Annotated in this window: 50 protein-coding genes, 1 tRNA gene and 3 pseudogenes (2 of these 54 cut by a window edge); 20 read left to right on the forward strand and 34 right to left on the reverse strand. The window is 58.7% G+C overall.

The genetic code is table 11. The features are described 5' to 3' along the window. From C3Y91_RS21820 to C3Y91_RS21860, 9 genes are all read right to left on the reverse strand, one after another. On the reverse strand, positions 1 to 170 hold the beginning of the coding sequence (locus tag C3Y91_RS21820) for a glycosyltransferase (RefSeq protein ID WP_075225039.1). It extends 799 nt beyond the left edge of the window; only the first 170 of its 969 coding nucleotides appear in the window; its start codon is at positions 168 to 170; the stop codon falls past the left edge of the window. Positions 171 to 341: 171 nt separating this feature from the next. Then, entirely contained in the window at positions 342 to 1,286 is a 945-nt protein-coding gene (locus C3Y91_RS21825) for a glycosyltransferase family 2 protein (protein WP_168575780.1), read from the reverse strand. Positions 1,287 to 1,369: 83 nt separating this feature from the next. After that, positions 1,370 to 2,191, reverse strand: coding sequence for a hypothetical protein (locus tag C3Y91_RS21830; protein ID WP_024319428.1), 822 nt, complete (start codon positions 2,189 to 2,191; stop codon positions 1,370 to 1,372). A gap of 12 nt (positions 2,192 to 2,203) precedes the next feature. Next, the gene (locus tag C3Y91_RS21835; RefSeq protein ID WP_018073805.1) at positions 2,204 to 3,235 is read right to left on the reverse strand and encodes a polysaccharide pyruvyl transferase family protein; all 1,032 of its coding nucleotides are present in this window, start codon (positions 3,233 to 3,235) and stop codon (positions 2,204 to 2,206) included. Between the two features lie 30 nt (positions 3,236 to 3,265). Then, positions 3,266 to 4,768, reverse strand: a complete 1,503-nt coding sequence (locus C3Y91_RS21840; protein WP_168575781.1) for a lipopolysaccharide biosynthesis protein — start codon at positions 4,766 to 4,768, stop codon at positions 3,266 to 3,268. A gap of 150 nt (positions 4,769 to 4,918) precedes the next feature. Further along, complete coding sequence (pssM, locus tag C3Y91_RS21845) at positions 4,919 to 5,821, reverse strand: exopolysaccharide glucosyl ketal-pyruvate-transferase (RefSeq protein WP_075225040.1); 903 nt, start codon at positions 5,819 to 5,821, stop codon at positions 4,919 to 4,921. Next, positions 5,818 to 6,324, reverse strand: a complete 507-nt coding sequence (locus tag C3Y91_RS21850; protein ID WP_018073808.1) for an acyltransferase — start codon at positions 6,322 to 6,324, stop codon at positions 5,818 to 5,820. Before C3Y91_RS21850 ends, pssM begins: the two co-directional genes overlap by 4 nt. Next, a complete protein-coding gene (locus tag C3Y91_RS21855) occupies positions 6,324 to 7,475 on the reverse strand; it encodes a glycosyltransferase (RefSeq protein ID WP_018073809.1) in 1,152 nt (383 codons plus the stop codon). Before C3Y91_RS21855 ends, C3Y91_RS21850 begins: the two co-directional genes overlap by 1 nt. A 31-nt stretch (positions 7,476 to 7,506) precedes the next feature. Then, positions 7,507 to 8,580, reverse strand: coding sequence for an endo-1,4-beta-xylanase (locus tag C3Y91_RS21860; protein ID WP_075225041.1), 1,074 nt, complete (start codon positions 8,578 to 8,580; stop codon positions 7,507 to 7,509). A 139-nt stretch (positions 8,581 to 8,719) separates the two neighbouring features. Between C3Y91_RS21860 and C3Y91_RS21865 the strand changes: the two genes are divergently transcribed. After that, positions 8,720 to 9,160: a hypothetical protein gene (locus tag C3Y91_RS21865; RefSeq protein WP_018073811.1), complete on the forward strand. Its 441-nt coding sequence runs from the start codon at positions 8,720 to 8,722 to the stop codon at positions 9,158 to 9,160. A 179-nt stretch (positions 9,161 to 9,339) separates the two neighbouring features. Here the strand turns inward: C3Y91_RS21865 and C3Y91_RS21870 are convergent, their stop codons facing one another. After that, a complete protein-coding gene (locus C3Y91_RS21870; protein WP_168575782.1) occupies positions 9,340 to 10,230 on the reverse strand; it encodes a DUF6030 family protein in 891 nt (296 codons plus the stop codon). Between the two features lie 636 nt (positions 10,231 to 10,866). On the opposite strand from C3Y91_RS21870, the gene C3Y91_RS21875 reads away from it, so the two are divergent. From C3Y91_RS21875 to C3Y91_RS21905, 7 genes are all read left to right on the forward strand, one after another. Continuing rightward, a complete protein-coding gene (locus tag C3Y91_RS21875; RefSeq protein ID WP_075225043.1) occupies positions 10,867 to 11,556 on the forward strand; it encodes a class I SAM-dependent methyltransferase in 690 nt (229 codons plus the stop codon). 174 nt (positions 11,557 to 11,730) lie between these two features. Then, positions 11,731 to 12,156: a helix-turn-helix domain-containing protein gene (locus C3Y91_RS21880; RefSeq protein WP_018073814.1), complete on the forward strand. Its 426-nt coding sequence runs from the start codon at positions 11,731 to 11,733 to the stop codon at positions 12,154 to 12,156. Positions 12,157 to 12,165: 9 nt separating this feature from the next. Then, positions 12,166 to 14,013 (forward strand): peptide antibiotic resistance protein, encoded by a 1,848-nt coding sequence (locus tag C3Y91_RS21885; protein ID WP_018073815.1) that lies wholly within the window; start codon positions 12,166 to 12,168, stop codon positions 14,011 to 14,013. 20 nt (positions 14,014 to 14,033) lie between these two features. After that, a complete protein-coding gene (locus C3Y91_RS21890) occupies positions 14,034 to 14,246 on the forward strand; it encodes a hypothetical protein (protein WP_018073816.1) in 213 nt (70 codons plus the stop codon). A 42-nt stretch (positions 14,247 to 14,288) separates the two neighbouring features. After that, the gene (locus C3Y91_RS21895) at positions 14,289 to 15,482 is read left to right on the forward strand and encodes a YcaO-like family protein (protein WP_130664963.1); all 1,194 of its coding nucleotides are present in this window, start codon (positions 14,289 to 14,291) and stop codon (positions 15,480 to 15,482) included. Next, complete coding sequence (locus C3Y91_RS21900) at positions 15,479 to 16,186, forward strand: TfuA-like protein (protein WP_130682176.1); 708 nt, start codon at positions 15,479 to 15,481, stop codon at positions 16,184 to 16,186. The genes C3Y91_RS21895 and C3Y91_RS21900 overlap by 4 nt, the downstream gene beginning before the upstream one ends. Before the next feature lie 103 nt (positions 16,187 to 16,289). Then, positions 16,290 to 16,538: a hypothetical protein gene (locus tag C3Y91_RS21905; RefSeq protein ID WP_130664961.1), complete on the forward strand. Its 249-nt coding sequence runs from the start codon at positions 16,290 to 16,292 to the stop codon at positions 16,536 to 16,538. Positions 16,539 to 16,904: 366 nt separating this feature from the next. Here the strand turns inward: C3Y91_RS21905 and C3Y91_RS21910 are convergent, their stop codons facing one another. The 9 genes and pseudogenes from C3Y91_RS21910 to C3Y91_RS38590 form a co-directional block, all read right to left on the reverse strand. Beyond that, positions 16,905 to 17,111, reverse strand: a complete 207-nt coding sequence (locus C3Y91_RS21910) for a hypothetical protein (RefSeq protein WP_004676311.1) — start codon at positions 17,109 to 17,111, stop codon at positions 16,905 to 16,907. Between the two features lie 1,231 nt (positions 17,112 to 18,342). Then, positions 18,343 to 19,512 (reverse strand): glycosyltransferase family 2 protein, encoded by a 1,170-nt coding sequence (locus C3Y91_RS21915; protein WP_130664960.1) that lies wholly within the window; start codon positions 19,510 to 19,512, stop codon positions 18,343 to 18,345. Further along, positions 19,509 to 21,263 carry an ABC transporter ATP-binding protein gene (locus C3Y91_RS21920; protein WP_168575783.1) on the reverse strand — a complete coding sequence of 585 codons (1,755 nt, stop codon included), beginning with the start codon at positions 21,261 to 21,263 and terminating at the stop codon, positions 19,509 to 19,511. Before C3Y91_RS21920 ends, C3Y91_RS21915 begins: the two co-directional genes overlap by 4 nt. Then, positions 21,256 to 22,332, reverse strand: a complete 1,077-nt coding sequence (locus tag C3Y91_RS21925; RefSeq protein ID WP_018073821.1) for a glycosyltransferase family 2 protein — start codon at positions 22,330 to 22,332, stop codon at positions 21,256 to 21,258. The genes C3Y91_RS21920 and C3Y91_RS21925 overlap by 8 nt, the downstream gene beginning before the upstream one ends. Positions 22,333 to 22,339: 7 nt before the next feature. Further along, entirely contained in the window at positions 22,340 to 25,342 is a 3,003-nt protein-coding gene (locus tag C3Y91_RS21930; protein WP_168575784.1) for a trifunctional glycosyltransferase/class I SAM-dependent methyltransferase/polysaccharide deacetylase, read from the reverse strand. Beyond that, the gene (locus C3Y91_RS21935; RefSeq protein ID WP_130664958.1) at positions 25,336 to 26,556 is read right to left on the reverse strand and encodes a glycosyltransferase family 2 protein; all 1,221 of its coding nucleotides are present in this window, start codon (positions 26,554 to 26,556) and stop codon (positions 25,336 to 25,338) included. Before C3Y91_RS21935 ends, C3Y91_RS21930 begins: the two co-directional genes overlap by 7 nt. Positions 26,557 to 26,587: 31 nt before the next feature. Next, positions 26,588 to 27,544, reverse strand: a complete 957-nt coding sequence (locus C3Y91_RS21940; RefSeq protein WP_130682172.1) for an NAD-dependent epimerase/dehydratase family protein — start codon at positions 27,542 to 27,544, stop codon at positions 26,588 to 26,590. A 260-nt stretch (positions 27,545 to 27,804) separates the two neighbouring features. Next, positions 27,805 to 27,888: pseudogene (gene glnQ, locus C3Y91_RS38440) on the reverse strand (glutamine ABC transporter ATP-binding protein GlnQ); the annotation flags it as partial. 13 nt (positions 27,889 to 27,901) lie between these two features. Continuing rightward, positions 27,902 to 28,030: pseudogene (locus C3Y91_RS38590) on the reverse strand (NAD-dependent epimerase/dehydratase family protein); the annotation flags it as partial. A gap of 155 nt (positions 28,031 to 28,185) precedes the next feature. Here C3Y91_RS38590 and C3Y91_RS21955 point away from each other — a divergent pair. Further along, positions 28,186 to 28,452 (forward strand): annotated as a pseudogene (locus C3Y91_RS21955) (hypothetical protein); the annotation flags it as partial. Positions 28,453 to 28,473: 21 nt separating this feature from the next. Here the strand turns inward: C3Y91_RS21955 and C3Y91_RS21960 are convergent. From C3Y91_RS21960 to xylF, 6 genes are all read right to left on the reverse strand, one after another. Next, positions 28,474 to 29,895: a peptidoglycan L,D-endopeptidase MepK gene (locus tag C3Y91_RS21960; RefSeq protein ID WP_130664956.1), complete on the reverse strand. Its 1,422-nt coding sequence runs from the start codon at positions 29,893 to 29,895 to the stop codon at positions 28,474 to 28,476. Positions 29,896 to 30,309: 414 nt separating this feature from the next. Next, positions 30,310 to 30,672 (reverse strand): hypothetical protein, encoded by a 363-nt coding sequence (locus C3Y91_RS38020; protein WP_018073828.1) that lies wholly within the window; start codon positions 30,670 to 30,672, stop codon positions 30,310 to 30,312. 216 nt (positions 30,673 to 30,888) lie between these two features. Next, a tRNA-Arg gene (locus tag C3Y91_RS21970) sits at positions 30,889 to 30,965 on the reverse strand. 206 nt (positions 30,966 to 31,171) lie between these two features. Beyond that, on the reverse strand, positions 31,172 to 31,954 hold the full coding sequence (locus C3Y91_RS21975) for an ATP-binding cassette domain-containing protein (RefSeq protein ID WP_003561812.1): 783 nt from the start codon (positions 31,952 to 31,954) through the stop codon (positions 31,172 to 31,174). A gap of 14 nt (positions 31,955 to 31,968) precedes the next feature. Beyond that, the gene (locus tag C3Y91_RS21980) at positions 31,969 to 33,282 is read right to left on the reverse strand and encodes a sugar ABC transporter permease (RefSeq protein WP_017989150.1); all 1,314 of its coding nucleotides are present in this window, start codon (positions 33,280 to 33,282) and stop codon (positions 31,969 to 31,971) included. Between the two features lie 266 nt (positions 33,283 to 33,548). Next, a complete protein-coding gene (xylF, locus tag C3Y91_RS21985; protein ID WP_168575785.1) occupies positions 33,549 to 34,589 on the reverse strand; it encodes a D-xylose ABC transporter substrate-binding protein in 1,041 nt (346 codons plus the stop codon). Between the two features lie 227 nt (positions 34,590 to 34,816). Here xylF and C3Y91_RS21990 point away from each other — a divergent pair, with 227 nt between their 5' ends. Then, the gene (locus tag C3Y91_RS21990) at positions 34,817 to 36,067 is read left to right on the forward strand and encodes an ROK family transcriptional regulator (RefSeq protein ID WP_168575786.1); all 1,251 of its coding nucleotides are present in this window, start codon (positions 34,817 to 34,819) and stop codon (positions 36,065 to 36,067) included. Between the two features lie 130 nt (positions 36,068 to 36,197). Here C3Y91_RS21990 and iolG read toward each other — a convergent pair whose 3' ends face one another. Further along, positions 36,198 to 37,190, reverse strand: a complete 993-nt coding sequence (iolG, locus tag C3Y91_RS21995; protein ID WP_027689236.1) for an inositol 2-dehydrogenase — start codon at positions 37,188 to 37,190, stop codon at positions 36,198 to 36,200. 314 nt (positions 37,191 to 37,504) lie between these two features. On the opposite strand from iolG, the gene C3Y91_RS22000 reads away from it, so the two are divergent. Then, on the forward strand, positions 37,505 to 37,786 hold the full coding sequence (locus tag C3Y91_RS22000; protein WP_024319447.1) for a hypothetical protein: 282 nt from the start codon (positions 37,505 to 37,507) through the stop codon (positions 37,784 to 37,786). Here the strand turns inward: C3Y91_RS22000 and C3Y91_RS22005 are convergent, their stop codons facing one another. Beyond that, the gene (locus tag C3Y91_RS22005; RefSeq protein WP_024319448.1) at positions 37,787 to 38,257 is read right to left on the reverse strand and encodes a hypothetical protein; all 471 of its coding nucleotides are present in this window, start codon (positions 38,255 to 38,257) and stop codon (positions 37,787 to 37,789) included. A gap of 159 nt (positions 38,258 to 38,416) precedes the next feature. Then, the gene (locus C3Y91_RS22010; RefSeq protein WP_130701092.1) at positions 38,417 to 39,421 is read right to left on the reverse strand and encodes a LysR family transcriptional regulator; all 1,005 of its coding nucleotides are present in this window, start codon (positions 39,419 to 39,421) and stop codon (positions 38,417 to 38,419) included. 270 nt (positions 39,422 to 39,691) lie between these two features. Between C3Y91_RS22010 and chvE the strand changes: the two genes are divergently transcribed. The 8 genes from chvE (at position 39,692) to C3Y91_RS22050 (ending at position 48,774) form a co-directional block, all read left to right on the forward strand. Continuing rightward, entirely contained in the window at positions 39,692 to 40,756 is a 1,065-nt protein-coding gene (chvE, locus tag C3Y91_RS22015) for a multiple monosaccharide ABC transporter substrate-binding protein (RefSeq protein WP_003561803.1), read from the forward strand. Positions 40,757 to 40,848: 92 nt separating this feature from the next. After that, the gene (gene mmsA, locus C3Y91_RS22020; RefSeq protein WP_024319450.1) at positions 40,849 to 42,387 is read left to right on the forward strand and encodes a multiple monosaccharide ABC transporter ATP-binding protein; all 1,539 of its coding nucleotides are present in this window, start codon (positions 40,849 to 40,851) and stop codon (positions 42,385 to 42,387) included. Then, entirely contained in the window at positions 42,384 to 43,595 is a 1,212-nt protein-coding gene (gene mmsB, locus C3Y91_RS22025) for a multiple monosaccharide ABC transporter permease (protein WP_003561801.1), read from the forward strand. Before mmsA ends, mmsB begins: the two co-directional genes overlap by 4 nt. 105 nt (positions 43,596 to 43,700) lie before the next feature. Then, entirely contained in the window at positions 43,701 to 44,696 is a 996-nt protein-coding gene (gene araD1, locus C3Y91_RS22030; RefSeq protein ID WP_026238650.1) for an AraD1 family protein, read from the forward strand. 71 nt (positions 44,697 to 44,767) lie between these two features. Then, a complete protein-coding gene (locus C3Y91_RS22035; RefSeq protein ID WP_024319452.1) occupies positions 44,768 to 46,201 on the forward strand; it encodes an aldehyde dehydrogenase family protein in 1,434 nt (477 codons plus the stop codon). Between the two features lie 62 nt (positions 46,202 to 46,263). Continuing rightward, positions 46,264 to 48,003 (forward strand): L-arabinonate dehydratase, encoded by a 1,740-nt coding sequence (gene araD / locus C3Y91_RS22040; protein ID WP_018073838.1) that lies wholly within the window; start codon positions 46,264 to 46,266, stop codon positions 48,001 to 48,003. Between the two features lie 121 nt (positions 48,004 to 48,124). Next, complete coding sequence (locus tag C3Y91_RS22045) at positions 48,125 to 48,367, forward strand: type II toxin-antitoxin system Phd/YefM family antitoxin (protein ID WP_024319453.1); 243 nt, start codon at positions 48,125 to 48,127, stop codon at positions 48,365 to 48,367. Further along, positions 48,364 to 48,774: a type II toxin-antitoxin system VapC family toxin gene (locus C3Y91_RS22050; RefSeq protein WP_017965460.1), complete on the forward strand. Its 411-nt coding sequence runs from the start codon at positions 48,364 to 48,366 to the stop codon at positions 48,772 to 48,774. Before C3Y91_RS22045 ends, C3Y91_RS22050 begins: the two co-directional genes overlap by 4 nt. A 228-nt stretch (positions 48,775 to 49,002) precedes the next feature. Here C3Y91_RS22050 and C3Y91_RS22055 read toward each other — a convergent pair whose 3' ends face one another. From C3Y91_RS22055 to C3Y91_RS22065, 3 genes are read right to left on the reverse strand one after another with little or no spacing between them, the layout of a single operon-like run. Then, positions 49,003 to 49,827: a transglutaminase family protein gene (locus tag C3Y91_RS22055; protein ID WP_168575787.1), complete on the reverse strand. Its 825-nt coding sequence runs from the start codon at positions 49,825 to 49,827 to the stop codon at positions 49,003 to 49,005. Between the two features lie 12 nt (positions 49,828 to 49,839). After that, entirely contained in the window at positions 49,840 to 50,781 is a 942-nt protein-coding gene (locus tag C3Y91_RS22060; protein ID WP_168575788.1) for an alpha-E domain-containing protein, read from the reverse strand. Next, positions 50,781 to 52,190: a circularly permuted type 2 ATP-grasp protein gene (locus C3Y91_RS22065; RefSeq protein ID WP_168575789.1), complete on the reverse strand. Its 1,410-nt coding sequence runs from the start codon at positions 52,188 to 52,190 to the stop codon at positions 50,781 to 50,783. The genes C3Y91_RS22060 and C3Y91_RS22065 overlap by 1 nt, the downstream gene beginning before the upstream one ends. A 383-nt stretch (positions 52,191 to 52,573) precedes the next feature. On the opposite strand from C3Y91_RS22065, the gene C3Y91_RS22070 reads away from it, so the two are divergent. Further along, entirely contained in the window at positions 52,574 to 53,476 is a 903-nt protein-coding gene (locus C3Y91_RS22070; RefSeq protein WP_018495267.1) for a DMT family transporter, read from the forward strand. A 56-nt stretch (positions 53,477 to 53,532) separates the two neighbouring features. Here C3Y91_RS22070 and C3Y91_RS22075 read toward each other — a convergent pair whose 3' ends face one another. From C3Y91_RS22075 to C3Y91_RS22085, 3 genes are all read right to left on the reverse strand, one after another. After that, positions 53,533 to 55,254, reverse strand: coding sequence for a DEAD/DEAH box helicase (locus C3Y91_RS22075; RefSeq protein ID WP_024319455.1), 1,722 nt, complete (start codon positions 55,252 to 55,254; stop codon positions 53,533 to 53,535). Positions 55,255 to 55,501: 247 nt separating this feature from the next. After that, a complete protein-coding gene (locus C3Y91_RS22080; RefSeq protein WP_024319456.1) occupies positions 55,502 to 56,617 on the reverse strand; it encodes a DNA alkylation repair protein in 1,116 nt (371 codons plus the stop codon). Between the two features lie 73 nt (positions 56,618 to 56,690). Beyond that, positions 56,691 to 57,671: the 3' portion of a LacI family DNA-binding transcriptional regulator gene (locus C3Y91_RS22085; protein ID WP_075224561.1), read on the reverse strand. 48 nt of this gene lie beyond the right edge of the window; the window shows 981 of its 1,029 coding nt (coding positions 49-1,029); its start codon lies beyond the right edge, outside the window; its stop codon occupies positions 56,691 to 56,693.

The raw sequence follows: 57,671 nt of genomic DNA on the forward strand, positions 1-57,671 counted from the left end.
TTATAGGAATTCAAGACTGCTGCAGTGTCGTCGCTGCTGTTGTTGTCGACCGCAACAATTTTCCATTCTTCCTTCGGTAGGGTTGAAGCGCACAGTGCGTCAAGCATCGTTGGCAGAGTCTTCTCGCCGTTATAAGTTGAGAACAGTATTGTAACCTTGACTTTGCTCATGTGATGCTCCGGACCTCATTTCGGTCGGGTCGCTTCCCTGTGCGATTCGGGTCACGCCTTTACCGATGTCTTGGGCCTGCGATAGAACGCTGTCGATGCGTGGGCGCAAATACTGCCATAAATTTTTGATGAGCACCGAGAGTTTCAAATTACTGCCTCCTATGCAATCGATTACTGCGTCATCGTCTGAGAAACGTATCGGCGAATTCCGGCGCGATAGCCACGCATGTAATAATATTTCCAGATCGCCCAGAAACGTTTCTTCGATCGCGGCAGGAGATAAAGCATTGCTGCCCGGAAGGCCCATTGTGCGCTTTCGATCCAGGTCGGAAGCGGAACTCCGCTTAACCTCACCCCTCCAGGCACCTCGTCGGGAAAGAGCGCCGGCATGCCGTAGCCAAGCCGCTCGCCTCTTTTCTGTACCCAATCCTCGGTGACACTTGATGCCGGAATCCAATGATGGACCACGGCGTCGGCGCATCGATAGGACTTGGCGCCATTGGCCGCCAGGCGAATGATGATTTCCGCATCTTCACCCATGGCAAAAATCTTTCCGGGAAGAGGACCGATATCTTCGCGGTAGCGCACGCTTGTTCCGAGCAACTCTCGCCGGACGATCGTATTCGGGCCCCAGACTTTCGTCGGGTCACACGGTCCGCTTTGGGTGTCATCGACTATCGCAAAGGTGGATCCCATCGGAATCCATTCAATAAACCTGTCTTTTGGTTCTTTCTCCCATTCAGGGACGATTCTGCCGCCGAAGACGCCATAACTCGGATGGGCTGCGGCGCAGTCGACGATCGCTTTCAGCCAGTTCGGCTCGGCACGAACATCGTCGTCCGTAAAGACGATGAGATCCCCCTTCACCCGATCCAAGGCCATATTCAGCGCGCCGGACTTTCCCGGCTTGCGCTGCTGCAGGATGGTGATGGGAAGCTTGTCGCTATAGGTTTCCAAAAGATCAAACGTGCCGTCATTGCTATTGTTGTCGACGGCTATCAGTTCCCACCGATCATGGGGAAGCTCCTGGTGCACCAAGGAATCCAAAGTATGGCGCAGCCGGCGGCTGGCGCCATTGTAAGATGAAAAGAGCACGCTGACGAAGAGATCCGACATCAGTTATCAACCCTCTTGGTGAAGTCGAAAGAGAAAAGCTTCATATTTTGACTGCCTGTGCGATGTTCGAATGGGATCGGCGCTTACGCGGGGGTCGACCGCGTCTTACCGAAAAACTCGCGCCTGTGACCCTCGCCGAGTATCCTCAGCTTACGAAGATTACGTAACCATCGCCGGGGTTTGGTGAGCACGCCGCGGTTGAGGAAATACTGTCGCAGCAGGCTCGGCGCCTGACTATGCGATCCGCCGTGGGCGACCCGATAGACCGCCCCGCGAAAGGGAAGCTTCGTGAGCGGCGCTCCCCGTTGCGCAAGAATATCCGCTATGCGGACATGGCTGCCCAGCATCGACTTGATCCAGTCGAGCGAAGCATCCTCAAAGCGGGTCGGCAGTTCGTAGAGATCGGCACGAATGATCAACGAGGTACCGCAGAGATGGCTGAAGTCGTCGTGGCCAAACAGGAAACTTCCGCCATCGTCCCAGATATAACCACGGTCGATCGTCCACCCGTTGGCGTCCCGATTGTCGGATACGTGTTGAACGATCCGAGAGCTTACGAAATCGTCGTCATCGACAATCATGAAGAAACGACTTTCCGTGGCATTCAGCATGCCGCTCAGAACGCGACGCCCTTTGTCTGCCCGGAAGGCATCAAGGAAGTCTTCCTTGCTGCCCTTTCCAAGCTCATGCAGGTCGTTCGGCGGAAAGGTGACACGCACGGCGGAGAATTTTTCCGGCAGGTCAGGCAGATCGGCGCCTTCGTTTGCCACGATGATGCCGCGCCAGTCTCCGTTGGTCTGGTTGGAAATGGAGGCCACGGTCTGGGTCAGGTTTGCCTTCAGCCTGCTCCAATCGCGGGCATTCTCCTGATGTCGGACCGGGATAATGAAGGTGACAAGTGTCATCGAATGACCCCCTTAAGCCCGCAAGCTCACAGCTTCTTTTTCATCGACACGCCCCTTGGCTGCCTGACCACGCGCCCACTCTATTCCGTCCTCGAGCGAGGTTGCCTTGTATGAAAGGTCGGTTCCGCCGGAGAAAGCGTTCATGAAGCGGCGGATCTTTCCATAGCTGTTGTCCAGCACGGCATGCGGGCGGCCGAGCAGCAGCGAGCAGATATGGACGTGCAGGCGATCGGTCACGATTGCGCGGGCACGCGAAATCTGACTGATGCCGCGCTCGAAACGGTTGTGTGCCGCAGCGTCCAGTCTGCGCAAGGCAACTTCGCTCGGCTTCAATGCGAGATAGGCCGAAGCTACCCCCAACTTCTTGGCGATATCGACCTTCCGTTTCGACTCGGTAATCCAGTCTTCCACAGGAATATCGGAAGGAATTTTGCGATCGGTACCGCCAACCCGTTCCGCATCCTCCCGCAACATGGCGAGGACGGGAATCTGTGTCGCCCTTTCCGCAAGCGGGCCGATGGCAAAAGCCATATCGGGGCATAGTCGTACGGTGCAGTCGAAGTGTTTTTCGGAAAACTCCTTCGATTCTTCGTCGCGCACGAGCAGCACAAAATTCTTGTGGCGCCCTATTGCCCGTTTGGATTGCTCGATGCGCTCAGGCGAACTGTAGTGGATCGACTGCGGGAACTGGATGATCTGCCGATCCGGGAAACGCTCCATGATCGCTTCGCGGAAATCCTGGTGGGCAACCCAGATATCGCCGAAATTGCCGCCGCCGTGAATGAAGATCGGGCCGGTCGGTACGCGCCGTTTCAGATCGTCGGCGGAGAAGTCGTACAATCTGGAAACATAGTCCGGGCGCTTGCCGAAGCGATCCTTGAGATAGGCCATCTCACCCAGCCAGATTGCCGAGTCGCCGCAATTGCGGATGTCGGGAAAGTCGAGAATCGCAAGCGGTTCGTCGCGCGAGACATAGTCCTTCAGGCAATCATGGATCATGCCATTGAGTTTTGCGATCAGCTCCGATCTGGATTGGCTGGTCATTCTGCCTCTCTTCTTGATGTTCGTTTCACTTCAGGCCGACTTGGGTACGGCAATACGTTTGGCTTTTGTCAGGAACTTGACAACGATACGCTGAACTTCAGTTTCCGGGCCGTTTGGCTTCTTCATCGCGAGCCAAAGGACAAAGCTGGAACCGACATAGAGGATGCCGCCGGTGACAACGAGGATGGCCAGGTGAAGGGCCAGCGCCAACTTGTTGGTGGGAGTGTTCAGGACATGCGACAATCCCCAGACGCCGGCAGCCATCACGGCGACACTGGCAAGCGCGCGGAAGTTTGCCGCGAGCTGCTGGAAGAATGGCAGATTGATCAAGCGCTTGACGAGAAGCATGTTGACTACGGTGGAAATCAGGCCCGTCAACACGCGTGCATAGACGACGCCCGGAAGCCCGGCCATCATGAGACCAGCGATGATGATGGGCACGCGGACCACCAGCATCTGCGTGTCGCGGATGAACAGCATCTTGGTATGGCCCTTTGCCATGCCCAGCGGTTGGACGAGCGAACCGAGGGTCTGCAGCGCGAAGACCGATGCGAGCGCCTGTACGATGAAGATGGCGGGAACCCACTTTTCTCCCAAGGCAAGCCGCATCATCGGATCAGCTACCACTGCCATGCCGATTCCGGCCGGAAGCGCCACCGCCGCCAGAAGCGCCTGTGCACGCTGATAGGCTGCGACAAGCCGGACCGGGTCGTTGCGGACCTTCGAAAAGCCCGGGTAAATCGTCTGGTTCAACGGCGCCGTCGCCTCGCGCGTCGGCAGAGTCGAAAGAGTGTTGCCGACGGTATAATGGCCAAGCTGCGTGGCGCCCAGCATCTTGCCGATTAACAGATATTCGACCCGCCAGTTCAGCGTGTTGACGATCTGTCCGGCCGTCAGCCAGAGCGAGAACGAAAACAATTCCCGTGCATGCCGGAAGGTTATGCGCGGCCAGAACGGCAGGACCGTATAGGAAACGATGATATTCGTGACCTGATAGGCGAGGGTGCCGACAACGAGCGCCCAATAACTCTGGTAGATGGCAGCAATTGCCACCGTCACGACGAAGCCGACCAGCTTTTGCGAGACGTTGAGTACGAACTCCTGCCAGAAGATCAGATCACGCTGGAGCATGACGCGGCGTGGATTGGCGAGACCACTCAGGAGCAGGCTGAAACTCAAAGCAAGCATGACGCTCGTCAGCCGAGGCTCGTTGTAAAACTCGGCGATCGGATAGGCACTGGCCGCAAACAGCAGCGCCAAAACAGCGCTTCGCGTCACGCTCAACGTCCACACCGCACTGAAGTGAACTTCGCTGGGAGATTCGTGGCGGATAAGCGCCTGATTCAGCGAGAGTTCGGTGACGGAGCTCAAAATGACCTGGATCGTCGTTGCGATAGCAACGAGACCAAAGTCGGCCGGCACGAGATACCAGGCCAGGACAAAGGTGCTAAGCGCGGAAAGCCCGTTGACGATGGCGCGGGACAGACTCAGCCATATGCTGCCCTGGATCAGTCGGTCGGTAACACTGCTCATAGATGAATGGCTCCGCACGACCAGGACATCGACCATTTAAGTGGGCTGAATACCCGCCCAAAGTGCCTCTCCCCTTTGTCAGGGCAGAGTGGGTTGATGGAGTTAGAAAGGATCATGCCTATTGCCTCGTCACGAACTCGGTCTGCGACATCACAGGACGCTTGCCGTTTTCTTGGAAAAATCTTGTTTCAGTCGGTTTAGCTCAAGCAGCATTCTGTCGTGCGCCTTTACAATAGCCTCATCTGTGCTGAGCTGGCCCGGCTTCTCTGCTACCCGCTGCAACGTCTTGACCGTCGATCCAAAGACATAGTTGCCGGTGAGCTGTCGGATGCGGCGGTGGCGGAACGTTATGTTCTTCAAAAGGTAGGTGTTTTTGCGTACCAGCGACGCGCCTGCTTCGACGATATTTGACGGGCCAATCGCGTCGAAGTCGATCTCGAGATCAAGCGCACTTGCCCAATCGTACCACTTGGCTCGATTCCCCGGCGCGATCGGTCGGATAGCCCGCCAGGGAACGCGCAGCGCGTCTGAGATAATGCAGCCATGCATCGCCTCGGAGACCACTTTATGCGATGCGCTGATTTCGGTCAGAACCTTTTCCACAGACCAGCGGGGATCGATATAGTGAATCCCTGCGAGCTCGCAGGCCTTATCCCAACTGCCGTACATGGCGCTTTCGTAATGCGGCATGAAAGAGACCGGGTAGCGCTTCTCGATGCTTTTTGCATCCCAGCAGCTGCGCGTGAGGATACCCGAATCGCCGATGGCGTAGCTCGGATCGATGCCGAGGACTTCGGCAGTCTTCTTTCCGCGCACGAAATAGAATGTCCAGTTGCGATCGACTTTCGGCGGGTTGGTGTAGCCGCCATAGCCCGAGCCGAAGACAATCTTCTGCATATTCGGGTCGAAATTGTCGTAGAGAATCGAACCGATGCCGAGAAAAAGTTGGCTTTCGTCGTCGTCGAAGAAGCCGGGCAGCAAGCGCTCCCAAAGCCAATGGTTCAGTTCGTCGCCAAAATTCTCGTGTTTCCCCCGGTAGGCAAACATCTTCATCGTGCTTCTCCAGTCGGCAAGTGCGTCACGATCTGCGAGACCATCTCATCTTCGCGTGCCATGCGTCCGTAACGCGAAATGATCTTGATGTCGCTGCGGATTATCTTTGCCGGATTGCCAGCGACGAGCGAGCGTGGCGGCACGCTCTTGGTCACCACCGAGCCCGAGCCGATGACGCATTCGTCGCCGATCTCGACGCCGGGCAGAATGATGCTGCGGGCGCCGATGAAGCAGCGCTTGCCGATCCTCGTGTGAAGGTAGAGCCCGCGTGTGAGGTCGTGGGTCAGAATCGCAGCCTCAAAGGCAACGTAAGTTTCCGCGCCGATATGCAATCCCTTCGGGTTGGTCTTGTCGAAACGCACGCTCAAGGAAAAGCTCGCCGTCGGATCGATGTCCATTCCCCAGAATTTCGTATAGTAGAGCCACTTGGCCTTCACAAATCCGTTCCGCAGCGGCCGAAATACGTTCAGTCCCCACTTCGGCTTTTTTCCTGTCTGCACCATCAAGTCCGACCCCGGCTGGAAAATTCGTCTAGCACGGAACTGTAATAGTCCTCGAGCGTCCCCGTCTGACGACGTAAGTCGAAGCGTTCGGCCACCAGAAGCGGTGCCCGCGCGCTAAAGGCTGTCCACAGAGCCTGGTCGTTGAGCAGTCTTCCGACCGCCTCCGCCATTCCCGCGACATCCCGCTCCTCCACGAGATAACCAGTTTTCCCCTCTTCGATCGCTTCGCCGACGCCTCCCGAGCGAAATGCGACGACCGGAGTACCGACGGCTTCCGCCTCGAGATTTGCGAGGCCGAAAGCTTCGGCGTGACCATTGTCGAGGGTCACGCTTCCGTGGAGATAAAGCTCCGCACTGGCGAGCAGATCTCTTATCTCAGTCTGCGACAGATTTTCATGGATCGTGACGCTTGGCAAGGAACGACGCGCCAGTGCTTCGATTTCCTCCTTCAAGGGACCCTGGCCGACCATGACGAATTCGACCGGGGTGCCGGCGGCAGCCACACGCGAAAGCGCATCGATCATGAAACGATGGCCCTTATAGTCGACGAAGCGGGCAATTGAAACCACGAGCCCTTTTTTTCGGGGACGGGGTTCCATTTTGAAGAGATCGAGATCGATGCCGATATGATGGCGATAGACGCGTTCGGCTGGAAAGCCGAGGGCCAGCAGCCGGTCGCGGATGAAATCGGAAACGGCGATGTTCCAGCTGTTCCAGCCGGCCATCTCGCTCCGGCCCTTGGCGAAGAAACGCACCTGATTGAAGCCGCCCGGCTTTTTCGGGTCGCCGCGATAGGTGGCATCGAAGCCGTGGAACGTCGTGACGAGCGGCTTGCCGGCGGCCCGGGCCAGCGGGCCAATGACATACCCGTTCTTGCCGAAATGGGCGTGAACGAGATCGGCTTTGCCGATCGCAGGAAAGAGGAAGGGAAGGCCGATCTGCGGGATTTTCAGCAGCAGTTCACCGGCCCGCGCAATGGGAGACCGACGGATGTCATGAACCGGAACAGTGGATTTTTTTGTATGCGCCGAAGAAATTCGCGAGCCGGCAAGAATTTCAGCTTCGAAAGTACGAAACGCTACCGCCTGGTTGAGAACAAATGCCTGGCTGGCAGGCAAAAATTTTTCCACATAAATAACGGCTTTTTTCATGAATCTGTTCGCGTCTCCGTTGTCTTATGCATCACATCGCCTCTATTGCCCGCCGGACACCGTCGATCGCACTTCTTGGCGCATTATTTTCGTCGTAAAGATTAACGCGCTTCGTGCAAGCCGCGACGGGATCGGCCGCTTTCTCATCGCGCTCGCCGTATTTTTCCGACATGCCCCATACTGTCACGCCTTTCAAGTCGCCATGTTCGGCCGCCACGGTGATCACGTCACTGAAAATATCGGCGTAGGATGCCGGCGTGAAGGCTTTGTCGCGGTTCAGGAAGTGGCAGGACGCATCCAGTTCGGTGATGAAAACGCCGACACCCATGTCCTTCAGCGCCGCGCAGAAGCGCCCCATTCCTTCCGGATCGATCCGGTCGAGACCGGGGCGGAAATGCGCTTGCAGCCCCACCGCGTTGATCGGCGTTTTTTTTGCCACGAGATCCTCGACGATTTTCAAGATGCGCGCGCGCTTTTGTTCGAACACGTCGGATTTCTTCTCCAGATGCGTTTCGTTGAGCACCAGCGTTGCGCCGGGATTGGCCTGGTGCGCCATGTCGAAACTCATACGAATATAATCGTCGCCAAGAAGGCGTCGGAAAACACAATCCCGCAGATCCGGTGCATCATACTCCAACGGTTCGTTCACCACATCCCAAGCATCGATCGAGTTCTTATAGCGAGTGACAACCTGTTTTATATGACGGTTCATGGCCGCCTGAATGGTCTTTGCGTCCGTGATATCAGACACCCAGCCCGGGACGCGATACCAGATCAGCGTATGACCATAAACCCTCATGTTGTTTTTGCGTGCAAATGCAACCATGCGGTCGGCACTGCCGAAGCTGAAAACACCCGGTCTCTTTTCCGTCGCATTCCACTTCAGCTCGTTTCGCGGCGTTATCGAATTGACGTTGTCGATGTAGATCTCGGAAGCGATTGGATCGTTGATGTTTTGCAGGTCGATTGCCGATCCGAATCGGAACGATTTCTTGTCGGCAAGGGCGCGCAACCCTGCAGCGGCAGGCATCTGTGCCAGGGCCTGGCCCGTACGGACATACAACAGGGCGAGCGGAACCGAGGCGAGGAAACGTCTTCTATTCATTCTATCTCTCACTGTTAGCTTTTTTCATGTCCGCGGTGGAATTTGAAAGGCCGGACTCGTCGGCACCGATCCATCACAAGATTCGCGTTCAATTTAACAGAGTAATACAACCTCAAATATACTTTCCCCGCAGGGGATATTGTTAGTGTCTGCTAGACTTTTCAGCATATTCCAAGATATAAACCGCTCGGGGAGGGCGCTCGTGATGGAAGATTGGTCCAGCTATCTGATGAGCTATTTTCACATGGCATTTCAAAATGCCGTTTTTTTTATGGCGACCGTTCGAAACGGTCTGTCTCTCCTCGATGACTGGCAGTTCGCAGTCTTTGTTCTCGGCATCATCGGCATCATTTTCCTCCCGTTCGCAGCGCTGGTCAGAATGTCGTGGCGGTTGCGCCGATCGGAGATCGTCATTCGCTCGCTGAACGAAGACCTCGCGCAAGTCACGCAGGACCTCAATGTCGAGCGTGTCTGGCGCCTGGCAGGTGGGGACAGCACCGAACGGCCGAGTGCGGACAGTTTGAAAGAGCTCTACAAGATTCTGGCCAGACATCATGACGATGTAAGTCACATGGCGTGATAAGCCGGTGCTTGGGGTGAAGCCAGAAATCGAGAACATGTTCGCCTTTCTCCAGGTCGCGAAGATGCTCTATCTCTTTGTTTTCGCGCAAGTCCTGTGAAACCGTTGCGCAGTTTTGCTGATGCGAGGATTGAAAGAGTTTAAGCGTTCTTTGTGCGTCTGAAAGGACGCACGGGGCTCTAATGCCGGTGTTCCTGACTTTCTGCCGGGGCCTCGGCATCGGGAGGCCTGGAGACTGCTTCCGGTTGTAAGCTGTCGGTCTCGACCGCGGGGTCCGGCAATGGCAGCCATATTCTGCCTGAAAAATAATTTCTCGTTCTTTTCTGAGCTCCTGAAGTCGCATCCAGCGAGAGTGTGAAATTGTAATTCCCGGGATTGAGCACCTCGCGGGTGAAGCTGATGCTGGCTCCGAATCCGTCTTCCTTGATGTCCCTCAGATTCTTGATCGCGTTCAGGGTCTCGTGAAAATCGAGCCACTGCGGTTGCCGCAGCATGATTTCGAAAATCCGCAGGATGCCGGGATCGAGCTGGCCGTTTCGATCAGTCTCGGGATTGATGATTTTCACGCGCATATTGTTGATCGTGCCGGCGGCATTGCCGCGAACGATGACGAAGATGGACTTTGGGAGCTGATCCTTTTCCCGCTTGCCGCTCTGCTCGAAAAAGCACTCGAACGTATCGGCGTTGAAGCTCGCCGCTGCCCAATCGCTGGTTTCGATGCCGGCATTGCGCAGTGCCGCACACATTGCGGCGCCGGATATCCGCCATGTCCGCAGAAAAGTCGACGCGGTCTGTACCATCGGTGGTTCGATGGCATGCAAGGGAAGCGTAAAGGTGGCTGGGGGCGTCGGGCGGGGAAGGGCTTTGGGCGGAGGCGGCCTCACCTCATGGGGAAAGAGATCGAAGCCAAAATAATGACTGACTGTCTTTAAGTGTTTCATGTCGTTGGAAAGCAGCACCGTTCCCATGACCAGTGACAGGGAAATCGTCAGCAGCAACCAGAAGACCACGGGAATCCGCGGTTTCCCCACCGGTTGTTTCGCATATGCGGACGACGAAGTATCGGGCAAGCTTGTCTTCTCCGGCGTGCGAGAAGGGTTTCGATCGGGCGGCCTAGAGCATTTCCGTTTTTCTCCAAGCCACGGAACTCTCTATCTTTTTGTTTTTGCGCAACTCCGGACGCAAACCGCTGCGCACTTTTGCTGGAATTGCTCTAGATCCAGCATATACATTCAGCCGTTAAATATCTTTGGCTTCGTGTCGGCAATTGGGCACCTTTTTGCCTCGTCGTTATCAAGGGCGCGCCGCAGATTTCGGCGTAGGAGCTTCAACCCGATGTCGATTGGGAATCTCCAATATAGCTAGGGACAATCGCGGTGGCAGATGGCGAATGATCTCACTATTCAGTCTATTAATCGATTACCGTTATCTCGGTTTCCGCGTGATTTCGACAGATTATTGTTATTATTATTTTGATATGGATAGAATTTTCTAGATTATTTTCGAGCATACATAAATTTGTTACCTATATGCATTCATTTATATTGTGGTAATTGTCTATTTTCGCGCAAAAGTTTTATTTTTTATTATAAAATCGTAGATTATATTTTTGAATTCCTTGAAATTGAGCGGGTTTTGACGGTTTTTATCAAATTTTCGACGTATTCTTCGATAGGGTTTGCCGCGCAATCGCCGAGGGGAGGGATATGTCCGTCGAGCTAAACGCAGCCACCTATGTTCACGCCAAACCAACAACCGCGCACTCCTATATCTTGCCTGCCGTGCTCGACGTGCTGGAGAGCCATTTCGATGGTTCTGCAGAAAACGACGTCTTTGATTTGGGATGTGGTACCGGCGGGGCGGCAGCGGCTCTTGCCGAAAAGGGATATTATGTCGTCGGCGTCGATCCTTCCAGTGATGGCATCACCAAGGCCAATGTCAATTATCCCGATTTGCCGCTGAACGTCGGCTCGGCCTACGACGACCTTTCAAGGGAATATGGCACCTTCAATGCCGTCATCAGCCTGGAGGTCGTCGAGCATGTCTACGATCCGAGGGCCTTCACTGCGACGATGTACGATCTCGTCAAGCCGGGCGGCATCGCCGTGATGTCGACGCCCTATCACGGTTATCTGAAGAACCTTGCCCTGGCTGCGATGGGGAAAATGGACGACCACTTCATGCCATTGAAGGAACATGGGCATATTAAGTTCTGGTCGAAAAACACGCTGAGTATGCTGCTGCTGGATGCCGGCTTCGACAATGTTCGTTTTGAATATGTTGGAAGGATTCCCGTTTTCGCCAAGTCGATGATCGCCGTTGCCCAGAAGCCTCTAAGAGACGGTGTCGGAGCGGCATTGATTTCGGACGGCATTCGTCCGCTGCGACGTGCGTGATAGAGCGCGGGGGCATCCGCGCCAAATGGCGATGGCTGCGATAATCCACAGGTTGTTTTTTACTGTGTGCATTGCTGAAAAAAAATCTTAAGAAATATTTACTTTTAGTTGCATTCTTGCTTAAACTCTCCATTGTACAGCGGGGCGTGCTGATAAAGCGGGAGACTTATTCACATGAAGGCTAAATCGCCGAATTCGATCGACGTCTATGTTGGTAACCGCGTAAGAGTTCGGCGGAAGACGCTCGGGATGACCCAGAACGGCTTGGCCGAACTTCTGGGCATTACCTTCCAGCAGATCCAGAAATACGAAAAAGGAACGAATAGAATAGGCGCCAGCCGCCTTCAGCGCATATCCGAGATTCTTCGCGTGCCCGTCGGCTTTTTCTTCGAGAACGGCGGCTCCGGGCCGATCGACGGCCAGACCAATGAATTGAACAGCTTTTTGTCCTCGAAGGAGGGGCTGGCGCTCAACAAGGCATTCATCGCCATCGAGGACCCGAATATCAGGCAAAAGCTGGTGGCGTTGGCCAAAAGCCTGGCAGCCGCGGGGTTGCCTGACAGCGACAGTGAGTTGCACGATTCGGTTATGAACAGCTGAGGACGGATTGTGCTCCATCTGCAGACATTCGGCGATCTGCGGTTGATTGAGACGAATGGCGATCCGGTTCGCTATCCGATCAAGGGCCTGTTGATGATGGCCCATCTCTATGTCGGCGCAGGCCATGAACTCAGCCGTTATGAATTGGCTCAGTTTCTATGGAATGACGTCGAAGCTGATCTGGCGCGGCTCAATCTGCGCAAACTGCTTTCCCGCATCCGCGAGACAGACGGCGGACGCGCGGAAATGCCCTTTGATTTCACCGCCACCACGGTTCGTCTCAACACGCAGGCAGTTTCCAGCGATCTGGATATCTTTCGCACCGGCGGTTCGCCGCTGGAGCGGCTGAACGCGATCGCCGAACTGACCCAGCGCGGGTTCATCGGAAATATCAAACCAGCGACAAAGTTGATAGAAGCGTGGATCAGGGCGCAACGGGACGCTCAGGCGCTGCAGTTGCGGCAGGCACTGCTGGATGCGCTGCCGGACGCGCAAAAGCCCGGCGCGGCGCGCACCATTTCCAGCGCCGCCCTGCAGATCCTCGAACGGGATCCGAATGACGAGCAGGTCAGAGCCTTGCTGCACCGGCTATCCGGCGGTTCGTCCCTCAATGAGAGATTGCCGAACGGCGACGACCATGCCCGGGTACAGGTGAAGCGGTCAGAGGCCGGTGGTGAGACAGCTGCCGACATCGAACGTATATCGCCGATGCCGCTGATTTTGCCCCGCCTGGTGCTGCTTCCTCCGACATCGAAACATGCCGACGCCGGACTTGCGCTTGCCAACGCCCTGATCGAAGACGTCACGATCGAACTCTGTGCGCTACGAAACATTTCCATCGTCGCGCCGCATACGGCCGGCCAGATCCGCCGCGATTCCGAGAAGGCTGCAGTGGTTGCTCGTCACTCGATCGCCTATCTTCTGGATACGAGGCTTTCTGAAGAGGGATTATTCGCCCAGCTGGTTTATTTTCCCACGGACGAGATTATCTGGGCCAATCGCTTTGCGATGACGCCCGCTATATTGCCGCGCCAGAGACGGCTGATCGCGCAGCAACTGACCATGTCGGTGGCCCGCGAGCTGGCTGAAAACGAGGAAGAGCGCTTACGCTTCGAAGCCAATCCCGAGGCCTATCACGCCTATCTGGTCGGCTCGAGCCTGATGAGCAAATTGACATTGCCGCATATTCGCCGGGCAAGAAAGGCATTCAAGCAGTCGTTGTCGCATAAGGCGGATTTTTCTCCGTCATTTACCGGGTTGGCGAGGACCTTCACCAGCGAGTGGCTCGTGACGGCGCAGGGAAACAACGAGCTGCTGCATCTGGCGGAGCAGAATGCGCTTCGGGCCATCGAGCGGGATCCAGAATCGGCGGCGGGTCATCGCGAGCTTGGCGTCACCAAACTCTATCTAGGCGATGTCGATGCCAGTGTCGCCGCACTTCATCTGGCGGAAGAACTCAGTCCGCATTTTGCCGATGTCATCTACAGCCATGCCGACACGCTGGTGCATGCATCCCGCCCGGGCGATGCGCTCGCCAAGATCAAAAAGGCGATTTCGCTCAACCCGATCGCGCCTGACGCCTATCTCTGGTGTGCTGCGGGAGCGAGCTTCTTCCTGGAGCAATACGAGGAGGCCATCGCCTATGTCGAGGCGATGAAAGACAAAGCGCCGGCCCATCGCATCGCCGCGGCCAGTTGCGCAATGATCGGCGATCGAAAACGGGCGCTTTTCCATCGGCAACGGGCCGAAAGCATCAACCCGGTCTTCGACGTCGAGAAGTGGCTCGCCATCGTCCCCTTCAAGGAGCATTGGCAAAAAGAGCTATATCGGGAGGGCCTATTGAAGGCCGGTTTTTAACAATAACTTAGGGGCGTTACATGGCGAAAGCTGTCATTATAGGTATACCCGGTGAGGCGGGTCTTTGGCTTGCCGATCTCGGCGCGGGTACGGTCAAGCCTCTCAATCCGACGGGGGATTTGGCGACCGCGAACGACCTGCGCAAAGCCGGCGGCACATTTGTGAAGGGCGTCGACCTTGCCGTTGCCGTTTCGTCGGCGCAGGTTGCCCTCTCCGGTCACGTCGACGGCTGAGCCGGCATTCTGACGGATCGGTCCATATATTCCGACAGGATCATGTCGCCGCGGGAAACCCTTTCCCGCGTCGAACCTTTTTTGGCCGGGTTCGGCATTACCAGGGTTGCGCGACATACCGGACTGGACGACATCGGAATCCCCGTCTGGTGCGCATACGCTCCGAATTCCCGCTCGATCGTGATTGCTCAGGGAAAGGGCCTGACCGATCTCGATGCCAAAGTATCCACCGTCATGGAAGCCCTCGAACGAGCGGTTGCCGGCGAACCCTCCGTCGATCTCGTCCGCGGCACCTCTTTCCGTCTGCAGGCGATGGGACGCAAGACCGACACGCTGAACTGCCTGACCGCTCTTCATAAACCCGATCTTGGACCGGAGGAGGAGACGGAATGGGTTGCCGGCGTCAATATCCTCACCGGCGAGGAGGTCTATGTCCCCTTTGAAGCGGTGGTGCTCGACCGCACACGTGACGCGCGATACTGGATGTCTTCAGACGGCCTGGCGTCGGGCAACGATGCCGAGGAGGCGATCTTTCATGGCGTCCTGGAGCGTATCGAGCGTGACGCCCATGTGCTGTGGCAGGTGGGCGCGGAAGCAGATCGTTATGCCGCCTGCGTCGATCCCCGCGGCTTCCAGGACGTTGCTTTGGACGGGCTGATCGACAAGATCGAAACATCAGGATTGGCGCTCAGGCTCTTCGATATCACCAGCGACATCGCAATCCCCTGTTTCACCGCCATGCTGGGGCCTGGAGATCTCGTGCCTGGCTCCCGGGATCTTCACGGAGACAGGGACATTCGCCTCGTCGAGGTGACCGGCGGCACCGGCGCTCACCCGTCTCCCGTGCGCGCGGCCATTCGGGCGGTGACGGAAGCCGTGCAATCGCGGTTGACCTATATCAGCGGAGCCCGGGACGATATCTCTCCCGCAACTTTCTCACGATGCTTGCCGCCGCTGATGCGGCAGGCCTTCGCTGCGGTTGCTGCACCGCCGGCTGCCGCCATCGGCCTTGATGGGATGGCCGGACATGAGCAGCAGGATCTGGCCCGCTTGCTGCAGCATGTGCTTGACCGGCTACGCAACAGGCGGATCGCTTCGGTGATCGCCGTGCGCCTCAGCGACGACACGCTTCCCTTCAGTGTCGTCAAGGTTGTCATTCCCGAGCTCGAAAATCCGGAGGGGGAGCGTGCCCAGCGGTTCGGAACGAGGGCGCTTGCCAGGGCAATAGGGTTTTGAAGATCATTTTCGCAGGTCCCAGTCTTCCCGATGCGGCGTCGCTTGCAGGCGAGGGGATATGCGTCCTGCCGCCTGCGACGCAGGGCGATGTCTTCGCGGCGGTGGAACAGGGCGCCAATGTCATCGGCCTGATCGACGGCGGCTTCGAATATGCCGCACCGGTCTGGCACAAGGAAATTCTCCATGCTCTGTCGCTGGGCGTCGCGGTTCTCGGGGCGGCAAGCATGGGCGCGTTGCGCGCTGCCGAATGCCATCCGTTCGGTATGATCGGGATCGGCCGCATTTTCGAAGACTATCGCATCGGCCGGCTGGTCGAGGATGCCGCCGTCGCACTCACGCACGCCCCCAGCGCGCTGGGCAGCAAAGCGCTGACGGTACCGCTCGTCAATGTCAGCGCAACGCTCGATGTGATGGAGGATCGCGGACTGCTGGAAAGTCGGTTGCGCCAACAGCTGGAAGATGCCGCAGGCGCGATATTCTTCAAGAAGCGAACGTGGCGGGCGGTCGTCGAGCAATGTGCAGGGCTGCCCGAGCCGGATCGTCCGCGACTGCTGGCGGCACTTCTGTCGAATGCCGTCGACCAGAAACGCATCGATGCCTTGGAATTGCTGAAAGCCGTGCAGGACGTTCGCGATATTCGCTCGAATGCCGATCTGCCCTGGAAAGTGCACGAAACTTCGTTCCAGACGCGACCTGCATTGTGAACCGAAGCTGGCAATAGTCACCGAGGGTTGTGTCACGCTTTTTTCACGGGGTGGATCACGTCCAGGCGCGTATCATTCCCTCAATTCATTGGAGAAATGGGGCATGGGCGTGACATCGGTTGTCAAGGTAGAAGCAGACCATGGGGCGGAAGACGGTCTGGAAGAGCTCGTCGCATTGGCGCGGATGATCGCCTATGCGCGACAAGTCGCCCAGGATGTCAAACTGCCGTTCGCGACGAATTGCCTCGACCTTGCGCTCGAGGCAGTGAAGCAGGAGGTCGGGGAGGGCTTGACCAGGGAATTGGCTGAATTGAGCTCCCCGGTTCCGCAAGTGAGCGTGAGAAGCCATTAGACCGGCGTGCGTCCGATCGGACGCGCTGGAACGCTCTACCACTTCAAATCCATGCATAACCCCGAAAATCAGCATTTTCGGGGTTATGCATGTGTTGGTGTCCAGTGAGCGGTCAATCGAAATCCACACTGTGAGCTGGCGCGAATTGTAGATTAGGAGAAGCCCGGCTCGTTCTGGGTCGGGCGCATGCGCTGTTGAGTGTGGTTGGCGTTGTATTCAGAAGCTGTTCGACGTCATGGCTCGGATGGTTTCGGCGCAAGCGGTAAACGATTCCGTTGACGTTGCCTCCGGGCAGGGAAGCGGCGGCGATTTTGGGTCTCACACATCGTGCGGACGATCGGCCGATTGACGGCCGATCCATTGACCTCAATGGGTCAAATTGCGCTTCTGGGCCAGCAGTAAAATGTAATCGTCGGCAATGTCTGCGATCGCCATTGCGACTTCCGCCGGATCGCATCCCTCGACCTTCGTATTTGCAATGAACTGATAGACCGCCTTTTCGATCTGCTTCCGGCAGATCATCACGCGCTCATCGTAACCAAATTCCGGAATCTGCGATGCCATATCACTCATCAGGTCGGCTCCCTCGCTACTTACAGTGACCATGACACAAATTATAAGTTGAGCAAGCAAATGCTTTATGAAGGGTTAATTCGCGGGCGCGGTGCGACCATTTCGACACAGGTCGGGGCATGCCGGGGGCCTCCGATGTAATGAATCAGGACTGTCCAACTTCGCCCAAGCATATCGGTTGTTTCGTTTCGGGCGGCTCACCAAGAGGATAGGCATTTCTTACGCCGCGAGTTTTGCGCCGGTATTTCCATTGGCCAGTACAGCCTCTTATGCCGGCGTTTGAAATGACAGACCGAATGCCGTTGGCCGAATTGGCCGGTCCAGTTCGTATCGAACTATGTAATATCTTTATGTATCAGGGTGTTAATGTTTCGTGCAGCGGTGTTGAATTGCATCGGCAACTCTTCCACGCGCGGCCAGCCCAGGACCACTGAGCCATCGGCCGTAACAACATCACCAGTGTGCCGGCAGGTTGTCGGATCGTTGAGAACCGGGGGAGGGAAATAACTTTCGGGAGATTTCCAGCCCTCGCGCGAAAACTAAACGCCGATGCTTGTGAAACGAAGGAACTAATTAAAGCGGTAGCGATAATTGAGTATAACAAATAAAATTTATCAAAAGGTAAAAATTATGATTTTCAGATAATGGTTGTATTTAAATATCAATTTTAAGACGATTAAAATTATATCAAGAAATAATCATTGGACGTATTATTCTTAATGACGGCATCGATAATTATCAATTTCTATTGAAAAACAATATCAACTTTATGACGGATTGCTCCGTCTCCGACATTTCATTGCAGATGTCAAAATATCGCCCGCTCAATTGAAATTTTGATCGAAATATTAAGCAGGAGAGCCGGCACTTCGACCTTCACCTGCCGATGATGCGGGATTTTCTCATCAAGCCGATCTCAACAGCGTAATATCGTCATCCGAAGTCAGATCTATCTATGCTGATGCAGTGATAATGGCGACCGCATTTGTGCAACCAGCCGAGACGCAAAGTGGAGGACCCGCCGGGGTGGTGACGGGTCCTCCAGTCGGAATGCCTGCACAGTGCGTAGGTATGATTTCAGTTAAATTCGACATTGTCGAAGATCATTATTGGGGTAGTTCTTTTTTTCTGTAGATTACTCTCTTTTTTAGCAATTGATATTCTGCATTGATATAAAAGTTCGTAGTACAAAATAGCGAGATAGTCACAAGCTGATGGAAAGGAAGGGTTGTCAAACCTTTGGATGTTTGACGGTGCTCGATCTCTCCGGCGCGACATAGCGGCCGAGAAATGAGGTCGCCGCAGAGCGTTTGCCAGACCGATCGATCTCAGACAGGCGGCTGAGCAATGTCTTCGTTCTGAAGCGAGACCAACCGCCGACCAATGGGAGAAGCGGGTCTATCTCTTCGAATTTCCTGAGATTCTTTTGCTTTTGTTCCCTAGCCGGCCAGACTTTCGACAACGCCCTGCGTATGGCTCTGTCAGCTTTTGAAAAGAGCAATCTGGCGAGGATCCCGGAGGCGAGCATTGGGCTATGATGATAAATGTGTTTGAGCGAGGTCGCAGCGCTGGACCAATCTTTCAAAGCGGCAAATTTTGAAAATGCATAAAGATGCGCCGACGCGCGGGCGCAGCTGACGACAAAAGCCGGAAGCTGGGGATTGCGAGCGATACATTGCTCGGTCACCGCCAGGAGCGATCGCGCCATCCGCGACCTGTTCGAAGACATGGCTGCGGAATGTGAGCGATAGCCCACCAGACCCAACGGCACCGTCTCGATCTTGAAATGTTCAGCGGTGCGGAGTTCGAAATCGAAATCCTCGCATCCTCCAATTCCCTTCCTGGCATAGCTTGAATCGTAGCCGCCGATCTTGTCGATAACAGCGCGGCGAACCATGAAGCCGCTGCCGTTGCCGACGAAGCGGAATACGAGATGACGGTTGAGGATGCTGTCCCGGGCGTTCAGCGACGAGCCGGATCTCGTGCAATATCCTTCGGTATCGATGAAGCGGTGAAGGGCATAGACCGCGCCCCAGGCGTCCGGCAGGGGGTGGAGAGCCGCAAGCATTCTTTCAACATAGGTCGGATGCCATATGTCGTCCGCATCGAGGAAGGCGATATAGGCGGATTTCGATGCTTCGATCCCGGTATTGCGGGCCGCAGCGACGCCACGGTTTTCGGTCGACAGAATTCGGATCCTTGAATCACTGGCGGCGAAACGGCGACAGATCGAGGCTGTCTCGTCCGTCGAGCCGTCGTCGACGATGATGATCTCCAGCGCCTTGTGGGTCTGGTCGCTGACGGACTGGAGCGTGTGGGCAAGGTAGGGGCTGGCGTTATAAGCAGGGATAATGACGGCCACTTGAATGCGGGATTTGGTTGGCATCTCCATCTCCGTCACCCGAGCTTGGATGTTGGGGTGGGCGGGCGGAGATCGATCCGGTTCTTCATCAGCCTGGCCACAGCGGGCCGATGGCTGACGACAATCAGCGTTCTGCCAGCATCTTCTTTCATTGCCGAAAACACCCGCATCTCGGTCTCTTCGTCGAGCGCGCTTGTTGCTTCGTCCAACAGCAGGATCTGAGGCCGGCTGGCGAGCGCGCGCGCCAGACCTATGCGCTGCCTTTGCCCGCCCGAAAGCCGGATCGCCTCGTCGCCCAGCCATTCATCAAAGCCATACGGCAGATCTTTGATGAACTCCGTTGCGCAGGCCACATCGGCCGCCCAGCGGATATCCTGCTCCGAGATATCGCGACGAAACCGGATGTTGTCGAGGACCGTGCCCTCCATCAGTTCAACATCCTGGCCGGACACGGAGAGCAGTTGCAGCCAGCTGGACCGGTCGATGGTTGTCAGATCCCTTCCGTCGACCGTGATCCGGCCCTGGGTCGGCGGATTGAGATCGAGAATCATGTTGAGGATTGTGGTTTTGCCGGAGCCACTCGGCCCCGTCAGGGCCGTCGTCTCGCCTGCTCTGATTGCGAAGCTGAGGTCGTCAACAGCCGGGGCGTTCGACCGCTCATAGGCAAACGAGACGTTGTGGAAGACAATCGCCTCCGCCAGGCGGCTTACCTTATCCCCTTGCGAGGTCTGCTTGATGTCATCCTTTTCTGAAAGCAGCGCCAGGACGTTTTGCAGGGACGCTTCCATCTCGTAAAGGCTGAGAATCTGAGAATCAAATCCCTTGATATGCGGCTGAAGCCTGTAGAGAAGGATCGTGGCCGAGAGCGCCGCCTTGAAATCGACCGGCAGGAATTCCGAGGACAGAATGATCGTCAGGATGACCCCGAAGGTCAGGATTTCGCTGAGAAGCGAGGTTATCGCTCCCATCCAGTCCGACCGGCGCCAGGTCTGGCCGACGTCGTTGGAAAGCGCCTCGAAGAGTTGTTGGTGGCGCTTTTCCATGCCGAAGCTTTTGACGGCCTTCAAAGTCTGTAGCGTCGTCCAGCTCAACTGTGTCAAGGCTTCGACGGCAGCCAGTGCAGAGGCACCGAGACGGCGGTAGGCACCGGCAAAGAAACCCAATACAAAATTATGGATGAAGCCGAAGGCGACCGCGAGCAACGCGATCGGCCAGGCGATGACCAGCATGCCGACGCCGAAGATCACGATCGTACCGAAATTGACCCCCAGACGGACGAGGCTGGCATGCGCCGACGACACCGCATAGGATTCTGTGGCAATGACGTTGATCAGGTCGCTGCGCTCATAGTCTTGAAAGCGTTGGAAAGGCATGGTCAAGACCTTGGCGTAGAGGCGGTCTCGCATACGGTCGCTAATTCGGTGGTTCACTGCGCTTGCAATCAGCGAATTGGCGCATCCCAAAAAAATCCGGAACAGGATGGAGCCGATGAGAATGCCGATCAGGACAGGCTTCGAAAGACTGAGGTCAATGCCGCCAAAAAACGCTGGAAGCCATGCCACGGCGGAGCCGGAAACGGGACCTTGCTGCCCGAGAAGAAAGACGAGGCTGACCAGAAAGGTGATGCCGACCATTTCCGAGAACCCTGTGAGAATTCCCAGGATGATCATCACCGTCATCTTAAGCCGCAGCGCCGGTACGAGTTGCCGAAGCTCGCGAAACCGAGACGCGACGACCAGGTTGTAGGCCCTTGCGGGCATAGCGGATGGCGGCTTTCGAAACCTATTCATTGTCGACCATCCGCGAAGAAGTCAGGCTTATTGCCTCCCTGGCAGGAGTGGCGGCGAAACGATCGCTGAATGCTGTTCCGGGTTGCGGCAGGGGCGCGCTCCCGACGCGGATTTTCGGCCGCGCCGAAGACGTGCCGAGGGCGCGCTTTGCCGTCCGCAGGCCGCGTTTTGCTTGGCGCCAGCCCTGCTGCACGCCATGGACGATGAGGCGCAAGGAATATTTTCTCACCATCATCGGCGCCAGTTTTTTGACCTGGGCAAAATCGTTGTCGAGAAGCGCCTTTGTGAAATACCAGCGTGCGGTGTTGAACTCGGCTGTCTGGATGTCGCGCGTAAACTGCGGATAGCGCGTGATGATCGGGGCCATCACTAGGGCGTGGGACTTCAGCATCCTGTAGGCGTTGCTGGACATATTTCCCTTGGTAAAGCGATAACCGGTCAGGAAATCGGGAACCAGCGCAAAGGGCAAGGTTTCGGCCAAGGCCAGATAAAGTTTCAGATCCTCACATCCCTCGGCGCCGTTGTCGCGCAGGCTGGCGTCATAGCCGCCGCAGCGAAGAATGTCCGCCCGCGGCATCAAGGGTGTGCTGCCATTGCCGATGAAATTTTCCCTCAACAGAGGTTCGAAGATAGTCCCTTGATGCAGGACTGGCCGCGAATTACCGAAAATGATGCCGTTTTCGTCGATCGCCGCATACCAATTGTAGGCGACCCCGTGTCCGTCCGGAAATTTCCTTAGTGCCTCGAGCTGGAGTTCGATTTTGCGAGGGTGCCATAAATCATCAGCATCGACGGGGGCTATATAAAGGCCGCGTGCGTCCTCGATACCATGGTTGCGTGCGCGCGCAACCCCACCATTCTCCTGGCGGAGAACACGGACACGGCGATCGGTCAGGCTGTAGTCGCTCGCTAGATCGAAGGTACCGTCCCGCGATCCGTCGTCGACCACAAGGATTTCGAGCTTGTCATAGGACTGGCTGGAGACGCTTCTCAATGTTTCGGCAAGCGTCTTCTCAGCGTTGTAAGCCGGTATGACGACGGTGATGAGAGGGGCCGCAACGCCGATCATGGTATTGTCATCCGATATAAGCTCCCGGCAGGCCCATCAGTTCAGCGAAGGCTTCAAGAGGACGATCGCCACGGACTTCGAGGCGTGGCAGACCGAAGAGATTATCGGAAAATGTGGCTTTTGCCGGTCGTGTCGTGAAGCCGATCCCGTAGCGGGCAAGCGCCAGAATGCCCGGGACCCTGAAGTCTGTTCCGCCATAAGGAAGTGCGATCGATTCCACGGAGCTGCCCAGCCGGCTTTGCAGCGCATTGCGCGATCGCATGGCTTCGGCCAGCAGGGCTTCGTTGTCCATCGCACTGGCTGGTGTGTGGGATGCGAGGTGGGAGCCGAAGCTGATGCCCTTCTGGTGCAACTCCTGAATATGCGACCACGACATCAGCGGTGCAGGCTCTCCATAGGCCGAATCCCAGTCCGACCGACCGCCGACTTTATCAGTCACGACGAATACGTCAGCGCTGAAATCATTCTCGGCAAGGATCGGGAAGGCGTCCTCCAGGAAATCCGAGTAGGCATCGTCGAAAGTCAGCATGACGGGCCGGCCCTGGATCGGCTTGCCGCTGCGCAGAAGCCCCGCCAGGGTCTGCGCCGTCACCGTGTAAAAGCCCTGTCGCCGAAGGAACTGCATCTGCTTGCGGAAGATCTCCGGCGGCGTGCGGAAGCGCTGGAGTGCCGCGGGTCCTTGCTCTGCGATCCTGTGATACATGAGGATGGGGACCGAGGTCGTGACCTCCGTCGTCCATGCCGCCCCACGCTCAGTCCCAGCCGGGCCCCAGATGATGTGCTTTGCTACATCCGCGTCCAGGGGAGTTCCATGCCGCTCGACCCGCAGGACAGGATCTGCCACCGGGCCTTTTCTAAACCGGTGGATGGCGTAAAGTTCGGTTTCGATCGTCTCTTCCAGGGCCAGCTCAGCTTGTGCGGCTAACAGCTGTTTGATCGTCCCGACACCGAAAGGATTGTCCCAATCGAAACCGGTCCGGTTGGGTTCGTCCCGGCGGATATGTGCGTGAGCAGTGATCAGGTAGCCATTCGGCTTCACCGCTGCGGCCATCTTCTGACAAACCGCCGCAAGCATCTCCTCGTCTTTCATGTAGTAAAGGACTTCGGAGCAGACGATGAGGTCCTGTTCGGGCGGAACATCGCTCTTGACGAAGTCAAGCACGCGAAGCTCGATGTTGCGATGGTCGCGGCACCGCTCGACAGCCCGGTCGATTGCCCGCTGGGAAATGTCCGTGGCCGTCACCCGGCCAACCTTTTGCGCCAGCTTCTCGGTAAAGATCCCCTCGGCGCAGGCGAGCTCGAGGGCCTTCTCGATCCCTTCCGGGATCAGGCTCAACGTCTGCGCATATTTAACCTGCTCGTAGACGGAGACGTAATTCCATGGATCCGGGCGTTCAAAGATATGCTCCCAGTACTCTTCTTCCGACTGAACGGGGGCAGCTCCCTTTTTTTCGTCGGGCCGCAGCCGAGTGGGATTTCGGAACCGTGGAGCCAGACCGCGTTGGAGATTTTGCAGCATGTCGGACAGTCGGGCGTCGTTGTCTTGTTTGTCACTTGGCGCGCAGGCAAGAAGAGCGTTGCGCCCGATACGCACCAAAATTCGTTCGAGACGTCCTCGCCGCTGGCCATTCCGGATGATCAGCCCGCCGAAGGCTCTGTAGCCGCGCAATGCCTCCCTTGTCCACGAACTGATATAGACGAGCGTGGGCGGCATCTGCAGATGTTCTTCTGCCTGCATCTCATGCATGATCAGCCTGATCTGCGCGCGGATCGAAAGATCGCCCCAGAATGGCCCGACAAAGGAGCCGACATGTTGCCCGCCGGACACGGCGTGCATGATGAGCGTGTCGGCTGCCTCGGCCTTGGGGATTCGCGAAAGCGTTTCGAGAGCGACACTGACCACCTGGACATTGCCAAGCGTGAATGACCGCAAAGGGTTTGCGGCGGATATGTGCCAAGAAGCGGCCTCAATGATCTTGCGCCCAGTGCCAGGCTGGGAATGACTCTGAATCAGCTGGATGAGCAAAAGAAACGTCGGCCGCCATTTATCGAGCACATCAATGAGATCGTCGGCCCGATCAGTAGAGAGCCCGGTTTGCAGGCCATGTAGGACTACACCGGCAAGAAAGTTTTCGTAGCCCGCGGCGTCCGGCATCTCAGGCAGAAGTGCTGCAAGGGCTGCAATATCCAAAGTCGGATCGAGCTTGGTCGCGACGACCCAGGCTAGCATGCGCAGTTGGCTGACGGGGGACGCGATCCAGCCTGTCTCCGGCCCCTCGGCCGACAAGCCTTGCTGCGTCTGCAGCGCTTGCGCCTTCGATGTCACGCGAATGGCGTCACGCACCATCTTGATTGGATCGCCGGAGAGCGAGTCCGCCTTCATGCGATAGAAAGCGAGGCACTTGTCGACACCACGAAATTCGGCGCCGGAAAAGGCCATGCGAAGCCAGAGATCCCAGTCCTCGCAGGTCTGCAAGGTCTCATCCATGCCTCCCAAAAGCTCAAAAAGGCTTCTGGGAAAGACAACCGTATGGATGGCGAGTGCACAAAAGGAGGAGAACTCACGCTTGGCAACGTCTCCCGTCAAGATGGGAGGTTGTTCTACCTGCATAAGCCTGCCGTCTGGGGCGACGCGGCGGAAGGCGCAATAGGCGATGGCTGCTGGAGATGAATCCGCCGCCACTGGCTGCATGTTTTCGATGAAGGTCGGATCCAGCCAGTCGTCGGCATCCAGCATGCAGAGCAGGGGAGCGACAGCGAGGCGCGCGGCATGGTTCCGCGCCGCGGCCGCACCCGCATTCGGCTGACGGGCGGGGAGAATGCGGCTGTCCGTTTTTGCGATGCTCTCGAGAACCTCCCAGGTGCGGTCGGTCGAACCGTCATCGACTACGACAGCCTGCCAGTTCGATCGCGACTGCTGCTGCAGGCTGGCAAGACATTCTGCAAGCGTATCGGCTGCGTTATAGGCGGGGATGAGGAATGAAATGTCAGACGTCGCTGCGATCACCATGCGGGCCTCTTCCATCGCCGCAGAACGTAGAGAGCGCCGTTAACGCTTCCGAGCATCTCCTGCTTCAGGAAGACGTCGTGCGACGTCGTGCCTTTGCGAAGACGTCTTCGGAGCCTTCCGGCGTAATATTTCGGAAACGAGAGCAGGATGCGCCGCAGATTGGCGTTATTTCCCGTGTTCTGATACTGGACCAGCAGGGCTGCGACATGGCCACTCATATATTGGTAGATCTGTTTGGCGAGCCCCTTCATATCCTTGCGATGAAAGTGCCAGGCCACCGCCGTCGGCTCGTAGCGGCAGACATGGCCATGATGGAGGAGCCGGTTCCAGTATTCGGAATCGCCTGAGCATCCGGCAGCGCCCATGTCCAGGCGGACATCGAACAGGCCGATCTCGTCGAAGACCTTGCGGCGGATGGCCTGGCTTGCGCCGGCCCCTATCGTCCAGACCGGAGCGCCGTAACGTGTATCCCTGGTATAGAAGTCCTGATTGAAATCCTGCCGCAGATAGCCCCGGCCGAAACTCCAATGCTTTTCGAAGATAAACTGTGCAGGCGTTGCGAGTTCTCCGGGAAGGACCAACCCGGTTACGCAGGCGATCTCCGGCAGATCGAAACCCTTCATCAGGTTCTCCAGCCATCGCTGGTGGAGAACTACGTCATCGTCCGTAAACGCGACGAATTCGGTTCTCGCCGCACGAACCGCCGCATTGCGCGCATAATCCAACCCGACCCGATCTTCACGGACATAGGTTGCGCCCGATTCCTCTACCACGCGACGCGTTGCCTCGCCTGCAGAGGCATTATCCACCACAATGATCTCGACGGGGCTAAGCGACTGTTTGGGGATCGAGGCCAGGCACCGGCGTAGTTCCTCCGGCCGGTCCTTTGTGCAAATCAGAATGCTGACGTCGCGGTTGCGCACAGGGGTTTGCGCGACTTGACGCGCATGCTCGAGCGTCTCGGGCAGCACGACACGCTCGGCGAGCGCCGCCGCCGTCTCGGGCATTTCGATATAGGCTTGTCCGACGGGAAGACCATCCGACAGAAAGACCACGAGCCCATCGGAGACAGGGGGCGAAACGGCATCGAGGTGAGAGGTGGCGAGATCGAGATAGTGAATCGGTACGGGAAAACTTATATCCTTCAGATCGGACGGAATTGGTTCTCGCATCATCACTCTCTCAATCGCACCGTGAACATACGCCACCTGCACCCAGGACGCGAGTCTCGAAAGTCATTATGGTTTATTCTGCAGCGTGCGCCTTCATTTGGTCCCTGAACCAATCGAGCGTCATCGCCACGCCCTGTTCGTAGGTGATTTTGCACGACCACTCGGGCATGACATAGTGCGCGTTGGTCAAGTCCGGCCGTCTGTTCGTGGGGTCCTGCGGCGGTGACGGCTCGAAGACGATCGGCACGCCGCCAACGAGTCTGGAGACATATTGCGCGACCTCGAGAACCGAAATCTCGCGATCATTGCCGACGTTCAGGGGCCCCTTGTAGTCGGTTTTATTTATCCAGAAATATCGCGCGAAACCATCGACAACGTCATCGACATAGCCCCAGCTGCGTGACTGAAGGCCGTCACCGAACACGGTAATCGGGCGACCCGAAAGCGCCTGGGTGATGAAGTTGGAGACCGCGCGCCCATCGTCGGAGCGTGTCCGGGGACCATAGATATTGAAGGGACGAACGATCTTGACGTCGAGCCCTTGGGTACGCTGCATCTCGAACAGCAGCGACTCCGTGCATCTTTTGCTCTCGTCGTAGGACGAGCGCGGTCCGGTGCAGTCGACCTGGCCTTTGTAGGATTCCGGCTGCGGCGACACCAGAGGATCGCCATAGACTTCGGAAGAAGAAGTGAAACCGAAACGTCCGCCCTTCTTCAGCAAGTCGAGCAAGCGGAACGCCCCGAGGAGATTGGCGGAGATCGTTCTCTTCGGCTCCTTCATGTACCACGGCGGCGATGCGGGGGATGCAAGGTGATAGATTTCGTCGAATTTATCCGAGGTCTGCAGCGTCTCGACGTCGGATTTCACGAAGTGGAAACGGGGGTCCCTGATGTGCGCGATATTCTCGAAAAGCCCGGTCCAGAGGTTGTCAACAACGACCAGCTTCTGAATATCCGTCCTCAGCAAAAGTCGGTCACACAAGTGGGATCCGATGAATCCAGCCCCGCCAGAAATCAATACGCTCTTCATTGCTTTGCGCCTCGTGACTTGAGATAAGGTACTTGTCTATTAGCATCGCCTGTATTGCATGACAATTACTTAGAGAAATTCTAAGAAATACTCTCTTATTAATGTTAATCGTTAGATGTACCTACTTTAACGTGTCGCTGCCGATGCCGCGCTCGATAACGAGCAATCGCGCCGGACCGGATGCTACAGATGATCGTTGCGCGATCATCACGAGCTGCCCAATCTCGACTATCCATGAGAAGGCCGCCATCATCTGCGGGTTCGATCGAAGGAATCGGCATGGTATCGAGAACCTCTCCAACGAGTTTCGGATCCAGAGCTGAGGTTGCCTCATCGAAAAGCATGTCGCTCGATGGAACGGGCATCCCGAATGTGTGCAATATTTTCGAAAGGTCCGGTGCAAAGATTGTCAACAACAACGAGTTTCTAGATATCCTTCCTAAGCAGCGGTCGATCGCATAAATGCGATCCAATGAAGCTGGCCAGAAGTTAATACGTTTCTCACGGATTCTGCCTCGTTACTTAAGAATATATTATTGTTATTACAGTGAGCGACGGTTTTGTATAGGCACGAAGTCCGTGGTGGATCGGACTTTGGTCTGAGTTTGCGCGCGCGGAAACGGTCGTCATCGAAGTCGCATGCCGCCGCCGTCGGCACGGTGCTTTTGGTCTGGGCTTTCAACGGCGCGATGATCGCCGATCTCGATTTCCCGCCATTCATGGTCACGCTGGGCATGCTGTCGATGGCGCAAAACCCGGCGATGGTCGCATCGAACCACACCGTCGTCTTCCAGCTTAGTTTCGACTACGACAGGCTTCTGGCGCTGGGTGGCGGCTGGTTTCTCGGGACCGCCAACCCGGTTCTCACCATGGTCGTTCTGGCGCTTCTGACCGGCTTCGTGCTGCGCATCAAGCCTTGATAATTGAGGTCAGCCCTCTGGGGGCGACGCAAACCGGCTCGCATCGAACAGGTCTGTGGCGGCGACCGGAATGATATCCTTACCTGCTATCGCGGCATTGACCTCACGATGAACCGTGCGGGGAGAAACGCGAGGCGCGTTCAATCCCATCACCTCGCCAGGAGAATGCAACGCCCATTTCATCAGCGCCGCGTCGGACGTCGGTTCAAAGAAACTTGCTTCTTCCCAGGAAGCGGTCATGGGCAGGGAGGCGATCATATCAGCGCCCTGCTTGGAGGCCTGGTGTGCAACACGGAGGGGTTCGAAGCGGGCGTAGGCCGGCAACGCAGGCGTCGGTTTAGCCGGAAGCGCATCAATTGGGCCGATCGACGCAGTCTCCAGTTTGTCATCTGCGCCCGCGTCGTGCTCGAGGGCGGGCGGCCGCATCGCCGGTATCGGAATCGCCAAAGATGAAAGAGCCGGAGCGGATCGTTTGTCATCCCGCTCGACCGTGCCGGTCTGCAGCGCCAGAGCATTCAATGCCCGGCTTCGGGGCGCAGGCAGAAGCGCGGTCACGAGCTTATTGTCCGTGGTGTCGCCGCTCGGCCTGGTCGATGCTCCTGCGTCTTCGTCTTCTCCCGCGGTGCTGGCGATCTGGATCGAGGAGGGGCCGACGCGCTCCTTGTAGTTCGCAATCGCCTGATTGTATCCCGGCAGCGGCCGGCCATCGGCCGGGAGATGCATCGTCTGCCCATTCGGAAATATTCGCGCGAGTTCTTGCCGGGACATGCGGGGCCAAGCCCTGACGTTGCCGACGTCGAGATGCACGAAGGGAGATCCCGAGGTCGGATAATATCCGACACCGCCGACCTGCATCTGCATCGCAAGCGCACGCAGCGTCGAAAGCTTGACGCCGGGAACGTAGAAATCCATCGCCTTGCCCAGCATGTGCTGGCTCTTCTTGGCGACGCCCGTGCTGCGCGAACGGTTGCGGAGCATGTTGTTGGTGGTGGGCGAACGATAGGCGGAGACGATGTGGATGTAGTCCTTGCCGCCGCTGCGCTTATACACCTCCCAGACCAGGTCGAGCAGCCGGGGATCCATCCGGGTCGGCTCATTCCTTCGCCAGTCGCGCAGAAACCGATTGATCTGGGCTAGGCCCTTCGGATCGAACTTTCCGTCCCGCTTGTAGGTGATCGTGGCCCTCTCGCCCGTATGGGTAAAGTACAGCTTCAGGGCGCGATCTTCCGCCGAGGCAAATGATGCAGAACCGATAAGCGCCGGGAGCGCAAACAGAGCCGGCAGAATGGTCTTCGCGACAAACCGTTCCGCACGCGACAGGAGCGTGGCAATTCCGCCCAAGGCTCCGCCCGATAATCCTTGCACTGGATACTTCAACACGAACAATCCCGCCCACACCAAACACTCGACGACGTGCGGGAAATTCCGCATCCATCGCGCTCAGTAAAGCCAGCTTATGGTCAACAAATTCCTAACAGGGGATGCGGAAGCTCGGCGAATTGAGGCTGCGGGTCATCCCAAGCGCAATCGGACCCTGCGCCCGCGGGAGGAGAGCATCGAGCGCATTGTGTGCTGCTCTGAAATCCCCGCCGCTCTGAAACGGTTACAACCGCTCCCGACCTTCAGTCTCCCGAACACGCGACCTCAACTCCCGCCTAGCGGCTGACCAGAACATGCATCGACCTTAAACCCGGATCAATCAATAGGGCGGGCCAGCTGGGAATGAGGCATTCAATGCGTTGTTAACCGCCAGCCTCGTCGATCGGTAGAGACGCGACGGTTGCCCAGAAATGCGTACCTCGGTCGGAACTGGAAAAATTCGCTCAACAAACTCTAGATATGTCCTCAGAAGTTTGGACTATCCTCATGGCTCTCCAACTCAGGGCACCCCCTGATGTTGCCGAAACCGATCGTTCGCCGGTCGCCCGATTCATCCAGACCTCTAAGCACGATGACATTGTCATCCTGCTGTATAATCTCGCTACGATAGATGCCGGCCCGAAGCGCCCGGTTTTTCGCCTGGCTTATGTTGCATTGCCCGGGCCGCGGAGTGACGTGCCAGTATCTCGTCCCTTGCCCATCCGACTGCCATCCGCCCGAAGCTGCGAATCCCGACAGGCTGGATAGCAGTATCCCAGACGCCAATATTACGCTGCCTAGAACCAGTTTCATGTAACCTCCGTAAGCCGCGGCAGGGCTCGTCTTCATTCTGCTTGTCCTGTTTTCAACGGACAACCGGGTTTCCCATGGCGTCACCACATTAGGTGGCTCGCGCTAACACTGTGCTAACGCCGGCTTCGGCGCCAATTTGCGGATACTGAAAACAAGGGTTTTTCGACACGGTTCGCCTTTTGCTACCGATGTCGCTGCTCGGAGGAAGAGCAAGTAAAGGGGGCAATAATTCAATAATTTCAATGTGTTTTGTGGCGCACCCGACAGGATTCGAACCTGTGACCTTTGGAATCGGAATCCAACACTCTATCCAGCTGAGCTACGGGTGCATGCCGAAGGCGGTTTGAATCGCCTGTCCGATGGGTGGTTCTTAGCCTAGCTTGCGGCCGGCTTCAATCGCGAAATTCTCAGAAATACGGGTGCTTGCGCTTTGCAGGGTGTTTTTATCCGTCAGCCTGGGAACGCTGCACAAAAAAACTCCGCCGGCCTTGAGGGCGGCGGAGCGTTGTTGTCGCGGGCTGTCGCCTGGCGGCGGTCAGATCTGCATGGCGCCGGGGCCGGGGATGGCCTTGGACGGCACCTTGCCGAGGATGATCATGCCGAGGACTTCGTCCTTGGTCACGTCCTCGGTGCGGGCGTGGCCGACGACCTGGCCGTTCTTCATCACCGAGACGCGGTCAGCGAGGTCGAAGACGTCGTGGATGTCGTGGCTGATGAGGAAGATGCCGATGCCTTCCTTCTTCAATTGCTTGATCAGCTCGCCGACCTGCGCCGTCTCCTGGGGGCCGAGCGCTGCCGTCGGCTCGTCCATGATCAGGATGCGGGCATTGAAGAGGATCGCCCGCGCAATCGCCACCGATTGCCGCTGGCCGCCCGAGAGCGCCTTTACCGGCTCCTTGAAGCGCTTGAAGTTGGGGTTGAGCCGCCCCATCACCTCGCGGGCCGAGGCTTCCATCGCGACGTCGTCGAGCGTGCCCCAGCGGGTTTTCAGCTCGCGGCCGAGATAGAGGTTGGCAGCGGCGTCGACATTGTCGGCGACGGCGAGCGTCTGGTAGATCGTCTCGATGCCGTATTTCTTGGCATCGCGCGGATTGCGGATGTCGGCAGGCTCGCCGTTGATCAGGATCTCGCCACCGTCACGCTTGTAGGCGCCGGAGAGGATCTTGATGAGCGTCGACTTGCCGGCGCCGTTGTGGCCGAGCAATGCCACGACTTCGCCGGGGTAGAGATCGACCGAGGCATTGTCCACGGCATGGATGCCGCCGAAGGAGATCGAGATGTTTTTCAGTTCCACGAGGGGAGTGCGTTGATCAGCCATGTCTAGGGCTCCTCTCACTTGGCACGGGCGCGGTAGACGGTGTCGAGCCAGACCGCCACGACAAGGACGGTGCCGACGACGACGCTCTGCAGCGGCGTATCGACATGTGCGAGCACCATGCCTGACTGCAGCGACTGCATGACGAGCGCGCCGAGCATGGCGCCGGCGATGGTGCCGGTGCCGCCCGCCAGCGACGTTCCGCCAATGACGGCGGCGGCGATGGTGTAGAGCTCATCGAGCGTACCCTGCGAGTTCGTAGCGGCATTGAGGCGGGCGGTGGAGATCGCCGCTGCAATGGCTGCGAGAATGCCCATCAGCGCGAAGATGCGCACGGTGACCCAGCGGGTCTTGATACCGGCGAGCTCGGCCGCTTCGGGGTTGCCGCCAATCGCGAAGACGTAGCGGCCGAAGCGCAGGCGCGTGGCGATGAAGGTCATGATGATGCCGACGACGATGGCAATCAGCACCGGCACGGCGATGCCGTAGGGAATGTCCAGGCCGGTTTCGGGCCAGGGAATATTGTTGGTCTCGGCATATTTCTTGGCGATGTTGATCGGCCAGTAATAGCTGTTGGCGATCCAGACCGCGCCGAGGATGAGCACGCAGCTCAGGACGGCGAGGAAATATTCAGCCCACATCGGCCGGCGCGGGAAACCGAAGCGCCGGCGCTGCCGGCGCGAGCCGACGATGCTTGCGATGACGAAGAGGCAGGCGCAGATGCCGACGATCCAGCTCCAGGTGGCGCCGATCGAGCCTTCGGCGCCGCCGCCCATGATGCGGAAGGTCTGGTCCATCGGGGCAACCGTCTGGCCGCTGGTGACGAGCCAGGTCGCGCCGCGCCAGACGAGCAGGCCGCCGAGCGTGACGATGAAGGAGGGAACGTTGAGGAAGGCGATGATGATGCCCTGGAAGGCGCCGATCAGGCAACCTGCCGCCAATCCGACCAGCAGCGTGATCGCCCAGGTGAAGGGGCTGTCGAAGCCGATATATTCCGGCAGGATCTTGGCCTGCGTCACGCCCATGATCATGCCGCAGAGGCCGAGCACGGAACCGACCGAAAGGTCGATGTTGCGGGTAACGATGATCAGCACCATGCCCGTCGTCATGACGGCGATGTCGGTCGTCTGGACCGAGAGGTTCCAGAGATTGCGCGGGGTCAGGAAGAGGCCGCCGGTGATGATGTGGAAACCGATCCAGATAATGATGAGCGCGCCGATCATGCCGAGCAGACGCGTGTCGATCTCGGTGGCGCGGAAGAAGCGGGTGACCGGACTGGCTTCCGCCGCTCGCGGTCCGCTTGATGTTGTGGATTTTACCATTTCGGCCATGGGTTTGCCGTTCCCCCACTTTGTTTGGACGGACGCGCCGGCGTGCTAGAGGCTGCCATCGGCGTCATGCGTCTGTTCTTCAACTCACCATCGCGATGCTTCCGGAAACCGGTCGCGTGGCGTCGCGACACCCTTCCGGCAGGGAATGAAAACCCGCGATGGTGCGGCGAGGCGGAGAAAACTTCGTCGTTGGAATTCTCATCCGCATCCGGCGCCGCAACGGTGTTCCGCTGCGGCGCCGGCAATTCCAGTTTACAAGCCTTGGCTTACTTGCAGGCAGCGACGCTGTCGGCCTTGACGCCCTGGCACGCTTCCGCCTTGGAGATCCAGCCGGCGTCGATGACGACGTTCAGATTGTCCTTGGTGATCGCAAGCGGCTTCAAGAAGACCGACTGCATTTCGACGCCCTTGGGGCCGCCCTTGAAAGCCTGGGCGCCGTCGATCTTGCTCATGTCCTTGCCGCCGGCGAGGTCGAGAGCGATTTCAGCGGCGCGCTTGCCGAGTTCGCGGCTGTCCTTCCATACGGAAACCGTCTGCGTGCCGAGAGCGATGCGGTTGAGTGCTGCCTTGTCACCGTCCTGGCCGGAAACCGGAACGGAGCCGGCGAGGCCCTGCGCGTCGAGAGCAGCGATCGCGCCGCCGGCGGTGCCGTCGTTCGATGCGACAACGGCGTCAACCTTGTTGTTGTTGGCGGTCAGGAACTGCTCCATGTTGCGCTGAGCGTTCTCCGGCAGCCAGCCGTCGGTATAGGCCTCGCCGACATTCCTGATCTTGCCGGCGTCGATGGCGGCCTTCAGCACTTCCTGCTGGCCCGAGAACAGGAAGTCGGCATTCGGATCGGAAGACGAACCCTTGATGAAGACGTAATTGCCTTCCGGCTTGGCCTTGAAAACGCCTTCAGCCTGCAGGCGGCCGACTTCCTTGTTGTCGAAGGTGATGTAGAAGGCAGCCGGGTTTTCGATCAGGCGGTCATAGCCGACGACGGGGATGCCTTCAGCGGCGGCCTTCTCGATGGCCGGGCCGATGGCATCGGAGTCCTGGGCGAGAATGATCAGCGCGTTGGCGCCCTGCGAAATCAGCGATTCGACGTCGGTAAGCTGCTTTGCGGCAGAAGACTGCGCGTCAGCGGAAATATACTTGGCGCCCTTGGCTTCGAGAGCCTTCTTGATGGCGGCTTCGTCCGTCTTCCAGCGTTCTTCCTGGAAATTCGACCAGGAAACACCGACGACGAGATCGGCAGCCATGGCAGCGGTATGCACGGAAACGAGGATGGCCGCGCCGGCCATCAATTTCAAAATAGACTTCATAATGTCCTCCCGAGTGGATTGCGACCGGCCCAGCCCATGCTTCCTCCGGCCACCGCGAATAGCTGTCGAGAAAGGTTCGGATTTTTTTCTCGACAGTCGAGAAATTTAGTGTCAGAGATTTTTTCAACTGTCAACACTGCACTGCCAGCTTAATTTCCTTGCGAAACATCGGCTGGAGATGCAGTGGAAACCACGGGAAGAGCAAGCAGGAGGAGAGGGCGGCATTCATGCTGACCAAGTCGAGCACGGAGTTGGTCCGGCAGAGAAACAGCGTGCTCGTGCTGTCCGTGCTGCGTCGCCACGGTGCGCTCGCGCATACCGAAATATCCGATTCCACCGGGCTGTCATCGGCCACCATCTCGGCGATCACCACTGAGCTGGAAAAAGCCCAGATCATCGAAAAATCGGAACAGCAGCCGGCAAGCGGCCGCGGCCGGCCGCGCGTGCTGCTGCGCCAGCGGCGCGATTGCGGCTATCTCATCGTCGTCATCATCTCCTCGGATGCGGTGCAATATTCGCTGGTCGATTATGCCGGCAAGCTGATCGACCGCTTCAGCGAGGAACGTTCGCATGATCCGGCAGGCGCCGTCCGTTTTGTCGCGGCGGTGCGGGCCGGGCTTTTGCGCATTCTCGATCGCTCGAAGATCAGCCAAGAAAAGGTGCTGCTGATCTCGATCAGCAGCAAGGGGCTGGTCAATTCCACCGAGCCGGTTCTCGTCTGGTCGCCGATGTTCGGCAGCGACCAGATCGATTTCGAATCAGCACTCCGGCCGGAATGGCAGGCCAAGGTGATCCTCGACAACGAGACGCTGCTGGTCGCAGCGGCGCTCGGCGCGCGCGAGGAGATGGTAAAGGGCGCTGATTTCCGCTCGCTCGCAGCCCTTTCGCTTGGCCACAGCGTCGGTCTCGGCATCGTCAGGCGGGGGAACCAGACAGGCCAGGAAATATCGGCGCCCAATTTCGGGCACATGCTGCACATGGCCAATGGTGGGCTCTGCCGTTGCGGCACGCGCGGCTGCATCGAGGCCTATGCCGGTTTCTACGCGATTCTGCGCAGCGCCTTCGAGGTGCCGCTCGATACGATTCCGGCAAAGTTCGTGCCGGTGGCGGAACTCGACAAGATTGCTGCCAAGGCGCGCCAGGGCCACCGCGTCCCCGCCTTCGCCTTTCGCCAGGCGGGGCTGGCGCTTGGCAACGGGCTGTCGCGCATGCTGAGCCTGACGGAGCGCATGCCGATCGCCATCACCGGGCCGGGCACGCGTTATTACGACCTTCTTCGGCAAGGGATCGAAGAGGGTCTGGGGCAGTCGCATATCGTGCGCATGGAAGGCATGCCCGAGATCAGGGTAGTGGCCGACGAGCAGATCCTCGTCTTCGAAGGACATTTGAACCGGGCGCTGTCGGTGATCGACGAGGATATCGTTCTCTCGGGCGTTCAGGGAGCCCAAGCATCGGCGACTATTCAGGAATCGGGTTGAGGGTTTCTTTCAATCAAGCATATGGCTTTGGGGGCGCTGCGGCACGCCCCACAAAAAGATCCGAAAAATGCGAAATGGCCGGGCAAGTGCCCGGCCATCTCTTGCATGGCTTCCGGTCGGGAGAGAGCCGTCAGCCGATCTTGATGAGCTTGCCTTCCTTGACGGACTGGACCGCGGCATCGGCGAGTGCCAGCGCTGCGAGACCATCGGCACCGGAAGGCGAGATCTTCGAACCCTTCTCGATCGCGGCGATGAAGCTGGCGATCTCGTTGGCATAGGCTTCGGTATAGCGGGTCATGAAGAAATCGTGCAGCGGTGGGCGGGTGTAGCCTTCGCCGTTTGCGACCTCGATCGAAACAGGGCGCTGGTTTTCGGCCGAGACGAGGCCCTTGGAGCCGTGTGCCTCGATGCGCTGGTCGTAGCCATAGGTCGCGCGGCGGGAGTTGGATATGATGGCCTGCTTGCCGGATTTCGTCTGCAGGATCACCGAGACGCTGTCATAGTCACCAGCTTCGCCGATCGCCTTGTCGACGAGAACTGCAGCGGTCGCGAAAACCGACACCGGTTCTTCGCCGAGCAGGAAGCGGGCCATGTCGAAATCGTGGATCGTCATGTCGCGGAAGATACCGCCGGAGCGCTTGATATAGTCGACCGGCGGGGCGCCGGGGTCGCGCGAGGTGATCGTCACCATCTCGACATCGCCGATCTTGCCTTCGTCGATGACTTTGCGCACCGCCATGAAATGCGGGTCGAAGCGGCGGTTGAAGCCGACCATCAGCTTGGCGCCGGTCTCTTCCACCACCTTGATGCAGGCCTTGACGCGGGCGACGTCGAGATCGATCGGCTTTTCGCAGAAGATCGCCTTGCCGGCGCGGGCGAAGCGTTCGATCAGATCGGCATGGGTATCTGTCGGCGTGCAGATGACGACGGCGTCGATATCCTTGGCTGCCTCGATTGCCTCGATGGTGCGGACTTCGCAGCCATAGGCGGAGGCGATCGCTTCGGCAGCCTGCGGAAAGGCGTCGGCGACCGCGACGAGCGTCGCATTGGCGTCGCCGCTGACGGCCTTTGCATGGACCTTGCCGATGCGGCCGGCGCCGAGAAGACCAAATCTCACTGTCATTTTAACCTCCCTTGAATTCGGAACAAATAAACCGAATTGCCAAAATTCTGGAATTTTCATTCCATCTTCTGTGGACCGCGTCAAGCCCGCGGATCTTTCACATTTGCAAGATTCGAACCAGAGCCTTTCATGGTCGGATTGAAGTATTCTGCCGGAGCAGATTTTGGTCAGGGCAGAGCCGATCGCCTCCGATCCTGGCGGAAAGATGCCCGGCCTTTCAGCCAAGAGAATACTTTAATCTGACCAGGAAAGGCTCTAGAGACAATCGCGGCACGGGCCGAAGGCCGTGCGACAAATGCGACCGCGGGGCAGGAATGAAACTCATCGATCCGAATCATCCGGCATATCGGCGCCTCTGGGTGCGGATTGCCATCGTTGCCGTTTGCTTCGGCTGGGCCGTGGTCGAACTTGTCACCGGCGATCCGTTCTGGGCGGTGCTGGCAGGCGGGGCAGGCGCCTATTCCTTCTATATGCTGTTCTGGACCTTCAATCCGCAGCCTCCGGCCATCGAGCCGCCCGTGCAGCCTGACGCCGAGGACGAGGACGAACCCGCGGCGGCCGCTGAAAAATCTTCGAAGGACGGGCAGGCGGAATAGTCAGCGGCTCAATCGCCGCAGCGCTTCGTCGATCAGCAGATTGGCCAGCATCATGCGCTTCGTCGCATTGTCACGGAAGGGCAATTCTACGCCATCGGGATGATTGGCGCGCGCGAAGGCTCGGCGCTTCTCACGGAGTGTCAGCAGCGTATCGGCGGCGGAGATCGCCAGTTCGGCGGCAACCTCCTGCGGTGTCGTGCGGACGAGATGATCCGGCATGACGGGCTCGGCTGGAGGCGCAGGCGCCGGTTTCTCCACGACCCCAGCGGCGTCATCGAGATCCAGATTGTCGAAATAGGCTTGGCCGACGCGCTGCGAGGCGACTGAGACGCCCTCCATGACATCGAAGGCAAGGCCGGTGCCAAGACCGGAGACGCGATGGACGGTCGGCACTTCGGCGTCTTCGGCCGTCTCGTCCTCCGCCTTCAGCCGCTCGAGGACTGATTGAAATACCGATTGTCCGAACAGCATCCCGCCTACCTTGAGAGCATATCCGTTTTTCTTCGAATCACGGAAATGCTCTATCTTGTTGTTCACGCAATTCCGGACGCAAAACCGCTGCACACTTTTGCTGGAATTGCTCGAGGCGCATTAGAAGAGAGCAAGATGGCGCAGGGCTTGCGGCTGTCGTCAGCCGGCCTGCTTGTGGCTCTCCTCGAGGATGATGTCGTAGAGCAGCCGTGCACTCGGCGGCAGCGCCCGTTCCCTGGCCGTGATCATGCTGTAGGGTTTGACATTGATGTCGAAATCGATCGGCAGCATGCGCACATCAGAGGCATTCGAGCCCTGGCTGGCAAGGAACTGGGCGACGTCGACGGCAACGGGAGCGATCGCATCGGTTTCGCAGATGATGGCGCAGGTCAGAAGCAGCGAGGAGGTGTTGACGATGTTTTCGGGCAGGGCCACGCCACGCGACAGGAAAACGTCCTCGATCGTGCGGCGCAACAGCGTGCCCGGCGGCTGGAACACCCAATCGTAATCCCTGACGTCGGAGAGGCTGCTCGTCTTCTGCTTCATGAGTGGATGGCGGCTGCGCACGATCAGGCAAGCCCGTTCGATGCCGATCTCCGTCACCTCGAACAGGCGCGGGTTGAGATCATCGGGAATGCGACCGATGATGAAGTCATGGCGGGCGGCGAGCAGCTCGCGGGCAAGCACGTTGCTCGTCTCCACCTGGATGTTGATCTCGATGCCCGGATAGGCCTTGCGCACCTTGTTGATTGCCGGAACGACGAGGCTCATGGCCGGCGCCGTCACCGCGCCGATGAAGACCGAGCCGCCCTTGCCGCTTTTCAATTCACCGATCTCGCGGCTCGCCTCGCGCAGCTCCAGGAGGATCTTTCGAGCCCTTCGGGCGAGCGCTGCGCCGAAGGTCGTCAGCACCACGCCTCGGGCCACGCGCTCATAGAGCGACGTCTTGGTGATCGATTCCATTTCGGACAACATGCGCGATGCGGCGGGCTGCGAAATGTTCAGGACTTCCGCAGCTGCGGAAATCTGTCCACTATCTTCGATTGCGACGATCATGCGCAGGTGATTCAGCTTAAGTCCTGCACGCAAAAGGCCGTCATCGCCGAAATTATCGCTGTGGATATCGACGTGATCCATCAAAAATGGCTCAGAAATAACCGTCATGGTTGCAGCCTCCTCGCTGCGCTCCATCAAAAGTAATACTTTTTAACGATATACCAAAATTGTTATGCACGTTAGCACTTATTCTATTTGACAGTTATAGGAATCCATACCAGTTTGCCGCCGTGTGCTGGTTGGCACTCAACACGTGTGAGATCGTGGAGGAGACCTACTTCGTTTCTCACCATCTGAAGTAACTATCCAATACGGAACCTGCCACAGTTTCGGGGCGGGCGATTTTTCGTCCGCTGCTTATTAACAAGGGAGAGAGAAATGAAATCCATTATCTCATTGATGGCCGCGGCTGCCTTCGGCGTCGCTTCGTTCGTTGCACCGGCTCTGGCCGCGGATAAGGGCACTGTCGGTATTGCGATGCCGACCAAGGCTTCTGCCCGCTGGATCGACGACGGCAACAACATCGTCAAGCAGCTGCAGGCTGCCGGTTACGGCACTGACCTGCAGTATGGCGACGACGACATTCCGAACCAGCTTTCGCAGATCGAAAACATGGTCACCAAGGGTGCCAAGGTTCTCGTCATCGCTTCGATCGACGGCACGACGCTTTCCGACGTTCTCCAGAAGGCACACGACGCCGGCATCAAGGTCATCGCTTATGACCGTCTGATCCGCGATTCGGGCAACGTCGACTACTACGCCACCTTCGACAACTTCCAGGTCGGCGTTCTGCAGGCTGGCTCCATCGTTGACGGCCTCGGCCTCAAGGATGGCAAGGGCCCGTTCAACATCGAACTGTTCGGCGGTTCGCCGGACGACAACAACGCCTTCTTCTTCTATGATGGCGCAATGTCCGTCCTGCAGCCCTACATCGACAGCGGCAAGCTCGTCGTGAAGTCCGGCCAGACCGGCATGGACAAGGTCGGCACGCTGCGTTGGGATCCGGCAACGGCCCAGGCCCGCATGGACAACCTGCTCTCGGCCAACTACACCGACGCCAAGGTCGATGCCGTTCTGTCGCCTTACGACGGTCTGTCCATAGGTATCATCTCCTCGCTGAAGGGCGTTGGTTACGGTACTGCGGCTCAGCCGCTGCCGATCGTCACCGGTCAGGACGCTGAAATCCCGTCGGTCAAGTCGATCATTGCTGGCGAACAGCACTCGACGATCTTCAAGGACACCCGCGAACTCGCCAAGGTCACCGTTGCCATGGTCGATGCCGTGATGTCCGGCAAGGAGCCTGAGGTCAACGACACGAAGACCTACGACAACGGCGTCAAGGTCGTTCCGTCCTATCTGCTGAAGCCGGTTGCCGTCGACAAGACCAACTACAAGCAGATCCTCGTCGACAGCGGTTACTACTCTGAAGACAAGCTGAAGTAATGAGAAGGACCGGAGCCCGCGCTTGCGGGTTCCGGTCTTCGATTTTATGATCGCCCGGCTGGTTGACGGCTGCAGGCGCTGGAACTTTGACTATGGACAATACAATCCTCGAAATGCGGAGCATCACCAAGACGTTCCCGGGCGTCAAGGCGCTGGAGAATGTGAACCTCAAGGTTCGCCAGGGTGAGATCCACGCATTGGTGGGCGAAAACGGGGCCGGCAAATCGACCCTGATGAAGGTGCTATCAGGCGTCTATCCGACAGGAAGCTATGAAGGCGATATCGTCTATGAAGGCGAGACGCGCAACTTCAAGGTCCTGAAGGACTCCGAAGAAATCGGCATCGTCATCATTCACCAGGAACTGGCGCTCGTGCCGTTGCTGTCGATCGGCGAAAACATCTTCCTTGGCAACGAGAATGCCAAGAGCGGCGTCATCAGCTGGGACGAGACATTCAACCGCACGAAGCAGCTGCTGAAGAAAGTAGGCCTGTCCGAATCTCCGAACACGCTGGTCACCGATATCGGCGTCGGCAAGCAGCAACTCGTCGAGATCGCCAAGGCCCTCTCGAAGAGCGTCAAGCTGCTCATCCTCGACGAACCCACAGCCTCGCTCAATGAACGCGATTCCGACGCTCTCCTCAATCTGCTGATCGAGTTCCGCAAGCAGGGCATCACTTCGATCATCATTTCCCATAAGCTGAACGAGATCCGCAAGGTCGCCGACCAGATCACCGTCCTGCGCGACGGGATGACCGTCAAGACGCTCGACTGTCATGCGGACGAGATCAGCGAAGATATCATCATCCGCAACATGGTCGGCCGCGATCTTGAAGACCGCTATCCGCCGCGTTCGGTGCCGATCGGCGAAACCATTCTCGAAGTGAAGAACTGGAACGCCTACCACCAGCAGCACCGCGATCGTCAGGTCCTGCACAATATCAACGTCACCGTCCGCAAGGGCGAAGTCGTTGGCATCGCCGGCCTGATGGGGGCAGGGCGCACCGAATTCGCCATGAGCCTCTTCGGCAAGGCCTATGGCCACAAGGTTTCGGGCGAGGCGCTGATGCACGGCAAGCCGGTCGACGTCAGCACCGTGCGCAAGGCAATCGATGCAGGGCTCGCCTACGTCACCGAAGACCGCAAGCAGCTCGGCCTCGTGCTCAATGACACGATCCTGCACAATACGACGCTCGTCAATTTGGCGGCGGTGTCGAATGCGTCCGTTATCGACAGCTTTAAGGAAGCGCGGGTTGCGACCGACTATCGGTCGAAGTTGCGTATCCGTTCCTCCAGCATTTTCCAGGAGACGGTCAATCTTTCCGGCGGCAACCAGCAGAAGGTGGTGCTGTCGAAATGGCTGTTCTCCAATCCCGATATTTTGATCCTCGACGAGCCGACGCGCGGCATCGATGTTGGCGCAAAATACGAAATCTATACTATCATCAACCAGCTTGCCGCCGATGGAAAGGGCGTTCTGATGATCTCGTCGGAAATGCCCGAACTGCTCGGCACGTGTGACCGCATCTACGTGATGAACGAAGGGCGCATCGTCGCGGAACTGCCGAAGGGAGAAGCAAGCCAGGAAACCATCATGCGCGCTATCATGCGCTCAGGGGAGAAGAAACAATGACGCCGATCAATCAACCCATCGCTGAGCAAGGGCGTGTCGTCTCCATCGGAGACTACGTTCGCGGCAACATCCGCGAATATGGCATGTTTATCGCGCTTATCGCGATCATGGTGTTCTTCCAGTTTTCGACCGGTGGCGTTCTCTTCAGGCCGCTCAACCTGACAAACATCATTCTGCAGAACTCGTTCATCGTCATCATGGCGCTCGGCATGCTGCTGGTGATTGTTGCCGGCCATATCGATCTTTCGGTGGGATCCGTCGTCGGCTTTATCGGCGCTATCGCCGGCGTGATGACGGTGCAATGGCACACCAACTATGTCCTGGCGGGTATCGTCTGCCTCGCCATGGGCGCGCTTGTCGGCGGCATCCAGGGCTATTTCGTCGCTTATCACAAGATCCCGTCCTTCATCGTCACGCTGGCCGGCATGCTGGTCTTCCGCGGCCTGACGCTGTTCGTGATGACGGCATCGGGGACCGGCACCAGCATCGGTCCTTTCCCGCCGGCATTCCAGCTGATCAGCATCGGCTTCCTGCCGAACGCTTTCGATATGGGCGGCATCAACTCGACCTCGATCATTCTGACCGTCGTTGGCGCCGTAACCCTCTTCTATCTGGCATGGCGCAAGCGTCTATCGAATGAAAAGCATGGCAATGACGTCGAGCCGCTGGGCTTTTTCCTCGCCCAGAACGCCCTCGTCACCCTCGCTATTCTGGCGCTCGGCTACCAGCTGTCGATCTATCGCGGCTTCCCGAATGTGCTTATGGTCATGCTTGTTCTGGTGGCTGCCTATGCCTTCATTACCCGCCGCACGACGATCGGCCGCCGCATCTACGCCATGGGCGGCAATGAGAAGGCGACGAAGCTTTCCGGTATCAACACCGAGCGGCTGACCTTCCTGACGTTCGCAAACATGGGCCTGCTTGCCGGACTGGCCGGCCTGATCGTTGCCCTGCGTCTCAACTCGGCGACGGCCAAGGGCGGCTTTGGTCTTGAACTCGACGTGATCGCGGCCTGCTTCATCGGCGGCGCATCCGCCCAGGGCGGCGTAGGCAAGGTGACCGGCGCTGTTATCGGCGCTCTGATCATGGGCATCATGAACAACGGCATGTCGATCCACGGTCTCGGCACCGACTCGCAGCAGATGGTCAAGGGTGCGGTGCTTCTCGCTGCCGTGTTCTTCGACGTTTACAATAAGAACAAGGGCTGAGCTTAGCTCGGCACCCGCTCGCAGTCATATGAAACCTGAATTCCGGCTCCGCATGGAGCCGGAGAGGCGTAGCTGTGCCATCGCCAAAGGAAAAGGATGAGTAACGTGCTTATTTCACAGATCAAGGGTGCAAACGGAGAGATCATCGTCGCCGTGCGCGAGCCGGGCGGCGATGCCAAGTCGGTCAAGAACGCCGTCAGCGTCTATGCGCTGGCGATGGAGGCCGCAGACGGCGGCAAGTCCCTTGCCTCAGTCATCGAAGCGCATGGCTACGGAGATGCGGTCGATCTTGAAAAGGCCTATGCGGAAGGCCGCTTCCTGCCGCCGATCACCCATCCCGATGCCGCGCACCTGCATCTGACCGGCACTGGCCTGACACATTTGGGCTCGGCGGCAACGCGCGATTCGATGCACAAGAAGACCACCGAAGCCGCCGAGGAAACCCTCACGGACTCGATGAAGATGTTCAAGATGGGCCTCGAGAACGGCAAGCCGAAGGCTGGCGAAAAGGGTGTTCAGCCCGAATGGTTCTACAAGGGTAACGGCTATGGCGCCGCTGCCCCTGGCGCGCCGCTGGTTTCGCCTTCCTTCGCGCTCGATGGCGGCGAAGAGCCTGAAATGGCCGGCATTTATGTGATCGCCAAGGACGGCTCGCCCTTCCGCATCGGCTTTGCGCTGTCGAACGAATTTTCCGATCACGTCACCGAGCGGATTAACTATCTCTATCTCGCCCATTCGAAGCTGCGTCCGGCAAGCTTCGGCCCGGAAATCCGTGTCGGCGCGGCCCCGGAAGATATTCGCGGCACCTCGCGCATCAAGCGCGGCGATAAGGTGATCTTCGAAAAGCCGTTCCTGTCCGGTGAAGCGAACATGTCGCACACCTTCGCCAATCTGGAATATCACCATTTCAAATATGGCCTCTTCCGTGCTCCAGGCGATGTTCACGTCCATATGTTCGGCACGGCGACCCTTTCCTTTGCCGATGGCGTCAAGACCGAAGAGGGCGACGTCTTCGAGATCGAGGTCGGCGAATTCGGCCTGCCGCTCCGCAATCCGCTGAAGGTGGCGGCCGAGGAAGAGATCGCCGTCAGGCAGCTCTGAAATTCAAGACCTGGCCGCATTTGGCGGCCGGATCGTTGCTCGTAAACGGGTAAAGGAGGCTTGTTAAGCCCATGACCATTTATCAAAACCTGATCGCCGGCGAATGGGTCGGCTCGAACGCGACGAAGAATATCAACCCGTCGGATACGAACGAAGTCGTCGGCCTCTATGCCGACGGCAGCGCTGATGACACGAGAAACGCCATCGCTGCCGCCAAGGCCGCTTTCCCGGTCTGGTCGCGCTCGGGCATCTGGGAGCGCCACGTCATCCTGAAGAAGGCTGGCGACGAGATCATGGCGCGCAAGGACGAACTGGGCGCGCTGCTTGCCCGCGAAGAAGGCAAGACGCTGCCGGAAGCGACCGGCGAGGTTATCCGCGCTTCGCAGATTTTCGAATTCTTTGCTGGCGAGGCGCTGCGGCTGGCCGGAGAGGTTCTCCCGTCGGTTCGCCCGAATATCGGCATCGAGATTACCCGCGAGGCTCTCGGCGTCATCGGCATCATCACGCCGTGGAACTTCCCGATCGCCATTCCCGCCTGGAAGATCGCGCCGGCACTCTGCTACGGCAACACCATCGTCTTCAAGCCGGCCGAACTGGTGCCCGCCTGTTCCTGGGCGATCGTCGATATCCTGCACCGCGCCGGCCTGCCGAAGGGCGTGCTGAACCTCGTCATGGGCAAGGGCTCGGTGGTCGGCCAGGCCATGCTCGAAAGCCCCGACGTTCACGGCATCACCTTCACCGGTTCCACCGGCACCGGCAGACGTGTCGCCGCCGCCTCCATCGAGCATAACCGCAAGTTCCAGCTGGAAATGGGCGGCAAGAACCCGATGGTCGTGCTTGACGATGCCGATCTCAACGTCGCCGTCGAGGCAGCCGCCAATTCCGGCTTCTTCTCGACCGGCCAGCGCTGCACAGCCTCTTCGCGCCTGATCGTCACCGAAGGCATTCACGACAAGTTCGTCGCAGCACTCACCGACAAGCTGAAGACGCTGGTCGTCGACAACGCCCTGAAGGCCGGCACTCATATCGGCCCTGTCGTCGATGAGCGGCAGTTGAAGACCGATACCGACTATATCGATATTGGCAAGTCGGAAGGCGCCAAACTCGCCTTCGGCGGCGAGGTTATCTCGCGCGACACGCCCGGCTTCTACCTGCAGCCGACGCTGTTTACCGAGGCGACCAACCAGATGCGGATTTCGCGCGAGGAGATCTTCGGGCCTGTGGTGTCGGTGATCCGGGCGAAGGATTACGACGAGGCGCTTGCCATCGCTAACGATACGCCGTTCGGCCTTTCGGCCGGCATCGCCACGACGAGCCTGAAACATGCGACGCACTTCAAGCGCAATTCTGAGGCCGGCATGGTGATGGTGAACCTGCCGACGGCAGGCGTCGATTTCCACGTGCCGTTCGGCGGCCGCAAGGGTTCGTCCTACGGTCCGCGCGAGCAGGGCAAATACGCCGCCGAATTCTACACAACCGTCAAGACCGCCTACACGTTGGCTTGAGACAAAGGCGATGACCCCAGGCCGTACGAGGCGGTCTGGCGACATCCTGAAGGATAGAGACTATGAAAAAGAAAGCGGAATGGCCGCGCAAGCTGAGGTCGCAGGAATGGTACGGCGGTACGAGCCGCGACGTGATCTATCACCGCGGCTGGCTTAAGAACCAGGGTTATCCCCACGACCTGTTCGACGGCCGGCCGGTGATCGGCATCCTCAACACCTGGTCGGATATGACCCCGTGCAACGGTCATCTCAGAGAGCTCGCCGAGAAGGTCAAGGCGGGCGTATGGGAGGCTGGCGGTTTCCCGCTTGAGGTGCCGGTGTTCTCGGCATCCGAAAACACCTTCCGCCCGACCGCGATGATGTACCGCAACCTTGCCGCGCTCGCGGTGGAGGAGGCGATCCGCGGCCAACCGATGGATGGGTGCGTACTGCTGGTCGGCTGCGACAAGACCACGCCGTCGCTTATCATGGGGGCGGCTTCCTGCGACCTGCCTTCGATCGTCGTCACCGGCGGGCCGATGCTGAACGGCTATTTTCGTGGCGAACGGGTCGGCTCGGGCACGCATCTGTGGAAGTTTTCCGAAATGGTGAAGGCCGGGGAGATGACGCAGGCCGAATTCCTCGAGGCCGAGGCCTCGATGAGCCGTTCGTCGGGCACCTGCAACACCATGGGCACGGCCTCGACCATGGCTTCCATGGCCGAGGCGCTCGGCATGGCGCTCTCCGGCAACGCCGCTATCCCGGGCGTCGATTCCCGCCGGAAGGTCATGGCGCAGCTTACCGGCCGGCGTATCGTGCAGATGGTCAAGGACGACCTGAAGCCCTCCGAGATCATGACGAAGCAAGCCTTCGAGAATGCCATCCGCACCAACGCGGCCATCGGCGGTTCGACCAATGCCGTCATCCACCTGCTCGCCATCGCCGGCCGTGTCGGCATCGATCTTTCGCTTGACGACTGGGACCGCTGTGGCCGTGACGTGCCGACCATCGTCAACCTGATGCCGTCGGGCAAGTACCTGATGGAGGAGTTCTTCTATGCCGGCGGCCTGCCGGTGGTTCTGAAGCGCCTCGGCGAGGCGGGTCTCTTGCACAAGGATGCGCTGACGGTATCCGGCGAAACCGTCTGGGACGAGGTCAAGGACGTCGTCAATTGGAACGAAGACGTTATCCTGCCGGCCGAAAAGGCGCTGACAGCTTCGGGCGGCATCGTCGTGCTGCGCGGCAATCTCGCGCCGAAGGGCGCGGTGTTGAAGCCTTCAGCGGCTTCGCCGCATCTTCTGGTGCACCGGGGCAGGGCTGTCGTGTTCGAGGACATCGACGACTACAAGGCCAAGATCAACGACGATAACCTCGATATCGACGAAACCTGCATCATGGTCATGAAGAACTGTGGGCCGAAGGGCTATCCCGGGATGGCGGAGGTCGGCAATATGGGGCTGCCGCCCAAGGTGCTCAAGAAGGGCATCCTCGACATGGTGCGCATTTCCGACGCCCGCATGTCCGGAACGGCCTACGGTACCGTCGTGCTGCATACATCGCCGGAAGCGGCTGTCGGCGGGCCGCTGGCGGTCGTGAAAAACGGCGACATGATCGAGCTGGATGTGCCGAACCGTCGGCTGCATCTCGACATTTCCGATGAGGAACTGGCGCGGCGGCTTGCCGAATGGCAGCCGAACCATGATCTGCCCACATCAGGCTATGCCTTCCTGCATCAGCAGCATGTCGAGGGGGCTGATACTGGCGCCGATCTCGACTTCCTCAAGGGATGTCGTGGAAACGCGGTCGGCAAGGACAGCCACTGACAACGTAAATCCAGGATTAGAAATCGATGAAAGGCGGGGCATCACCCCGTCTTTTTCTTTGCACTTGTTCAAAATGAAGAAATGGCGTTATATTCTGTATAAATGTACAGGAGATATGGTCATGTCTAGGACCGTTGGTGCAGCCGAGTTCAAGGCGAAATGTCTGAACCTTATCGATCAGATGGGGAAGGACGACGAATCTATCGTCATCACCAAGCGCGGCAGGCCGGTTGCCGTACTTTCGCCGGCACCTGACACCAGCGGACGCAGAAGTATCATTGGCGCGATGAAGGGCAGCGTATTGCGCTATGACGATCCGCTGTCTCCGGCTGCTGAAGCAGAAGATTGGGACGCCGTTCGTTGATCGTCATCGACACGCATATCCTCGTCTGGGCAATGCAGGACGATGCGCGCCTCGGATCACAAGCCCGGCGCATCATCGACGAGATGACGGAGAAAAGCCGGATCCTGGTTTCGGCGATTACACCTTGGGAAATCGCCTTGCTTGTTCAGAAGGGACGCCTGGCGCTCGGCGACGATGTCGGTCGATGGATCGATAGCGCATTGTCTCTGCCCGGTATCCAGCTCGCACCGATTGAGCCTTCCATCGCGATAGACAGCGTTCGGCTGCCTGGCGAGTTTCATGCCGACCCTGCCGACCGCATCATCGCTGCAACAGCCCGCTTTCATCGCGTCCCGTTACTTACGGCCGACCAGGCGATCCTCAGCTACGGCGCGCGCGGGCACCTCCAGGTTCTTGCAGCGGGGTAGGCTTTGGGTGGAGCCGTCAAGTTGCTGTCTTGGGACGGGGCCATGGTGATCCGGCGGCCCAAAACAATCCCGCTCTTGCCGTTTGAGACCGCCAGCGCCACACGCCGGAAGCAGGCGGAATTTCGGGACCGTCCGTCTCTATATTCAAGTCCAACATGTTGGTTTCGCGGCGAGCTCGGCAGCTATTCTATCGGCCCTTCGCAGGGTGCGGTAAAGCTATCTGTACGCTCAGCTCTGGCTCTGGCTTTGCATCTGTCCGCCGTCCTCGACCTTCACGGTGACCGACAGCGTTTCGCCCGGCGTGCCGATGCGCATGCCTGAAATCGGCGCGGCATCGCGATAGCAGAGACCGGAGGCGACTCTGATGTAGCGCGCATCCGGGCAGATCTCATTGGCGGGATCGAAGCCGACCCAGCCGAGGCCGGGAATATGGGCCTCGGCCCATGCATGGGTCGCAGCCTGTTCGATCTTTTCTTCCATCATCAAATAGCCAGAGATGTAACGCGCCGGCACCTGCAGGGTGCGGGCGGCGGCAATGAAAATATGCGCGTGGTCCTGGCAGACACCGCTCTTCTTCTCCAGCGCCTGTTCGGCCGTCGTCTCGGTGTTGCTGGTGCCGGGCTTATAGTCGACCGTCTCGTGGATTGCGGCCATCAGCGCGTGCATCCGGGCAAGCTCGTTATCGCCACCGACGTCCTTGATCAGTTCCTTGACGAGCTTGCCGCCCTTGGTCAATGGCGTGTCGCGCAGGAAGAGCCAAAGCGGGCAGAAGCCGGTATGCGGGCCGGTGACGCCGTTGTTGTCCTCCGTCTCGACCGCGCCTTCGGCGAGGATGCGCGTCACATCCTGTTCGCCTTCCAGCGAGACCAGATTAACGTGATTGCCGTACTGGTCGTCATATTCCACTTCGGGCGTGGCGCCTTCGACGTTCAGCGCCCAGCCGAGCACTTTCTGAGCGGGGCTGGTCGGCGGCGTCAGCCGCAGCCTTTGCAGCGAGAACTGGGTCGGTCCGTCGTAGCGGTATTCGGTGAGGTGGCTGATCTTCAATCTCATATTGTTATCCGCTTATGCATAGAACCGGTAGCCGTCGGAAATTTCCGCGCCGAGCTTGTTATTGCGCGAGACGAAATCCTCCAGAAACTCGTGCAGGCCCTGATCCATGATATCCCGGATCGCCCTTGTCTGCAGTGTCTTGCGGATTGAATCCGCGGTATCGTGGGCAGGAAGCCGCTCCTCGTAATCCTGGGCGAGATAGCCGAGATTGCTGACGATCTTCTCGTAGCAATAGGCAAGCGAGCGCGGCATCTGGACATTGAGGGTCAGGAAGTCGGCGATGTTCATCGCCCGGTATTCGCCGTCATAGGCCCAGCTATAGGCGCGGTGCGCCGAGACCGAGCGCAGGATTGATTCCCACTGGACGTTGTCGAGAGAGGAACCGACTGATGAAACCGAGGGCAGCAGCACATAATATTTCACGTCGAGAATGCGGCTGGTATTGTCGGCTCGCTCGATGAAGGTGCCGATGCGGGCAAAATTATAGAGCTCGTTGCGCAGCGTCGAACCATGGAAGGCGCCGCGGATGAGGCCGGCGCGGCGCTTGATGACATCGATCACCTCTGGCATTTCGGCCGCCTTGACGCGCTTTTCGAGCAGCGACTTCAAGTCGATCCAGCATTCGTTGGTCGCTTCCCAGGTCTCCCGCGTCAGTGCCGTGCGCACCATACGGGCATTGTTGCGGCCGGAATCGATGCAAGACATGACGCTCGACGGATTGGTGCGATCACGCAGGAGATAGTCGATCGCGTCGGCGTTGGTCAGCTTGTTGTGGCCTTCGTCATAAGCCTCGCGCACGCCCGCACTTTGTAGAACGCCATCCCAATTGTCATCGCCGTTGCTGCTGCGGGTCAGCGACATGCGCAACCCCGCATCGATCAGGCGGGCTATATTTTCGGCGCGCTCGATGTAGCGAAACATCCAGTAGAGGCCGTTTGCTGTTCTTCCGAGCATCAGTCCTCCAATACCCAAGTGTCTTTGGTGCCGCCGCCCTGGCTGGAATTGACCACCAGCGAGCCTTGCTTCAGCGCTACACGGGTGAGCCCGCCCGGAATGATCTGCACCTTGTCGGATACAAGCACATAGGGGCGAAGGTCGACGTGGCGCGGAGCAATGCCCTTGTTGACGAGGATCGGCACGGTGGAGAGCGACAGCGTCGGCTGAGCGATGTAATTGTTCGGCTTGGCCTTCAGCTTCTCGGCGAAATCGGCGCGCTCCTTCTTCGATGCTGTCGGGCCGACCAGCATGCCGTAGCCGCCGGAGCCGTGTACCTCCTTGACGACGAGGTCTTCCAGGTGTTCCAGCACATATTTCAGGCTGTCGGCTTCCGAACAGCGCCAAGTCGGCACGTTTTCGAGCAGCGCCTTGCGGCCGGTATAGAATTCGACGATCTCGGGCATATAGGAATAGATCGCCTTGTCGTCGCAAATGCCGGTGCCTGGCGCATTGGCGATGGTGATGTTGCCGGAGCGGTAGACATCCATGATGCCGGGAATACCGAGCGCGGAATCGGCCCGGAAGGTCAGGGGATCGAGGAAGTCGTCGTCGACCCGGCGGTAGAGCACGTCGATCGCCTCGTAACCGCGTGTCGTCCTCATCTTCACCTTGCCGTCGATGACGCGCAGATCCGCGCCCTCGACCAGTTCGACGCCCATCATGTCGGCGAGGAAGGAATGCTCGTAATAGGCGGAATTGTAGATGCCCGGCGTCAGCACGGCGACGCGCGGCTTGCCCTTGCAGCCGGGAGGGGCGAGCGAGGCGAGGCTCTGACGCAGCAGATAGGGATAATCCTCGACGCGCTGGACCTTGTTCTCGTGGAAGAGCTCCGGGAACATCTGCATCATGGTTTCCCGGTTTTCCAGCATGTAGCTGACACCGGAGGGCGTGCGGGCATTATCCTCCAGGACGTAAAACTGGTCCTCTCCGGTGCGCACGATGTCGGTGCCGACGATATGGGTATAGACGCCGCCGGGTGGCCGGAAGCCGATCATCTCGGGGATGAAGGTGACGTTGTTCTCGATCAGCTCGCGCGGGATGCGGCCGGCGCGGATAATCTCCTGCTTGTGGTAGATATCGTCCAGAAAGGCGTTCAGTGCGATCACCCGCTGCTCGATGCCCTGGGCGAGCTTGCGCCACTCGCGGGCGGAGATAATGCGGGGAATGATGTCGAAGGGGATGAGCTTTTCGGAACTGTCGGCATGGCCGTAGACCGCGAAGGTGATGCCTGTCTTCCGGAAGATGTTTTCCGCATCGCGGGACTTGGCAATCAGATGCGCCCGGTCTTGGCTGTTGTACCACTCGAAGTATTTTTCGTAAGGCGGGCGAGGACTTTCGTCCCCGGTAATCATTTCATCAAATGCCAAAAGCGCGGCTCCCCTTTTTGTTCATTTGAATACAACGCAAATGGCAATGCAAGAACCATGCGCAGTTCGAGCAAAAGATTTTGCGCTGCGGGAAATGGGTGAAAATCTGGGCATTTAAAGCGATGCGGTGCGGCGTGGCGGATGATCGACCTGCAGGCTTGCGCAAAATCTGAGCATGTGATCATTTTTCGTTCGGTCAAGGCGGTTGAATATGGTCATGTGCGCGAGGCTGGCCGCCCTTGGTGGTAAACCACCAGCTGGCAAAACTGCCATCGGCTCTCTGCGATCAGCGAAATTTCAGATAAGCATCAACGCTTCGCTTTTGACTGCAGTGGCCGGGTGGGGCTATCAGCACGGCGGACCCCTCTCTCCCGAGCCGCCCCATGTCCCTTGATCGCCTTGCCCCCGCCGTTTTCGTCCTCCTCTGGTCCACGGGCTGGGTGGTGGCGAAATACGCCTCGCTGCATTCCGAGCCCTTCACCTTTCTTTCGATACGTTACGCGCTGTCGGCGGCGGCATTCCTGGCGCTCTGCCTGGTGGTGCGGGCGCAATGGCCGAAAAGTCGGGCGACGGCGCTGCGCGCCATCTATTCCGGCTTCTTCCTGCATGGCTTCTATCTCGCCGGTCTCTGGTGGGCCATCGCCAATGGCGTGCCGGCCGGCATATCGGGCATCATCGCGGCGCTGCAGCCGCTGCTGACGGCAATGGCAGCTCCCTTCCTCATCGGCGAGCGGCTGCAGCAGGCGCAGAAACTCGGCCTTGCCCTTGGCTTTATCGGCATTGCCATTGCCATTTCGCCGAAGCTGCTCGGTCCGGCGACCGCCGATCTCACACATGCAGGCCTGCCGCTGGCGATCAACCTCGTCGCCATGGCGTCCGTCACCTACGGCACGCTCTATCAGAAGAAGCACCTGCAATCCGGCGACCTCAGAACCATCGCGACTTTGCAATATATCGGCGCGCTGATCCTCACCCTGCCGCTTTCGCTGATCTTCGAGCATCAGCACTTCGACGGCACCAAGCAGGCCTATGGCGCGCTCGCCTGGTCGGTCTTCGGTCTGTCGATGGGCGGCGTCGGGCTTCTGCTTCATCTGATCCGCCGCGGCCAGGTGTCGCGCGCCGCCTCGCTGATCTATCTGATGCCGCCAGCGGTCGCTCTCGAAGCCTTCATCGCCTTCGGAGAACCGCTGACCCTGCCGTTGATCGTCGGCACCGTGGTGGTCGTGACAGGCGTCTATCTCACGAACCGCAAGGCGTTCAGCGAGCATAGGCCTGCGGAGGCGTAGATAACAAAAAAGGCCGGAGATATCCCCGGCCTTTCCGTTTTTCAGTCGTTCAACGATCAGGCGCGTTCGCGGCGCTGGCCGCCGCCGTTGCGGGAGCCGGAGCCACCGCGACGATTGCCGCCGTTGCCGTCCCGGCGCGGTTCGCCGGCCTGGGCCTGCTGCGGGCCGCGGTCTTCGCCATGCTTGCGGGCCGGACGGCCATGGGCGTGGCGGCTGTTGCCGCGGTGATGGCCGCTCGGTTCGCCATTGGCGTGCGCAGGACGCTGCGGCTTTGCCGAGGGGCGGAAGTCGGAGGTCGAGGCCAGATCGTTGTCAGGACCGAGATTCGGGGCCGCTTCGCCGCGGCGCTGGCCACGGAAATCCTCATTGCGGCCGGTCGGGCGCTCCGGACGTGGACGACGCTCTTCGCCGCCGGCGCGGACTTCACTGCCTTCACCTTCGCGGCGCGGGCGGCGTTCCTGACGGCTGCCGCGATGCTCCGAACGGTTCTGGTCACCGCGGCCTTCGCCGCGACCCTGACCTTCGCGACCCTGGCCGCCATTGCGATTGCGGTTGTTGCCGTTGCCGTTGGCGCGACGGGGCGCGCCGTTCATGTTTGCCGGAGCTTCACCGCTTGCGACAGTGATGTCGATGCCCATCAGGCGCTCGATATCACGCAGCAGCCTGGCTTCATCGGGAGCGCAGAAGGCGATGGCGATGCCGTCGCGGCCGGCGCGCGCGGTGCGGCCGATGCGATGGACATAGGCGTCAGGCACTTCAGGCAGATCGTAATTGTAGACGTGGCTGACAGCCGGGATGTCGATGCCGCGGGCGGCGACGTCGGTGGCGATCAGCGTCTTGACGCTGCCGTCGCGGAAAGCCTTCAGCGCCCGCTCGCGCTGACCCTGGCTCTTGTTGCCGTGGATCGAAGCGACGGAGTAGCCGATGTTTTCGAGATGCTTCATCAGCTTCTCGGCACCATGCTTGGTGCGCAGGAAGACCATGGCGCGGCCATCAGGGTTTTCGGTCAGCGACTTGCGGAGCAGTTCCGTCTTGTCGTTTTTGCCGGCGACGAAATGGACGTACTGCTCGACCTTGTCGGCAGCCTTGCCCGGGGGCGTGACTTCGACCTTGACGGGATCGACGAGATATTCGCCGGCAAGATCGGCAATCGCCTTCGGCATGGTGGCCGAGAAGAGCATGGTCTGGCGCTTCTTCGGCACCATCTTGGCGATCTTGCGCAGATCATGCACGAAGCCGAGGTCGAGCATCTGGTCGGCTTCGTCGAGCACGAGATAACGAACCGCAGTCAGCGTGATCGCGCGGCGATTGACGAGGTCGAGCAGGCGGCCCGGTGTGGCGACGAGGATGTCGGTGCCTTTTTCGAGCTGAAGCTGCTGCTTGTTGATCGAAACGCCGCCAACGACGACATTGATGCGCAGCGGCGACTTGCGGATGAACTTCTTCAGGCTCTCGGCGATCTGGTTCACCAGTTCGCGGGTCGGGGCGAGAATCAGCGTCCGCGTCGTGCGGTTGTCGGGACGCCGTTCATCGGCGAGTAGCTTTTCGATCAGCGGCAGGCCGAAAGCGGCCGTCTTGCCGGTGCCGGTCTGGGCAAGGCCGATCAGGTCGCGGCCTTCGAGGAGGAGAGGAATTGAATGTTCCTGGATCGGCGTCGGCGTTTCGATGCCGAGCTGGAACAAAGTAGCGACGATCGGCTTGGAGACACCAAGCGATTCAAAATTAGTCAAGGCAAAACCTTTCGGGGCGCCACAACGACTGTCGCCGGAACGCACCATGCGATCCGGTTTCATTCTGGCGTCAAGAACCCCGCGTGAAGTGGGAACTTGTGAGTTGGAAAAAGCTTTCCAGCGCTTCTGGCCGCTCATGGGGAGTGCGGCACTCTATCGAAATGCGCTTTTGTCCCTTCTTCCTGCATCTGTATTTTTCAGCAGGGGCACGCTCACGCGGCGGCCGGAAGGGTGAAAGCTGACCCGCATTTGGGCTAGTTCGCGTGGAAAGTCAAGTGCAGTGCACAAGAAAGCCTCAGCCCGGGTCAGCTGAGGGCATGAAGAGGACGAAGCTTTGCGATGCTATCTCTGCGCCGTTGACGATGATGGTAATGCGATGTTCGCCGGGATAATAGCGCCGCGTGGTGATCGGCCGCATGGCGTGGCGGCGCTCAATCGCGTGGCTTTGCCCGGGAGCAAGCATTATCGTCTTGCACTTGAAGACCTTGGGTGAGAGCGAACCGTCGCCCTTCATATGGTGGATGGCATAGTCGATCATCAGCGATTGAGTGATCTCGCCGGCATTCGTCACCCGGATTTCGAAATCCAGTCCTGCGCCGAACATCACCTCTACATTCTGGATCCGCAGTTCGCATTCGAGCGAAGCGGCCACGCCGAAGCCGAAATTGGCGAGCGCCTGCGCGTGGCCCTTCTTCAGAAGCGTGCGCGAGGCGTGTTTCAGCAGCCAGCGGCGTTCGGGTGAAGCGCCGTCGATATGGCCGGCGATGAAGGCGGCGACCAGATCCGGGTGATCCTTGGCGACGTCGTTCAGGCTGTTGGCCACGGAGCGGCGCACATATTCCTCCGGATCATCCATCAGCGCGGTCAGGATGGGCAGGATCGGCGCCGGATCCTGCACGAGCTGCGGCAGGCGCATCGCCCAGGGCAGGCGCGGCCGCGTTCCCTCGCTCGCCAGCCGGCGCACATGCTGATCGGGATCGTCGACCCAGCCGGAAATGATCGCCAGCGCGCGCTGCTGGTCACGGTGGATAAAGGGGCGGATGCCGTATTCGGCCGTGAAATGCGGCGTCAGCGCCTTCAGGAGATCGAGACCGAGATCGAAATGATCGGGGCCGCGTGCGGCGATGAACTGATTGACCGGCAGCAGCATCCAGCCGGAGAGCCCCGGCCTGTCGGCGGCGGGCAGGCTCGCCTTGAGCATGGCTGCAGCCTCTCGGAAATCACCGGGAAGGGTGGCAAACAGCGCGTCGCGGATCAGAGCCGAGCGCTCCATCAGCTCCAGCGCGGTGAGGCCCTCGGTCGCCAGGGTCACGAAGCGGTTTTTATCGAAAGTCGGCGCGTTGCCGGAAATGCGATCGGCCATATCGCCGACCAATGCCTCATGCAGCAGGTTCTTGAGCGGTTCCGGCATGCTGGTCCTTCCTCTCTATGCGACCGCCGCATGCGGCCCGCATGAGGGCAGCATGGTCTGCGTGGTGCGAGCTTTAGCGTATCGGTGCCGTCGATTTCCTTGGAATGAGGGTTGGGGCCGAGATCCGAATACGCTCGTCGGCAGGGCTGTTGTCACCGGCAAGAAGATCAAGGGCGTTTGATGCAATTTGCTCAAACGGCACCCGCAACGTCGTGAGCGGCGTGGGGAGGTGGCTGACAATCGGAATGTCATTATAGCCTACGATCGAGATGTCCTGCGGCACGGAAAGGCCAAGTTTCGTCAGTCCCGACAAGGCGCCGATGGCGGTATTGTCGTTGACGGCGAAAATAGCGGTTGGGCGCGGACTAAGATGCATCAGTGTCTCGACGGCTACCGCACCGGACTCGATGCCGAATGTCGAGGGAATGATGTATGAGGGGTCTGCCTTCAATCCAGCTTCTTCCAGGGCGTGGCGGAAACCCTCCACTCGGCCCCGCGAACTGGAGGCATAGGATGGACCGGCGATGACGCCAATTCTGCGATGGCCGAGATCGAGGAGGTGGCGGGCGGCGAGGTACCCACCGAGCCTGTCATCGCCGACCGACGAGAGGCTGTGGCCATCCGTCCGGAGTGCGAGGACATAAGGAATACCGCGTTTTGCCAGCTCGTCCGGAAAGTCATCGTCTTCCCGCGCTGTCGAAAGAATCAGACCATCGACACCGCGTTTCAGCAGAGACCCGGCCGCAAGCCGGTCTGCCTTTGGCTTGTCGTCGGTCGTTGCGACAATCGCGAAGCGGCCACTACGGCTGCAGGCCTTGGCCAGTGCTTCATAAAGCATGGCCATGACCGTATCCGTCAGCCTGGGCACGATCACCCCGATTGTCATCGTGTTGCCGCGCCTGAGGCTCGCTGCGGAAACATCCCGAACGTATCCGAGCTCTTCGGCAACCTTGCGCACGCGCCGCGCGGTCTCGCTGTCGGAGCGGGGAAGCCTCTCGTCCAGTATGCGGGACACGGTAGATTTGGAGACACCGGCTGCGGCAGCGACGCCGTG

Source organism: Rhizobium ruizarguesonis (assembly GCF_012349115.1).
In the GTDB taxonomy this organism is placed as follows: domain Bacteria; phylum Pseudomonadota; class Alphaproteobacteria; order Rhizobiales; family Rhizobiaceae; genus Rhizobium; species Rhizobium ruizarguesonis.

What these genes read in the sequence shown, in the direction of transcription:
- C3Y91_RS21825 (WP_168575780.1), bottom strand. Translation starts at nt 1,286, where the DNA reads ATGTCGGATCTCTTCGTCAGCGTGCTCTTTTCATCTTACAATGGCGCC.
- C3Y91_RS21830 (WP_024319428.1), bottom strand. Translation starts at nt 2,191, where the DNA reads ATGACACTTGTCACCTTCATTATCCCGGTCCGACATCAGGAGAATGCC.
- C3Y91_RS21835 (WP_018073805.1), bottom strand. Translation starts at nt 3,235, where the DNA reads ATGACCAGCCAATCCAGATCGGAGCTGATCGCAAAACTCAATGGCATG.
- C3Y91_RS21840 (WP_168575781.1), bottom strand. Translation starts at nt 4,768, where the DNA reads ATGAGCAGTGTTACCGACCGACTGATCCAGGGCAGCATATGGCTGAGT.
- pssM (WP_075225040.1), bottom strand. Translation starts at nt 5,821, where the DNA reads ATGAAGATGTTTGCCTACCGGGGGAAACACGAGAATTTTGGCGACGAA.
- C3Y91_RS21850 (WP_018073808.1), bottom strand. Translation starts at nt 6,324, where the DNA reads ATGGTGCAGACAGGAAAAAAGCCGAAGTGGGGACTGAACGTATTTCGG.
- C3Y91_RS21855 (WP_018073809.1), bottom strand. Translation starts at nt 7,475, where the DNA reads ATGAAAAAAGCCGTTATTTATGTGGAAAAATTTTTGCCTGCCAGCCAG.
- C3Y91_RS21860 (WP_075225041.1), bottom strand. Translation starts at nt 8,580, where the DNA reads ATGAATAGAAGACGTTTCCTCGCCTCGGTTCCGCTCGCCCTGTTGTAT.
- C3Y91_RS21875 (WP_075225043.1), top strand. Translation starts at nt 10,867, where the DNA reads ATGTCCGTCGAGCTAAACGCAGCCACCTATGTTCACGCCAAACCAACA.
- C3Y91_RS21880 (WP_018073814.1), top strand. Translation starts at nt 11,731, where the DNA reads ATGAAGGCTAAATCGCCGAATTCGATCGACGTCTATGTTGGTAACCGC.
- C3Y91_RS21890 (WP_018073816.1), top strand. Translation starts at nt 14,034, where the DNA reads ATGGCGAAAGCTGTCATTATAGGTATACCCGGTGAGGCGGGTCTTTGG.
- C3Y91_RS21895 (WP_130664963.1), top strand. Translation starts at nt 14,289, where the DNA reads ATGTCGCCGCGGGAAACCCTTTCCCGCGTCGAACCTTTTTTGGCCGGG.
- C3Y91_RS21905 (WP_130664961.1), top strand. Translation starts at nt 16,290, where the DNA reads ATGGGCGTGACATCGGTTGTCAAGGTAGAAGCAGACCATGGGGCGGAA.
- C3Y91_RS21910 (WP_004676311.1), bottom strand. Translation starts at nt 17,111, where the DNA reads ATGAGTGATATGGCATCGCAGATTCCGGAATTTGGTTACGATGAGCGC.
- C3Y91_RS21920 (WP_168575783.1), bottom strand. Translation starts at nt 21,263, where the DNA reads ATGAATAGGTTTCGAAAGCCGCCATCCGCTATGCCCGCAAGGGCCTAC.
- C3Y91_RS21925 (WP_018073821.1), bottom strand. Translation starts at nt 22,332, where the DNA reads ATGATCGGCGTTGCGGCCCCTCTCATCACCGTCGTCATACCGGCTTAC.
- C3Y91_RS21930 (WP_168575784.1), bottom strand. Translation starts at nt 25,342, where the DNA reads ATGGTGATCGCAGCGACGTCTGACATTTCATTCCTCATCCCCGCCTAT.
- C3Y91_RS21940 (WP_130682172.1), bottom strand. Translation starts at nt 27,544, where the DNA reads ATGAAGAGCGTATTGATTTCTGGCGGGGCTGGATTCATCGGATCCCAC.
- C3Y91_RS21960 (WP_130664956.1), bottom strand. Translation starts at nt 29,895, where the DNA reads ATGCGGAATTTCCCGCACGTCGTCGAGTGTTTGGTGTGGGCGGGATTG.
- C3Y91_RS38020 (WP_018073828.1), bottom strand. Translation starts at nt 30,672, where the DNA reads ATGAAGACGAGCCCTGCCGCGGCTTACGGAGGTTACATGAAACTGGTT.
- C3Y91_RS21975 (WP_003561812.1), bottom strand. Translation starts at nt 31,954, where the DNA reads ATGGCTGATCAACGCACTCCCCTCGTGGAACTGAAAAACATCTCGATC.
- C3Y91_RS21980 (WP_017989150.1), bottom strand. Translation starts at nt 33,282, where the DNA reads ATGGCCGAAATGGTAAAATCCACAACATCAAGCGGACCGCGAGCGGCG.
- xylF (WP_168575785.1), bottom strand. Translation starts at nt 34,589, where the DNA reads ATGAAGTCTATTTTGAAATTGATGGCCGGCGCGGCCATCCTCGTTTCC.
- C3Y91_RS21990 (WP_168575786.1), top strand. Translation starts at nt 34,817, where the DNA reads ATGCTGACCAAGTCGAGCACGGAGTTGGTCCGGCAGAGAAACAGCGTG.
- iolG (WP_027689236.1), bottom strand. Translation starts at nt 37,190, where the DNA reads ATGACAGTGAGATTTGGTCTTCTCGGCGCCGGCCGCATCGGCAAGGTC.
- C3Y91_RS22000 (WP_024319447.1), top strand. Translation starts at nt 37,505, where the DNA reads ATGAAACTCATCGATCCGAATCATCCGGCATATCGGCGCCTCTGGGTG.
- C3Y91_RS22005 (WP_024319448.1), bottom strand. Translation starts at nt 38,257, where the DNA reads ATGCTGTTCGGACAATCGGTATTTCAATCAGTCCTCGAGCGGCTGAAG.
- C3Y91_RS22010 (WP_130701092.1), bottom strand. Translation starts at nt 39,421, where the DNA reads ATGACGGTTATTTCTGAGCCATTTTTGATGGATCACGTCGATATCCAC.
- chvE (WP_003561803.1), top strand. Translation starts at nt 39,692, where the DNA reads ATGAAATCCATTATCTCATTGATGGCCGCGGCTGCCTTCGGCGTCGCT.
- mmsA (WP_024319450.1), top strand. Translation starts at nt 40,849, where the DNA reads ATGGACAATACAATCCTCGAAATGCGGAGCATCACCAAGACGTTCCCG.
- mmsB (WP_003561801.1), top strand. Translation starts at nt 42,384, where the DNA reads ATGACGCCGATCAATCAACCCATCGCTGAGCAAGGGCGTGTCGTCTCC.
- C3Y91_RS22035 (WP_024319452.1), top strand. Translation starts at nt 44,768, where the DNA reads ATGACCATTTATCAAAACCTGATCGCCGGCGAATGGGTCGGCTCGAAC.
- araD (WP_018073838.1), top strand. Translation starts at nt 46,264, where the DNA reads ATGAAAAAGAAAGCGGAATGGCCGCGCAAGCTGAGGTCGCAGGAATGG.
- C3Y91_RS22045 (WP_024319453.1), top strand. Translation starts at nt 48,125, where the DNA reads ATGTCTAGGACCGTTGGTGCAGCCGAGTTCAAGGCGAAATGTCTGAAC.
- C3Y91_RS22055 (WP_168575787.1), bottom strand. Translation starts at nt 49,827, where the DNA reads ATGAGATTGAAGATCAGCCACCTCACCGAATACCGCTACGACGGACCG.
- C3Y91_RS22060 (WP_168575788.1), bottom strand. Translation starts at nt 50,781, where the DNA reads ATGCTCGGAAGAACAGCAAACGGCCTCTACTGGATGTTTCGCTACATC.
- C3Y91_RS22070 (WP_018495267.1), top strand. Translation starts at nt 52,574, where the DNA reads ATGTCCCTTGATCGCCTTGCCCCCGCCGTTTTCGTCCTCCTCTGGTCC.
- C3Y91_RS22075 (WP_024319455.1), bottom strand. Translation starts at nt 55,254, where the DNA reads ATGGTGCGTTCCGGCGACAGTCGTTGTGGCGCCCCGAAAGGTTTTGCC.
- C3Y91_RS22080 (WP_024319456.1), bottom strand. Translation starts at nt 56,617, where the DNA reads ATGCCGGAACCGCTCAAGAACCTGCTGCATGAGGCATTGGTCGGCGAT.